Source organism: Mesorhizobium sp. M0185 (genome assembly GCF_040322175.1).
In the GTDB taxonomy this organism is placed as follows: domain Bacteria; phylum Pseudomonadota; class Alphaproteobacteria; order Rhizobiales; family Rhizobiaceae; genus Mesorhizobium.
Genome location: NZ_JAMYSY010000050.1, coordinates 1 through 44,335 on the forward strand (window position 1 = coordinate 1; position 44,335 = coordinate 44,335).

Sequence of the window (44,335 nt, forward strand, 5' to 3'; positions counted from 1 at the left end):
GGGTGGGGGGGGGGGTTCCCTCGGGCCCCGCTCTGTCTAGCTGATTCCCTCCGCTCCCGCCCCCCCGCGCTTCTGTGGGGGGGGGGGGCCCACGGCTGCCCGAACTTTCACGTCAATCGATGATCTTGACGATCTTGCGCGTGCCTGGGTCGACCACGACGGTGCGATTGTCGACGATGACATAGCGGTATTTGACGCTGGGGACTTCATGAAGCTCGACGGTATCGGGGAGCGTCGAGCCGATGTTGAGCTCCACCCCAGGGATTTTCACCGAGGCCAGCGGCTGCTTTTTCACATACTCCTTGATGACCGTTTCCTGCTGCGGTTCGATGACAACGTCTTGCGCCGCAGCGGCGCCGATGCCTGCCAGCAGCAAAAAACCCGCCACCGCGGTGGAAAGATGCATTCTCATGGTCGTCTCCTTTGCGAACTCGGTCCGCTCTTCGCGCCAAGGCTCATTCGAACGGAAGGCAGCTGAAAACGTTCCGTCGACGGGGCTTCGGTCCCGCCCGGCCGGGACCAACCGACGTGTTGCCGCAGGACCTAAGTCTGATCCTTGCGCGCAAAGGGTGGGTTTGCCGCGTGACCCGGAACCGCCGCGGCACCTAGCCGTTGCTGGCTGCACATTCCGGGAGGATTCCGTGGAAAAGGTCGACGGTTGCTCGCACCGGTCCTGGCTGTTTCCATTCCGATCGAACCCGGCATCTGCGCAGCCCTGTCCCTTCCTGCGCCGATAAGGGTTCGCGCGTCACTTAGTGGCGGGCGAACCCTCAAATTGCTGTGTGCACCAAAGTTGACCCCCCTGAAGCGAAGAGAAGGGGCGAGGAGAGCGGAAATGGCCGATGACAAGAGCAAGCGAGACTTCAGCGACCGCAATCGCGTTTCGGCGGATGAATATTATGAGGTCGAACATTTCGCGCGGGAGAATGGTGTTTCGCCCAGCCAGGTGAGCAAGCTGATCAAAAGGACCGGTGGCGACCGGATGATCCTCTCGCAGGCGGTGAAGGCATTGCGCGAGCGCAAGTGAGCTGGCGGCGAAGCCAACGGTGGAGAGGCGCTGATCGCGATCGGCCGAGATCCGGCCAGCTATCGACAACGTGCCCGGATGCCGCCCGCTTCGGCCAAGCGCAATGCCCCGCTACTTCTTCGATTCCGATGAAGACGGAATCGTCTATTCCGACGATCAGGGAACGTTATATGACGATCTCCCGCTGGTCAGGAAAGAAGCCCTTCGCACATTGGCCGAGATGGCCAGGGATGGCCTTCCTCATCGCAGGATTGCAGTCAAGGTCCGGGACGACCGTGGCGGTCTGGTCCTTGAAGTGGCTTTGACCTTTGCCGTTGAAACGCGGCACTTCGACGAGCGGATTTTCCAGATCGACTTGCGCACGAACTGACGGCTCGATCATCATCGCGCCGACCATCATCAGATTTCTGGTGCAGCGGCATCTTCCCCTAGCGCGGAACATTAGAAGTCTCTAATTGTTATCTTAAGCAGCGGGAACCTCCCAGGATTCTGCTGCAGATCGGGTGCAACCCGATCGGCCCGCGCCCTCCGCCAGAGGCGCGGGCTTCGTTTGTTTAGCCGATGCGCAACGCCATGCGGCGGAAGCATATTGGAGACCTGCGGGAGCACTAGTAACATCAGTCGCTACCGTGGCGCCCTGGCGCCCAGGCAACGGAGCCCGTCGTCCGACAGGGCGGCGGGCTTTTTTGACGCGGGTCGGTCATCACGCAATCGATGGAATTCTGGCCGGCGCTGCTTCGTGTGGCATGGGGTAAGGTGCCCTGACGCAGCGCCGGCCAAGCGGAAATCAGGTCCGCCGCAGCCAGATTGTAGCCGCGCTGGCGCAGCAGGTAATTGCGTGATCGCGGAAGCTACACCATGCAGAGCCCTCCCCAGCAGTTCGGCCTGCCAGCGGCTGACCCGAGGCATTCATTCATTCTGACGATGCACCGGACGCCCCGACGGCGGAAATTGGACACCGCGCTCGCTCTCGATTCAGCGGCCGGTGTTCCCTGCAGATTTCGGACGAAAGGCCATTCTATCCTTGTTGCGCCTGGATTCTTATCAGATCGTGGCAAGGATTGCCTTTCCGGCCGCGTTTGCCGGCGTTCTGCTGTTCGCCCTTCTGCCGGAGCAACTCCTGCAGGGCCTTGGCCTGGCTTTCACGTTTGATCACGACAAGCTCAATCACGCCGCCGCCTTCGTCATCCTGGCGGCTCTCGGAAGTCTCGGCTGGCCGGAACGCAAGGCGAAGCTGATCGTACTCCTCGTTCTCACGGGTGCGGCGATCGAGGGGCTTCAGGCCGTGCAACTGATAGGGCGCGACCCGGATTTATTCGACTGGGCGGCCGACTGCGCGGGAATCGCGTGCGGACTGATGGTTGCAGGCTGGACAAAGCGGCTCGCCGGCGGATTGCCATAGCTCGAAAGCGCATAACGGAATCGGCGCGCCCGTGCCCCAATAAGGGGAAAATGGCCGGCGCCACTTGGGGGGCGCGTTGGGGTAAGTTGCCTGATGGGGCGCCGGCCAGGCGGAAAATTACGTCCGCCGCAAAATAACATAGCAGGAATGGCAAAGCGCGGCAGTAGCGTGATCGCGGAAGGTCCGCGTTGGCGCCCCGGTGCGGTGACCCGTTTTGGATCAACAAATCTGGCACCTGAATTGCATTGCAGGCAATGCCGGGAAATCCCGGCAATCGTCCCCGAATATGGGGCCTCGCCGCTTCGCAAATGGAGCGGCGGGCCTTTTTGCCGGATGTTGAAAAGTAGGCCGATCAGCGGCTTAGCTGATCACAGTGTGCTTAACCCGATTTCCCCTACCAAGTGCTTATTCTCACAAGAGAAATTCTAAAGCGCCCAAGCATCGGTGCTTGACACAGGTTTCGACAACTGGATAAGTGGATACACAGATACGCTCTGATCGGACCAGGGACATGGCAGCTGACGCAATCGAGCCGTTGGGCATCGCGACCGCCGAGGAGGAAGCTTATCGCCACATTCAGCGAGCCCTGAGGATGGGGCGTTATCGGGCCGGGGACCGGCTGATCCCGGAAGAGATCGCGACGGAAATCGGCATGAGCCGCATGCCGGTTCGCGAAGCATTCCGCCAACTGGCCGCGGAAGGTCTTGTGGTCATTCGCCCGAACCGTGGCTGCATCGTCGCCGGGCTTACCCTCGACGAGATCTACGAAACGTTTGAAATGCGCTCGGTGCTCGAAGGGCTGGCGGTGAGGCTTGCCATGCCGCACATCGATGTCGAAGTGCTTGAAGAACTGGAACGCCAGCTTGACCGCATGGAGCGCGCCAGCCAGACCGGCAGCAGCGACTGGGTCGTGCGCCATCAGGCCTTCCATTTGCAGATTTGCCAATTGAGCAACAGACCCAAGCTGGTCCGGCAGATCGCCAGCCTGCACGTCGTGATCGAGCCCTACCTGCGCATCTGGTTCGACTATGTCGACAAACCCGCCAGCGCGCGTGCCGAGCACGAGATCCTGATCGACGTGCTGCGGTCAGGTGATGCCGGCAAGGCTGAGATCGTCATGCGGGATCATATCGTCGAGACAGCGCCGCTTCTGGCCAACTTCGCAAGTCCCGGCCGCCGCTAGGGAATACCGTCTAACTCGTTGAAGCCGGAAGATAATCCGGCACGACGAAAGGGAACTGTCATACCGGCAAAAAGAGGAGAATGATATGAAAATTAGCCGCATCACAGCCATTGCGTCGGTCCTGTTCGGCCTGGTCCAGGCCGCCGTTGCACAAGAAACACCAAAGGCAATTACCATTGCCACCGAAGGAGCCTACGCGCCCTGGAATTTCACAACAGCCGACGGCAAGCTGGACGGCTTCGAAGTCGATCTCGCCAATGATCTGTGCGGGCGAATGAAGATCGAGTGCAAGATCGTCGCACAGGACTGGGACGGCATGATCCCCGCGCTGACCGTCGGCAAGTTCGACGTGATCATGGCGAGCATGTTCATCACTGAAAAACGTCTGAAGATCATTGACTTTACCCAGCCATATGCGGTGGATCCCTCAGGTTTCGCGGTCGCCAAGGATAGCGAACTGGGCAAGCTCGGCATCTCCAACGAGCGGTTGAAGCTGGACAGTGAAGCCTCTGCGCAGGCGGCAATCGACAAGCTCAAGCCATTGCTGAAGGGAAAGATCATTGGAGTTCAGGCTGCAACGGCGAACCTGGAATTTGTGAAAAAATACTTCTCGGACGTCGCCGAGATTCGCGAATACAAGACCACCGAGCAACACGATCTCGATCTTGCCGCGGGTCGCATCGACGCGCTCTTCGCGCAACAGACAGCGCTGGCCGCCACGCTGAGCAAGCCGGAGTTCAGCGACTATGCGCTTGCAGGACCAGGATTTGTCGGGGGTCTCTTCGGTCTTGGCTCCGGGGCCGGTATCCGCAAAGAAGACACCAAGCTGAAAGACATGCTCAACGGCGCCATCGACGCCGCGACCGCCGACGGCACGATCAAAACCCTGTCGCTTAAATGGCTCAAGAGCGACGTCACTCCAGTCAAGTAAGCGCTTGCCGGCGAACGGCCATTCCTGACCACGTTCCGGAGCTGAGCCGTTCGTCCTGCCGGGGGTATCAATGCCGGGGTATCAATGGTTGACGCATTCCGGCTGCTTGGTTTCCAGCACGGAGGTTGGGGGGCTGCTCTTCTCATGGCGGCCTCGGTCACAGTGCTCCTGTCTGTGCTGGGCTTTGCGCTTGGCGCTGTCTTTGGCGGGCTGGCAGCGGCCGGGCGTCTCCGCAACTCCAAAATATTGAGGTTCTTGGCCCTTGGCTATTGCACGGTTTTCAGGGGCGTGCCCGACCTTCTGACCATTTATCTGCTTTACTATGGAGGTAGTGTCGCCCTGACCTCGCTTGGTCATAGCCTGGGCGGGTCCGGATTCGTCGGCGTTCCGGCCTTTGCCACTGGAACCTTGGCTATCGCGATCATCTCGGGCGCCTATCAAGCCGAGGTCTATCGAGGGGCTTACCTCGCCATCGACCAGGGACAGCACGATGCCGCTTGCGCGCTTGGTCTCAACCGGCTGCAGCGGCTGCGACAGGTTATTTTTCCCCAGCTCCTGAGATACGCGCTGCCAGGTCTCGGCAATGTGTGGCAGTTGGTTCTGAAGGACTCGTCGCTGATATCGGTAATCGGCCTCGTTGAACTGATGCGCCAGGCGCAGATCGCTGCAGGTTCGACCCGTGAACCGTTCATCTTCTACATTGCTGCAGCCTTGCTCTATCTGGCTATCGCTTCCGTCACGGGCCACGCCTTTTACCGTCTGGAACGCAAGGCGCCGTGGCGCGTCCGGTCGGCATGATAGATTTCAGTTTTTTCCTCGAAATCCTGCCGAAGCTACTCGCCGGCCTGCCGCTCACGATGGAACTGGCCCTGACTTCCATCGTTGCCGGCTTCGTTCTTGCCGTCACATTGGCGCTTGCCCAGCAATCGGAATCGCCCTTCGTCGTCTTGCCGATCCGTGGCTTCGTTGCCGTGTTCAGGGGCACGCCTCTGCTGGTGCAGATTTTTCTGACCTATTATGGCCTTGGTCAATTCCGGCACCAACTGTCGGCAATTGGATTATGGGCCGTTTTCCGCGAACCCTACTGGTGCGCAATCATCGCGCTGACACTCAACACCACCGCCTATGGCAGCGAAATCCTCCGCGGCGCGATTCAATCGGTGCCACGCGGCCTTGTCGAGGCGGCCCGGTCTGTCGGCCTGTCCACCTATTTGACCTATCGGCACGTTATCCTGCCGCTGGCCTTTCGCCAGGCGCTGCCGAGTTACGGCAATGAAATCATCCTGATGATCAAGGGCACGTCTCTGGCTTCCATCGTGACCTTGATGGAGGTGACTGGAATTGCCCAGGGATTGATCTCCCAGACCTACCGCGCCTTTGAAGTCTTCATCTGCGCGGGCGCCATTTATCTCACTTTGAACTTCGCGATCATCCGTGCCTTGGCGGCACTCGAATACTGGATGTCGCGGCATCTGCGGCACCGCCCCTTGACGATGAGCGACGCCGCCTCTTGAGCACGATCAGAAGGGCATAGCATGCGAAATTTTGAGAAACCAACGCGCTCGGTCGTCGTTTCACGCGAGGCCATGGCCGCCACCTCTCATCCGTCGGCGACCCTGACGGCGGTGGAGATCATGGCGGCCGGCGGCAACGCCATGGATGCCGCCATCGCAGCCTGCGCGGTGCAATGTGTCGTCGAGCCAGCCTCGACCGGCATTGGAGGCGACTGCTTCGCCCTTCTGTCGCGAAACGGATCCGGCGAGGTCATCGCCTACAACGGATCGGGCAGGACACCCGCCGCCCTCACAATTGACTGGTTCCTCGAACGTGGCATGGCGGAGGTGGCCCGCAATTCTCCTGGCTCCGTCACCATCCCGGGAGCCATCGATGCCTGGACCAGATTGCACACTCATCATGGACATATGCCCTTCGATCAAATCCTGGCCCCCGCTATACGTTTCGCCGAGGAAGGGTACGCCATTTCACCGCGGGTCCATCGTGACTGGGCGTTGGAAGAAGAACTTCTGGCCTCCGATGTAGCCGCGAAACGGATTTTCCTGCCAAACGGCCGCGCGCCAGGCGTTGGCGAAGTGCATCGCCAGCCTGAGTTGGCTGCAACGCTGCGGCTGATCGCCAAGAAGGGACGAGAGGCCTTCTACACTGGCCCTGTGGCCGACGACATGGTCGTCTATCTTCGTGGGCTCGGCGGATTGCACACACTCGAAGATTTCGCCTCGGCAACAGGCGAATACGTGACCCCGATCAGCACGGCGTTTCGAGGCTGCGATGTGTTCGAATGTCCGCCGAATGGCCAGGGTGTGATCGCGCTGCTCATTCTAAACATCCTCTCGCGCTTCGAAGCGCACGGCGACCCGCAATCCGCGGACCGGCTTCACCTGGAAATCGAAGCAACACGCCTCGCTTACGCCGCGCGTGACCTGCTCGTCGCCGATCCCGACACGTCCGAGGTCCCGGTGGCCGACATGTTGTCGAATGCCTGGGCCGATCGTCTGGCCGGCATGATTGACCTAAAGCGCGCCCGCGCGGACCTGCCGGCCTTCGATATGCCGCTGCACAGCGACACGGTCTATATTTCGGTTGTCGACAAGGATCGCAATGCGGTCAGTTTCATCAACTCGGTCTTCGACAGCTTTGGCTCGGGCCTGGTCTCGCCACGCTCCGGTGTCGTCTTGCACAATCGCGGGCAAAGCTTTTCGCTTGACCCCAAGCACCCCAATGCAGTGGCGCCGAACAAGCGACCTTTGCATACCATCATACCCGGGATGCTTGCGAGAGACGGCCGGGCAGAAATGCCTTTCGGCGTTATGGGTGGCTACTACCAGGCAATGGGCCACGCGCACCTGCTGACGAAGGTGCTCGACTTCGGGATGGATCTGCAGGAGGCGATTGATCTGCCGCGGGTCGCCCCCGTCAGCGGCACCATGAACATCCAGGCCGAACACGGGCTCGCTGGCGAAACCGTAGCTGAACTTAGCCGACGCGGTTTCGAAATCATTCCCGCCACGGACCCGATCGGCGGTGCGCAGGCCATTCGCATCGATTGGGCAAACGGGACCCTGCTGGGCGGTTCTGAACCGCGCAAGGACGGCTGCGCCCTCGGTCTGTAGACCGGTTATGGCCAGAGCGGGACCCAAGATGCCGAAGATGCTCTTCATCGACATTTGGCCGGCGAGCAGGAGCCGCTGGCGCCATGGTCCAGATAATTCCTTGCACGCCATCGACAATCCGATCGGCGCGAGGTTGTCACCCATGTCTTAGGTACAAACTGTTACCCATGTCTCCGGGCCGTACAGGGAAAAATGGTGCCCAGAGGCGGATTCGAACCACCGACATGCGAATTTTCAGTCCGCTGTCGGTGATTGATATTGTTCAGATTTTAGGCCGAATGTCGCGTTTGTGTCGCGTCAGGCCCGCTCGGCCTGAACTCGTTGCCCTGTTCAGCGCCCAAACACGCGTGCCGTGGTGCCGACAGTCATTCAGATGGATGATGGTATGGTTCGGCACTCCTAGTAAGCTCCGATCCACAGGCAATTTAGAGACTTTCTGAGGTCCATATTCCTATGGGCGCAAGCGGCGCGACGACGGAGGTGTTGACGCAGGCGGCGGGGTCGGGTCGTCGAGGCTCGCACGCGTGGAAGCCACGACGACCGACGTCGACCAACGGGCAACCGTGGGGCGCTCGATCGATCAGGAGATGGCACGGGCGACGAGCCAGTTCGACAGCGACAGGCGTGTCAACCAGCCGCAAGCGCAGGCGATCGAGAAGCAATTGCAAGTTCTCAAGTCAACCGGCAACGCTGTCGCGGCTCAACAGGCGGGACTGCACGCCATGGAAAGGCAGTCTCCCGCCGCATCGCATCTCCTCCAAAGCTTTTTGCGGCGTCAGCAGGATGCCAGCGAGCGGGGTCAACTCGGCCAGGCTGATGCCAGAGTGTTTACGCTCGCCACACCGCCGGAGCGGGCGAACTCGCTTCATCCGATCTTTCTGCGTCCTGTTCGGGAGGTCCCTACATGATCATCGAGTTGTTCGGTCCGCCTGGTGCAGGCAAGACGACCCTTCTCCGCGCCCTTTGCCGTGAGCTGGCGAAACGCGACATCCGTGTGAAGACAGTCAATGGCTATCGCCGGATTGATTTTGTGTCTTTCGGCAGCGAAGTCGATTCGGTCGAGGATGAAGGCCCGGAGACACGCCATGGCATCCAGCGTCTGGTGCACAAGCTCGCCACCGCGAGTCCGGTCTTGTTCTCGACTCCGCCGAGCGAGGGGGCCGCTGCGCGGCTTTTGGCATCGATCCCTCCAAAAAGTCGAATATGGGCGTTGCGTCTGAAGATCGACGTCGTTTTGCTCTTCGAAGCCTGGAATACGGCGCAGGCCTCAGAAGGGTACTTCATTTTCGAAGAGGGCATCGTTCAGGCGTTGTGTGCGCTCGTCCTGTTGGCACGAAATCCAAGTATCGACATGGTTCGTAATTGCCTGACGTTCCTGCCGCGACCGGATCTCCTCATTCAAGTCGACGCGCCCGGGGAAACGCTGCGCCACCGCCTCATTGAGCGGTATGCGCGGCAGCCGTACCTCGAGCGCCTTCTCGAAGTCGGAGTGGTCAGGGGCCTGAAGCAAGCGGATATCGCGAGGGAGATCGGCCAATGCCTGCAAGACAAATGGCCGCTGATGCGTGTCGACGGCCTCGACCCACGCAATTTCGAACAGGTCGTCGCGCGCATCGTGGGGCACGGATTGCCCGCGACGGCATGCGTCGGGCCAGACTAGAGGCGCGAGTTGCATGGTGCTCACGGTGAGATCGTTCGTTGGCATTCGCAGATTTCTACGGGCGCAGCGGCGACCGTTAGGCAGCGTCCATGAGAACCGTGCACCCGCTCGTCGGGATTACCGAGCAAGCCACCAGACGGATGGGTACGGTGCCCATTACTCCGACACGTTCCGGTCCGGCTACTATGCGGCTCTGTGGTCGGGTATCGAAAAGCCTTTGGTCGAACGTATTCTCCTGCCTGTCGGCGGGCCGAACCGGAAATGCCTGGACTTCGCATGCGGCACAGGCCGCATAGCAAATATCGCAGCTCAATTTTTTGGTGAAGTCGTCGGCGTTGACATCTCCCAATCTATGCTGGCTAGCGCACGGGTTCCGAAGAACGTGAAATTGGTCCGCGCTGATATTACGTGCTCTCCGCTTGCCGAAAGGTTCGACGTGGTCACGGCATTCAGATTCTTCCTCAATGCTGAAGATGAGCTCAGGAAGGATGCACTGTCGGCCATCAGCGCGCATTTGAACGAAGGTGGATTGCTAATCTCGAATATCCACATGAATGCGACTTCGCCAATAGGGCTGGTCTGCCGCATTCTGAACCGTTATGCAGGAGGGACAGTCCGCCACACTTTGAGCATTAAAGGATACGAGCAGACGCTCATTGCAAATGGCTTTATTGTCGAGCGGATAGTTGGGTACGGTTTTTTGCCGCGACCCGGGAAATTGCTGCCAAGACTCTGCGAAATATTGATCGTGCCGTTTGAAAGGATCTGCGCAAGTGCCAGGATTCCGGCGGAGCTTGCGCAGAATTTCCTGGTGGTTGCCAGAAAGCGGTAAAGCCGGCGGGCACATGAAATTTGAAACCGAGCATTTGCCATGAGGCTGGTCTTTGTTGAAGCTATTGGCAGGAAAGTATCGAGTGTCGTTTTTGGCTGCGCTTCGCTTGGCTCAATCAGACAAAGCGCTGCTCGCCTCTGCTCATCAGTGCGTTTGGCGACGGCGCTCGCCGGTGACCAACGATGCACTTGCCTATCGTTCGCCCTGAGGCGGCCTGACCGAATCCTCTGGTATGGCCTTTGCCCCGCTTACAAAAGTCATACCAGACCTCATTCGCTTCGCTTCCTACAGTCCGTGCTCGCTCATCGAGCACCCGATTGATCGGACAGCAACATCGGCGCGACATGAAATGCCGTAAGTCGCCAAGTTGGCGACACCGGAAGCCATTGATTTTATATGAGGAAGTAGTGGTGCCCAGAGGCGGATTCGAACCACCGACACGCGGATTTTCAGTCCGCTGCTCTACCAACTGAGCTATCTGGGCCTGCTCCGGCGGGCGGCAATCTGCACACCGGGTTCATGAAAGCGCCGTCGGCACCCCTTGAAAGCGCGTGGGTTATAGCACGGGAATTCGGCCTGTCCAGCGCTTAGAGCATGATCCCGAAAAGTGGAATCCGGTTTTCGGAAAAAGATCATGCTCAGACAAAAAGCATGATCCCGAAAAGTGGAATCCGGTTTTCGGAAAAAGATTATGCTCAGACAAAAAGCATGATCCCGAAAAGTGGAATCCGGTTTTCGGAGCCAGAACCTGTTCCGTCCGACAGTGCCCGGATGGAACAAGTTCTGGACATTGATTTCAGGCGGGAAACGACAGGCAGTCCGCAAGGCCGATCATCGGTCACGATCGCGGCTGCGAAACCGTCCCAAACCTGTGGAAAACCGCAGGTGGACGGCGCTATTTCTGGTCGTCGTTCTCGTCCTCGTCGTCGAGGCCCGGGATGACGTAGACCCCCTTCAGCCAGCGATTGAGGTCGATGTCCTTGCAGCGCGTCGAGCAGAACGGGTAGGTTTCGCGCGCCGATGGCTTGCCGCATTCGGGGCAGGGCCGCTTGGGCCGCAACGGCGTGACCTTGTCGTCCGGGCTCATATCCGCGCACCCGACAGCCAGTTGGCGTGCACCTTAAACCCTTCGCCGCTCAAAAGCGCTACGGTCTCGTAGAGTGGCAGGCCGACGACGTTGGTGTAGGAGCCGACAAGCTTGACGACGAAGGCGCCGGCAAGCCCCTGGACGCCATAGCCGCCGGCCTTGCCGCGCCATTCTCCGGATGCGATGTAGGCCTCGATCTCCTCGCGCGGCAGCCGCTTGAAACGCACCCTGGTCTCGACCAGCCGCAAGCGCTGCTTGCCGCCCGGCGTGATCAGGCAGATGCCGGAATAGACCCGGTGCGAACGGCCGGACAAAAGCCCGAGGCAGTTGGCGGCGTCGTCGAGCGTCTCGGCCTTGGGCAGGATGCGCCGCCCGACGGCAACCACCGTGTCGGCGGCCAGCACGAAGCTCGGCAGGTAGTCGGCTTCGGTCTTCAGCGAAGCCAGCGCCTTCTCGGCCTTCTGCGTCGCCAGGCGCTTGGCCAGCGAGCGCGGGTGTTCGGCGCGCAACGGCGTCTCGTCGACATCAGCCGGCAGCACACGGTCCGGCTCGATGCCGGCCTGCTGCAGCAGCTCGATCCGGCGCGGCGAACCCGAGGCAAGCACGAGCTTCTGCAAAATGCCCATCGCGATCCCGGCCGGGTCCTTGAACTTACTTGAAGCGGTAGGTGATGCGGCCCTTGGTCAGGTCGTAGGGCGTCATCTCGACCAGGACCTTGTCGCCGGTCAAAACGCGGATGCGGTTCTTGCGCATGCGGCCGGCCGTATGGGCGATGATTTCATGTTCGTTTTCGAGCTTGACCCTGAACATCGCGTTGGGCAGCAGTTCCGTCACGACACCCGGAAACTCGAGGACTTCTTCCTTCGGCATTCGATACCTTTGCTTGGATGGGTACTTCCAGCGCCCCGGCCGGAAAGTTGCGCGGAACCTATATGATAAACGTCCGCTTGTGAACATGCTTAATCCGCGGCGTTTTTAGCTCCGTTGCCGAGAAAACGGCGGCCGATCCGCGCCTTCAGCCGCTCGCGCACGTCGCGGTAGGCGGCCATGATCTGCTCGCGCGTGCCGCTGACGCCGGTCGGGTCGGGCATAGGCCAATACTCGACCTCGACGGCCAGCGAGCGGGTGAGCTCGAGCGCGGTGTGGTGAGCTTCAGGCGCCAGCGTCACGATCAGGTCGAAATAATCGTCCTCGAGGTCGTCCATCGTTCTCGGGTGCCGTTCGCCGAGCGACAGCCCTTCTTCGGCCAGCACGGCATCGACGAACGGATCGCGTTCGCCGCCGCGCACTCCCGCCGAGGCGACGAAGGTGGTAGGCGGGAGCACCTTGCGCGCCAGCAATTCGGCCATCGGCGAGCGCACGGCGTTCATACCGCAGACAAACAGGATCGAGCGGGGCAGGATCGGGCGGGGCAGCGGGGCGGCCAGTTCAGCCTCGCCAGTGCAGCACGCAAACCAGCGTGAACAGCCGGCGCGCCGTGTCGAAGTCAATCTCGATCTTGCCGGCAAGCCGGTCCATCAGCGTCTGCGAGCCTTCATTGTGCAGGCCGCGCCGGCCCATGTCGATCGCCTCGATGTGGCTGGGCGTCGCGGTGCGGATGGCATCGTAATAGCTTTCGCAGATCATGTAGTAGTCCTTGACGATGCGCCGAAGCGGCGTCAGCGACAGGATGTGGGTGACCACGGCTGCGCCGTCCTCGCGCGTCACCGCGAACACCAGCCGGGACTCGGCCAGCGACAGTTTCAGCCGGTACGGCCCGGCGCCGTCGTCATTGACCGGCTGGAAGCGGTTCTCCTCGATCAGGTCGAAGATCGCCACCGCCCGCTCATGCTCGACATCGGGCGTCGAGCGGCCGATCGTCTCGTCGAGCTCGACATCGATCAGCCTGGCGCGGGTTTGGTCGTAGTCGGACATTTCTACATGTTCAGCCGGATGGCGACGGAGCGTCCATGCGCATCGAGGCCTTCCGCCTTGGCGAGCGTGATCGCCGCCGGCGCCAGTGCCCGCAACTGCTCCGGCCCGAGCTTCAGGATCGAAGTGCGCTTGACGAAATCGAGCACCGAAAGCCCGGACGAAAAGCGCGCCGAGCGCGCCGTCGGCAGCACGTGATTGGAGCCGGCGACATAGTCGCCGATGGCTTCCGGCGTGTGGCGGCCGAGAAACACCGCGCCGGCATTGCGCATCCGCGCCAGGAAGCCCTCTGGGTCGTCGATGGCAAGCTCGACATGTTCGGCCGCGATGCGGTCGACCAGCGGCAGTGCTGCCTCGATCGTCGGCACCAGGATGACGGCGCCGAAATCGCGCCAGCTCGCCGCCGCCGTTTCTCCGCGCGGCAGGTTCTGCAACTGCCGCTCCACCGCCTGTTCGACCGCTGCGCCAAAGGCACGGTCGTCGGTGATCAGGATCGACTGCGCCGACACGTCGTGTTCGGCCTGGGCGAGGAGGTCGGCGGCGATCCAGTCCGGATCGTTGCTGCCGTCGGCGACAACCAGCACTTCCGACGGCCCGGCGATCATGTCGATGCCGACCGTGCCGAACACCTGGCGCTTGGCCGCCGCGACATAGGCATTGCCGGGGCCGACGATCTTGGCGACGGGCTTTATCGTCTCGGTACCATAGGCAAGGGCCGCGATCGCCTGGGCGCCACCAACGCGGTAGATTTCGGAGACACCGGCAAGGTCGGCTGCCACCAGCACCAGCGGCGGCACCTCGCCGCCGGAGGCCGGCACCACCATGGCGATGCGCTCGACGCCGGCGACCTTGGCCGGCACCGCGTTCATCAGCACCGAACTAGGATAGCTCGCCGTGCCGCCCGGCACGTAGAGCCCGACGGCCTCGATTGCCGTCCAGCGCGAGCCGAGCTCGACGCCGGCGGCATCGGTGTAGCGGTCGTCCTGCGGCATCTGCCGCTGGTGGTGGGAGCGGATGCGCTCGCGCGCGAATTTCAGCGCCTCGACCGTCTGCGGATCGGCGGCCTCGTAAGCCTTGGCAATGTCGTCCCTGGAGACGGCGATGCCGAGCCTGGCCAGGTCACCGCCGCCGAATTTCTGCGTGTACCCGACCAGCGCCGCGTCGCCCTCGGCACGCACCTTGGCGATGATCTCGCGCACCACGGCGTCGACATCGGCCGAGACTTCCCGCTTGGTCAGCAGGAACGCGGCAAAGCGCTGCTCGAAATCGGCGTCGGACTGGCGAAGCGTGATGGCCATCGGCTCAAACCCTGTGGACCGGGCGCGACGTCGCTTCCCAGGCGCCGCCGACATCGGCAAGCCGTGCCTCGATGCATTCGACATCGAGCATGATCGCGCCGCCGCCCGAAAAGATCAGCTCGACGATGCCGGCCGGTTTGTCGAGCGCGAGAAAGCTGATCGCCAGCAGCGACAGCACTTCGTCGGGCTTGTCGCGGGCAATGCCGCTGGTCTTGGCGCCGAGCACCCGGTCGAAATGCAGCACGGCCTGCCGCCGCTCATTGTGCTGGCGCAAGAAGCCGGATTTCGCCTCCCAGACGAAGCGGTTCATGGTCAGCACGAAGCGCTTTACAGAAGGCAGGTATTCGAGATCGCTGACCTTCATGACGGCATCCTGGACATGCGCCGAGATGATGCTCAGATCCTGATCGTCGAGCGCGACAAGCTTGAGGCCATTCATGCGGAATTCGCACCTGCGAGTTGATTATTCGACCTTCTGTTAGGCGGTCTTTCCGGCTCGTGCAACCGCGCCGGAGGTCTTGGCCAGGCAATCGCCCCGGTCGGCGCTGCCCCTCATCCTCCTGCCGGGACCTTCTCCCCGTATAGGGACGGGTGTAGGGGCTGGCCGCAACCTCGGCACCCTCTCCGCAACGCCGGAGATTGGCGAAATCCTTCGCGAGGCGGTCCTACTCCCCGTCCCTATACGGCGAGAAGATGCCGGCAGGCAGGTGAGGGGCAGCGCCGACCTGAACCTGCTATCATTACCCCGAAATGCGCTCGATTTCCGCGCCGCAGCCAGACAGCTTTTCCTCCAGCCGCTCGAAGCCGCGGTCGAGATGGTAGACGCGGTTGACCGTGGTTTCGCCTTCGGCCGCAAGGCCGGCAATGACCAGCGACACCGAGGCCCGAAGATCGGTCGCCATGACCGGCGCGCCCTTCAGCTTCGCTACGCCGTCGACGATCGCCGTCTGGCCGGACAGCGTGATGTGGGCGCCTAGCCGGGCGAGTTCCTGGACGTGCATGAAGCGGTTTTCGAAGATCGTCTCGGTGATGCGCGACTTGCCCTTGGCCATCGTCATCAGGCCCATGAACTGCGCCTGCAGATCGGTCGGGAAAGCCGGGAAGGGCGCCGTCGTCACGTCGACCGGCGAAATGCCGGCGCCGTTGCGCCTGACGCGGATGCCGGAATTGGTCTGCGTGATCTCGGCGCCGGTCTGCGAAATGATGTCGAGCGCCGTCTGCAACAGGTCGGGCCGCGCGCCTTCCAGCACGACGTCGCCGCCGGTCATCGCCACGGCCATCGCATAGGTGCCGGTCTCGATGCGGTCGGGGATCACCCTGACGCGGGCACCCGACAGCGCCTCGACGCCGTCGATGGTGATGGTCGCCGTGCCGGCGCCGGAGATCTTCGCGCCCATGGCGTTGAGGCATTCGGCGAGGTTGACGATCTCCGGCTCGCGGGCGGCGTTTTCGAGCACCGTCTCGCCCTTGGCCAGCGAGGCCGCCATCATCAGCACATGGGTGGCGCCGACCGAAACTTTCGGGAACATGTAGCGGTTGCCGACAAGCCGGCCGTTCCTGGTTTTGGCGATGACGTAGCCGGTGTCGACGTCGATATCGGCACCCAGCGCCTGCAGGCCTTCGAGGAAGAGGTCAACCGGCCGTGTGCCGATGGCGCAGCCGCCGGGCAGCGACACCTTGGCTTCGCCCATGCGGGCCAGCAGCGGGCCGATCACCCAGAACGAGGCGCGCATCTTCGACACCAGCTCGTAAGGCGCCGTCGTGTCGACGATGTTGCGGGCCGAGAAAGTGATGGTGCGCGAATAGCCTTCCTGCTGCTTTTCGCGGCGGCCATTGACCGAATAGTCGACGCCGTGATTGCCGAGGATGCGGATCAGCTGCTCGACATCGGCCAGATGCGGCACGTTTTCCAGCGTCAGCGTGTCATCGGTCAAAAGCGCGGCGATCATCAGCGGCAGCGCAGCGTTTTTCGCGCCCGAGATCGGAATGCTTCCGGCAAGCTTGTTGCCGCCGACAATTCTGATGCGATCCATGAAGAGCGTCCCCTCGGCGCCACGGCCGGTTTAAATCGGTTGAGTCTGTTGCGGCCATCTAGACCATTGGCCGGCTTGGTTCAAGAAACAGGCTACTCCCCACTTTGGCCCACGCCGACTTGGCCAAAGTACCGGCGACCAACATAGCCGATTCGCGTTAATCTTTTTTCATCGCCGCCTGCAGCCCCTCCGGCCGCTCGTCGGCCTCGCCAGCGCGCCGCTTGTCGGCGTCGCCGGTCCTTCGTGAGCGCGATTGCGCCTTGCGCTTCTGCAGGTTGGCGCGCAACTGCTCGGCCAGCCGGTCCTTGCGGCCCGTTCCGGCCTTGTTCGCTGAACCATCCTTCTTCGGTGATCCATCCTTGTTCGGAGAAACTGTCTTGCCGTTCATCGTTCTGTCCCCGGCCGGCGACCCGCCGGTGCGTATCAAGGGATAGCCAACATTGTGGCACGGCCATGTCCGCAACGATCGCCCGGTGCGGCCTTTCAACCCGTCTTTGTCTTGGCCTTGCGCTTGCCGGTTCGATATGGCAGAAGCCCCGCCATCGGCGGCTGCGGTAGCTCAGTGGTAGAGCACTCCCTTGGTAAGGGAGAGGTCGAGAGTTCAATCCTCTCTCGCAGCACCAGAATATCCCATTGATTCGGAACAACTATCTGAGTTTCTTGGTCTTTTTGCCGCCTGTCTGGTACACAGAGGTGGTACACATGAGCTTGAGAATGCCCGGACCTTGGCAGCATAAGAAGACTGGCGTCTATTACCTTCGGCAACGCGCGCCTTCCGATTTGAAGGATATTCCACTCGATGGAAGGGTGGCAATTCCCGTTGGCGGCACCATCAGAACGGTGAAAGCGGGCGCAACCGTCAAGGTCAGCCTCGATACCAAAGACCCCGCAGAGGCCAAGAGGCGGTATCGCGAGGCCGACGCTGCACTCCATGAGTTCTGGCAGCGGTTCAGGCAAGGCCCTCAGCCGCTCACCAGCAAGCAAATCCAGGCCCTTGCGGGCCTCCTCTACGCTCGCCTGGTCGACATGATGGACAGTGAGCCGGGGGAGGAAGGCATCTGGAAAGCGGTACTGCGGCTGAACAAGGGCAAGGAGGAGGGCGGTGAGCTTGACCAATGGTTCGGCCCCACGGTCGACGAGTTGTTCGCCGAGCAGGGCGTCAACACCGACCTCTTCAGTCGGACCCGCGTCGTCCGTGCGGCCTCCAAGGCAATCCAGCTTGCGGCTGAAACCAACCTCAGGAAGGCCGGAGGCGACTATTCGCCCGACGAAGCGCGAAAGCGTTTCCCCGATTGGGAGGCCGAGCGCGGCGAGGCCAAGCCAGCGCCACGGGCGGCAGGGGACTTGGACCTGTTCGCCCTGCTTGACCATAAGTTCGCGACACAGAGCCTCAAGGAGAAGACCAAGGGTGACTACGCGCGGGACCTCGCCAAATTCGTCAAGAGCAGCGGGCACCGGAATGCTCAGGACGTCACGAATGAGGATGTTCGGAAGTGGCGTGACGAATTGATAGCCGAGGGGCTGTCGCCGTCGAAGGTCAACGGCAAGGCCCTTGCGGCGTTGAGCGCGGTCCTCACCCATGCAGTCAGGGAGTTCGGCCTACCGACAAACGTTGCCAGTGACATTCGGGACCGAAGAGACGGCCCCGCACCGGGCAAGAAGGGCTACGACATGGAGGAGGCCAAGGCCATCCTCAGCGCCACATTCAACGGCAGCTCCAAGGACATCTCAGCGCCGCACAAGCGCGCACTCTTTTGGGTGCCATGGATTTGCGCGTACACCGGATTGCGGGTGACGGAGATCACTCAGCTTCGCGGTGTGGACGTCGAGGCGGATGGCGACACACCCTATTTGCTCATTACGCCTGAGGCCGGTTCCACAAAGAGTGGAAGGGCGTGGATGACTGCCGTTCACCCGCACCTTGTAGAGTTGGGCTTATTGGAAATGTTCAAGGAGGTGGGCGACGGCCCGGCCTTCTACGTCCCTTATCCCGATGGGATTGAACTCACCAAGCTGACAAGTAAGCCCCGGTCGCAAGAGGCCGGCGTTAGGGTTGGGAATTGGATCACCGAGGAATTGGGCATCCCTGCACCGGGCGGCAAACCTAACCACGCTTGGCGGCACCTGTTCACGTCGCTGTCGCGCAAACATGACATGGACAAGCAGCATCGTGACTTCATGCTTGGGAGTGGCCCTGAGGATGCCCGCGAGGGATACGGCGATTTCCCACCCAGCGCCCTCGCAAGGGAGATCACGAAGCTGCCGCGCTTTGACGTAGAAGAATTGGCATGGAGGCCGTCGAACCAAACCGTTGCGGCTCAAGCCCAACGCGAGCGTCTGAATGGCGAAGAGAAGCGTCTGAAAGGCGAAGATAGACGTCTGCGGAAGGCGGAGTGAAGGGGGAGCGCAACTACCAGCCCACAGCGCGGGCTACCTCGGCAGGAAGTAGCGACGCTGTCCGTCAAGCTCTCCTGTGCGGGCGATGCCGGTGGCGACAAGGGTCTCCAGCACTTGTCCCACCCGGTCCTTCCGCTTGGTCGTGGACTTGCCATCGAAGGCCGCTGCGATGGCGGCGGGTGGCGCTGGGGTCGGTGCCTTGGCGAGGAGGTCCCGCACGACCCTGATTTGCTCGAGCCCGTCAGTGGGCCAGCGCGGCCGACCTGCGCTATCCGGAAGAACGACATCCAGCGTTCCGACATGTTCGTCTGACATCGGTTGCGTCCTGCCCGCTAATTTCGGGACTTGGAAGTCGGGTCTGAGCCATCGTATGATGCCGCGCTTCTCTTCCGCCGCCCGCGCCACGTTCAGGGCGACGAGACGGCTCAACAACTCCTCCTCCGCGTGCTCTTGTTCGGGAGACTTGTGGATCGACGGAAGCGTCGCACCCGGTTTGCCGACGAGCGCCGGGATCAGGTCCTCCCAGCCGTAGGCGACAAGAACTGTCCTGTCGATGTCATCATGGATTTCCTTAAGGACCGAGATCAGTCCAGCCTGATGCACATCGCGCTCGGCATCCGTGGGGGGTGATACCTCGGAGCCATTCTCCAGTTCGCGCAGCCGCTCCAGCGCATTGTAGAGACCCGTCATGGTAAGGTGGGGATAACGCTTAAGCCGGTCAGCTCGGAATACATCTAACCGTTCGCCGAGAGCTCGAAGACGCTCTTGTTGCGCGAACAACTGAACGTTCGGCTTGATGTCATGATCAACCGCAATTGGAAACGGGAATGGATCGAAGGTGAGGCTCTTGGCGTAGACGGGATCGTTGCCAATGCCCATCCAGCCGCCAGTGGCGATTGCCCAAGCAACGTGAAGGCGCGACGAGAGGACAGCGAGATGCTCTCCCGTCGTAAGCCCTATAGCGACAATTTTATTGTCAGGACGGATGCTCGCATCAAGGAACTGGAAAAAACGGTGTTTTGTAGTCTCCACGGTTGCGATGTATCGAGGAATTGAGCTTAGGAACTCTCGAAGGTCTGTATGCCTCCTCCCGAACCACCACCAATGTTCGCGACGAAAGTCCTCTCGATTGCTATCTCGCTCGGGTTTCACTCGTTCAAGGACATGTTGGTAAACATCAGGAAATCTTACCTGAACTTCCTCTATTCCCAAGGGAAACAGGTCAATTACCATCACGCCACGAGGACGCTGTGCAACATCGCGCCCGTTGCGGTAATGAACCAAGTATCTATCCAACTCAGCCTGTTTCCCAAGTCCAAGAGTGTTAGCTTGTTGCGGGGTCACGATGAAGCCTGCCCCATGCAGCGCAACGCCTCGGCTTGCCAGTAGCTCGTTGGAATGAAGCAAGGTTGCTCGGGACAAATCAACACCGACTGTGAGGTCAGCTCGTACTCTACCCTCGCGGCGTTCCAAGACAACTTGCGGCGTGTCCGTATTCAAGTCCGCCTCTGCGACTACCTCGGCCAGCACACCGTCTTTCTCGCCTCGTTCAGCCACAGTCATCGCGATGCGTACAGCAGCCTTGTCGGATGCTTTCATCCATGGATGATTAGGAACCGCATAGATCAACGAGAGCGGTTCCTTGGCAGCCATGTGGCGTTCTATTACGCGCCGCGAGAAGATTTGCGTAATGGAATTAGTGGTAATGAACCCGAACCTGCGCAACGGGTTCATCCGGTCCTTCAACGGCTTTCGTAGGAGCCGAGTAGCGGCCTCATGCCAGAAATGCATCACGAAATCGGCACCCCCTGATACCTCGGGTCGAGCCGCCCAACAGGCTTCCGCATAGCCATCGCCAAGCTCGCCACGCATGTCCTTACCGCCGATGAAAGGAGGGTTGCCGACGATAAACTCGACTTCCGGCCACGGAGCCCGCCTGGGGTTCACGTAGCTGTGGATTTCGACGACCGCTTCAGGGTCTGGGATTTCTTCGCCGGTGATCGGATGCAGTTTTGTTGTGATGCCATCCCAGCGCGACAGAGGGCGACCGCTGGCGTCGCGTAATAGCTCCTGTCGGTCATAGGCAATGACGGCATCCTGCTGCTTAATCGTGCCGTACGCGTGTAAGATCGGCTCCGTGATCCACGCGACACCGGCGGTCTTAAGCTGCCATTTCAGATAGCCGATCCACAGTACAAGGTCGGCAATGGACACGGCGCGAGGGTTCAGCTCAAGCCCGTAGAACTGGCGCGGATTGACGGTCTCTCCTTCCATAGTGAAGCGGGCCTGATCCTCGCCAAGGTCGTCCAACGCCTCCAGGACCTCGCCTTCAAGGCGTTTCATTAGCTCCAGACTGACATAAAGAAAGTTGCCAGTTCCGCAGGCCGGGTCGAGGACGCGCGTCGTGCAGAGCATATGATGATAAGTCTTCACCGCAGCCAAAGCTGCCGGATGGTTTCCTGCGTCCCGCAGTTCCTTCACCTGTCCTTGCACAGCCTCCCAATCGGCGCGCAAGGGCTCGATGATGGTTGGAATGACCAGCCGCTCGACGTAGGCGCGGGGCGTGTAGTGCGCCCCAAGCTTCGACCGCTCGCGTGGATTTAGAGCCCGTTCCAGCAAGGTCCCGAAGATCGCGGGTTCGACGTCGGACCAGTCCTTGCCCGCCGCGATCCAGAGTTCGGTGATGTCATCCTTGTCGAGCGGAAGCGCCATCCGCTTCTTGAAGAGGGAACCATTGAACTTCTTCAGCGTAGCATTCAGGTGTGGCGCATAGCCGCCGCTGTCCATGACGCCCCAGAGACCTTCAAGGGCCGAGACGAAGTGTTGGGGAGTGTCTCGCATCTGGCCAAGCAGCGTGTGAAACCCCTTCTCAGGGATCAGCTTTACGTCTTCCGCAAACATCGTGAACAGGCAGCGCATGAGGAACTCGGCAACGTCCTTCGCGTCGTGGTTGCCTTCGAGCCGCTTGGCGATCTTGGCGAGGCGCTCGGCGATGTCGCGGGTGACCTCGGCCGAAATCTTCGTCGGGTCGAGAGACTGTGGATCGGTCCAAATCGCGCGCAACCGGGCCTGCACCTTGGCCTCCCTCAGGTCTTCCATGCCGATCCGGTAAGTCTGCCGGTCGGGGAAGTGGGCGTAGTTCTTTCCCTGTCCTGAGAAGTCCGCGTAAACCTCGATCACGTTCCCCACGTCGACCACGAGAAGGAAGGGCGGATAGCCATGTTCGACGGGGAGTGCGCGAGCGTAATCTTCCGCCTGCCTGCGGGCCGCGAGCAGCACTTGATCCCAGCCTCGTGTACCCCGTTTGGCCTGCCCGGGTTTCCGCTGGAAGGCATCTTCTGGCAGCAGCGAGAACTGACTTTCGTCGTGCTTCGCGGCCAAACGTTTGCCCGACTGCTTGGCTTCGAGGATGAAAGAGCCACGCCGGTAACAGTCGATCCGTCCGGCGGTCCGCGTGCCATCCGCGTGCTTGAAGTCAACACGACGCTCGAAGACGTAGTCGTTCAGATGGTTCTGCTCGGAAGCCATGTTCGGACGATCAAGACCCAGTGCCTCGCACAGCCCGATGACAAAGAGCTGATAGTTCGCAAGCTCCGACCCCCCAGAGGCGGCACCGGTCGCGATCAGTCGTTCCAACCATTCGGCGTTGACGGTAGTTTCCCCCATGGCGGGAACCTATTCAATCGTGCCGGAAATACAAACCCCAAACTGGGTCCAGAATGTTTTGTTGCTGTCGGGCTTCAGGCCGGTTTGAACATGCCGGTATCATTGCGTGGTCGCGTGAGGCCAACCCGGCGCTGGCGAATACGGCGAGCCGACGACGCTCTTTGTTGGCGGCGACGTGCCGGACATGGAATGACGGGCCGCGCGGTACCCCTTAGGCTCCCCTGAAGTTCTCCTCAGGGTGTAGCCGAGGGGGCACAGGGACACAGGAGACCTAATCAGAGGGACGTAAGACCCCCTCCTCCTCGGCAGCAGCCAGGAACGCCTTACGGGCATCCTCAGGTTCCATCTCGTCGGCAATGCAGGCGATGCAGACGCGCACCGCTTGGTTCCATTTGGGGCCACGCTTGGTCCACTTCATCAGCTCCTGTCCGGCTGCCTCGACGTTGTTCACGTTCCGGGTCAGACCGGCGCGCTCAGTCCTCACAGGGACCGGAGGGGAGAACCAATGGGTTGCCATGGGAGGTCCTAATCAGGAAAGAGCATACCCTCCTCGTTGGCAGCATCCTCGAAGGCGTTGCGGGCCTGCTTTGGGGACACCTTACCGCTGAACGCATCCACACAGACGCGCACTGCCTCTTGCCACCTAGGGCCACGCTTGGTCCACAACACGAGTTCCTCAGCCGCAGCCTCAACGTGATGGACCCCGTAGCGGAAGCCTTTATGCTCCGTCTTGACGTACACAGGGGGTGAGAACCAAAGGATCGCCATAAATCTTATTTAGAGAAGAACTTTATCTTCGGCCAGCCATGGGGTCGGAATATTTGGGACTAAAGTCCGTGCGACCGATCAGATATAGGGCCGCGCGCGAAGACCCCCTCTCGACCCTATAGAGGGCGCCTCGATCCGCCTTTCGTCCCACAACCTGGGCCAGTCGTCCTGACGGGTATCGGAGGGTAGAACCAATGGGTTGCCATGAGGACTATTCGTCAAGGTCGAAGGCGACTGACATTCCAAAGGCCGGGGCCGCACTGACTATAAGGTAGACCAGCTCAGCGTCAGTAACCAGCAGATGCGGAGCGTCTCGGCGTATCTCTGCGATGGTCTCCTTTACGGATATGGTTTCACCGCGAGAGGCTTGCAGGATCACTTTCTGAACAAGGTCCTTCGCGGTAGCTGCGGCGGGTGGAGAGTTCGATTGATCACCCATCTGGGAGCCCCCTCAAGCTAGAACCCAAGCGATCATTGATGATGCTCCTTGGGAAAAAATCAACATACGATTTCGTGAGAAGGAAGTCGGAATATTTGGTAGAAATTTCTGAGCGGGGGATCGGATAACTGGCTCGCGCGCAGACCCCCCGTGCCCCTCTCGATTCGATGCGATCAGGCTGCAGAAAGGTGAACTAAGGTGGGGACAAGCCTAGCTGGAGCCCGCACCACGCACCGATCACCGCGTTCATGACGGCGCGAAGCGAGAAATGCCGCTCTGGCTGGTGGCCCCGAGCTTCGGCTCTGATAACAACTTGTGGCTGAGAAGCCGGCTTACCTTCGCCGTGTTGGGCCTGTACCGACATGATAGCCAATACCATGCCTGACCTGTCGACGTATGTGGTTTGATGGTCCAGTACTCCGTGCTTCACGGCGTCCGCTGCTTCACGCAACAGCTTGTGGTAATCATCCTGATGCATCTGTGATACGCGCAGAACGTCACTTATTCGCTGCCGCGTGGCCTGCAAAACTTGCTTAGGCGTGCCGGGGTTTCCAACGACCAAGTTCGGGATCAGGTTCCTAACCGCCGCGATGTCTGAGAAGTGGTAGAGGAAGATTGACCCAGACATGGCATGGCGCAGTGCCTCGAAACACGCCGACTCGTAGTTGTCTCCGTCAGCTAACGCCTGTGGCAGTCGGTCCTCCGCCTGCAAGAAGGACCTATATGACCGCAGCACCAAGGCATCCCAATGCTGGCGGTAAGGTAATTGCCCCATCTGAGCCTCCACGAAATGAGCTTCCTTACCACGGGCTGACGGCATCGGCACCGGTTCGCTCTGGTGTACGCCGAAGGTACCAGACCGATGACGGTCAGAAAGAAATAGTTGACCAGTCAAAACATACCAGTTAATGGAAACCATCCTAACTAAACCACAGGGGTTCGGGCATGGCATTCATTAGGGCGTATCTCAGGGCGTCAACCAAGGAGCAGGACGCGGGTCGGGCGAGAGCTGACCTTGAACGCTTCGTCAAAGAACGCGGACTGGTCGTGGCAGCTTGGTACGAGGAGAACGAGAGCGGGGCGACACTGAAGCGACCAGAGCTTGAACGGCTCATGCGCGATTGTCACCCCGGTGACGTGCTTCTGGTCGAGCAGGTCGATCGGCTGTCGCGATTGAACGAGGCGGACTGGGAGAAGCTGAGGACCGATCTGAAGTCGAAGCAAGTGCGGGTCGTGGCGCTGGACCTCCCAACATCATGGCAGGCGGTGAGCGAAGGCGACGAGTTCTCCCGGCGCATGGTCGATGCGATCAACGGCATGATGCTGGACATGCTCGCAGCGATTGCCCGCAAGGATTACACCGACCGCCGTAGAAGGCAGTCTCAGGGCATTGAGAAGGCAAAAGCCGAAGGAAGGATGAGAGGCAGGAAGGAGGACGAGAAGCGTAACGGGAAGATTGCTGTTCTGCTTCGGGCAGGGCTTAGTTGGTCGCAGATTGTCGAACAAGAAGAATGTTCGCGGGCGACTGTGGCCAAGATCGCCAAGCGGCTGCAGACGACCTAGATGGGATAGTTCAGAACGAACACCGAATGGTGAGCGGAGAGCCGCCCTTTGGCCGCCAATGCGTTCAGGTACCGATACCTATTGTGCCCCTCGACAAGAAGGTATCGCACATCGGGCAGCTCTCTTGCGTATGTCTGCACTCCGGAGGGCGTCTCAAGAACCAAGATTGGGTAGTCCCATGTGCCCGTGGCATTCATAACTGGTGCGGGTGGAATGCCGCCAAATTCGTTGAAGACTTTGAAGTCATGCTCAGCGTCTACGTTTATGTCTGCAATGAACACATCACGCAAAATCTGCTGGGTGGACCATTCCTCCAGCCGCCAACGCAACTGCTCCAACGGCAAATGGCAGTAAGGAGAAAGGGTCCAATGGCGGTAAACCCATTGTTCTGCGATCATTGGGTGAAGCTGAACTAAGCGACTGCTGTTCCGCTCCCACCAGTCGTCGAAGGTCTCCCGGCTGAAGTAGCTACCTTCCTGCATGGGCTTCAACTCCTCAGGCCAGGAACACTCGGCTCCTCTAATGTCCAGCGTCATAGTTCGTGCATCACCGCCCTTAATCTTCCCATACGCTCTGACGCTTTGGATGCCTTGAGAAATCAAGTCAACAGCAATGGTGGCCGGTGATTGGGGTGTGACAATCATTCCAATTTCATTGGCGCTGTCACCTGCTACAGCGGTCGTCACTCCCCGCCAGTGCGGGGTGGCCAGTTTGCTATCTCCGGAAGTGCATGGATCAGCTTAGATCAGTCGGCGAATTGGAAGATGAGGAGGTCGAACGCGACCGCCCATTCAACCCTTACCGCTTCGCAGCCTCCGAGAGCACCAAGGGCATCATTAGGGAAGCCATTGGGCTCATCGGGAGCTATGAGGATCGTTTCGATTTAAGGCGCAACAAGAGGCGACCCAGAGACCAGGAAACTTTCGAGCAAACCGTCGAGGCCATACTGTCGGACCTCATTCACGGCCATCTTCTGGGTGGAACGGGCATCTACGTCACGCGATCCAACCGGGTTCTTGGCGCAAAGAGCCGTTACCGACCACCTGTGTACAGCAAGGTCTTCCCGGCCATACTCGACCTTCTGGCGAAGCCGGAAATGGGCTACGTCGAACAAGAGGTCGCACCGGACGTGCAGGGCGCATCCCGCTCGACTGTGATCCGTCCAGGGCAGCGCTTGCTTGATCGTATAGCGGAGCGTGAGGTTGGGTTCGACGATCTCGACACACACCAATCCGGCGAGACGATCATCCTGAAGCGGTCGAAGGACCCCAACGACTATTGGGACGAGGGCGAACGTCTCGACTATCAGGAGGACGACAAGACCGAGCGCTACCGTGCGGAGCTGGCCGAGATCAACCAGAGGCTCCTAGAGGCCGACCTCCAGTTCGACTGGACAGGCATCGCATGGCCGCACACCGCCATTGCTCTGCGAGACCGGAGATTGCGGCGGGTGTTCACCCAAGGCCGCTTCAATAGCGGAGGTAGACTGTTCGGCGGGTTTTGGCAGCAGCTTCGTAAGGATGAGAGACGTACTGGCTTGCACATCAGCGGGGAGAAGGCGGTCGAGCTTGACTACGGGCAGGCTGGCGCCCGCATCCTTTACGGAATGGCAGCTCAACAGCCAGCGTCAGACGACCTCTATCACCTCTGGGGATACGTGCAGCAACGAGAGGGGATCAAGCGGGTGATGAGCGCGATGATCTTCGCTGAGAAGCCCCTTGAGCGGTTCCCCCAATTCACACGGAAGCTGTTCCGCAAGGGCGACAAGATCGCCGAGGTCGTAGAAGCTATCGAGTTGAAGCACGCGCCGATCAAAGATCGCTTCCACTGTGGTCTAGGGCACGATGCCCAGTTCATCGAGAGCCAAATCATGGTAGAGGTGTTGCTGATCATGAGCGCCAAACGGATCACTGCATTGCCGATCCACGACGCTCTGATGGTGCCTGCGTCCGCCGCTGCGACAGCCAAGGACGCTATGCTCTCAGTCTTCCAACGGATGACGGGTGTTGAAGGGATTGTCACCCAGTCAGGGGTCGAAACCCTATGACCACTCGTCTCTTTACCCTCAAACCTGTCTCTATCCTCAGTTCCCTTCCTACCTTGTCTATTTAGGTATCTATCCTGTCCATGATCTCTGTCAGTTCTCCATCATGTAGACCCTCACTACCGAGCAGGTGTTCACCCGGGGCTCCCCTAAGGGGGACCCGAGATTGATCGCGAAGTTGATCCGCAAGCGTGAACGCAAGGTTGAGGTGAAGGCTCGGGCCTCGGAGCCAAGCAGCATGTTCAAGGTCTGTCGCGTCGTGGGCTGCGGCAAGCCGGCTCGTTCGGGTACAGGGGACGGTCTGGACACGCGTTTTTGCCGGTCTCACGCTGACCACTATGCGCGCCACGGAAGCGCTTACAAGCCCTCCTACACGGCCGCAGAACTGTCTCCGCACAGGGGGGCTGCAGAGGCTTGGTTGGATGCGAACGCGAACGATACATGGGTCCGCAATGCGATTGATCGTGTGGAGACGCTCTACAGGTCCGCAGGGCAGCATGTAGAGGCGTTTAGGTTGCGCGGCCTGTCGCCCCAGGAACGGGCGCGGGCGGCATGGGCGAGGCTCAGGAAGGCGAAGGTTGATCCGCGTCGCGTCGTCGTCGCATGGCTCACAATCGAGCTTGCCATCCGTGCCGATCCCCAGCCCGAGACCAAGGTCGAGTTCAAGCGAGTGCAAGCTGCCAAACTTGTCCATCGCATGGCATCGGGAACGCACAAGCGGTGGGGCGAGGGTGTCGGCGCGAAGGAATTACACGTTTATCCCCGACCACGTGGTCGAGTGTTGCGGCATCTAGGTGCCGACATTGAGGGCGCGGTTGAACTCCTTGTCGACCGGCTCGGGTCCTTGGCCTGTGCTTAGGATGAGGCTGTGGTTTTGCGCGCTACCCCCGCCCTTCACTGGGGTTGTGGTCAATCACAAGCGGCTTTTCCACCTTTCCATTTATGATCTTGAAGTCAGCCGAAGTGATCCATCCGAGGCCGCGCTCCACGATTTCGGCCCGCAGCTTCCGACGCGCGTTCCAATCGAGAATGTCCGTGAGACCCCACTGAGGCCAATGAAGCAACCCCGCTATTGTCTGATAGATGCCGACAACCCCTAAGCCCCGTAGAGCCCAGCTCCAACCAACGTTAGTCGCAGGAAAGATGCCCACGCACGCGTCGGCTATGAAAGCGAGGCCCAAGGCAATGAGGGAAAGGTTAGCGACCGTTCGGACAACCCCACTGTTTCGATTGACGGCAGCCAACATCGTACTGACCGCTTGACCCCGTTGATCGTCGAACTGTCCCCTTTCTCGTTCGGCGCGTGATAGGCTCTCGCGAAGCGTCCTCATCTCTTCTTCACGTTCGGACAAATCGCCGACGTGTTTGACACTCGCGGCTCGTTGCGCTTGCGAATGCTTCTTCTTCTCGTCAGCCAGTTTCGCTTCGTACTCTGATTTCACGGCCTCGGCTGTCGCGCTTCGCATCAATTCCAAAAGCTCGGCAGCATTGTCACCTGTCACCACCTTCTCATCGTTGAGCGTTGCATCCGCCAGCTTTCGTATGCTTCGCTGATCGAGCAGCAACGCTTGATACTGTTCGAGTTTCTCCGGCGAGAACGCCCGAAGCTTGTCCTTCATGGTCTGCATCAGTTCTGGGCGTACCTGAAGTACCCTGTTGCAGTGGGCAACGAGCAGATTTCGCGGGATCGCTTCGGTGGCACCTAGCCCCGTGCGGAGCCAGGCAATCGTCGCCAGATCGCGTTGATGGACGACCGGACCTTCTTGAGTGGCGTAGAGCTGTCTCGCAGTCAGGCAATACTCGCGCGACTGCCGCGCAAAGGACACGTTGCGGGTAACGAACACATACCTGCAATTGAAAAGGTCCCGAGAGTGCTTTCCGTCGCGCAACCGCATCAGAAGCGTCAAACAGTCCGCGTCATGCTCCCGTGATCGTATGTCCGCACCCCAAGCGATCTTCGACATAAAGTCGTCGTGCATCTCTTGGGTGAAGTATTTGTGCGAATTGGGGTAGTGAGTAAGGTTAGCATCCTTCACACCAATCCCGCTCGTTTCCAAAGCCCCTTCGGGGTTGTTGGCGACAGAGAGAACATAGTCAGACAGCACCTCGCCGGCGACCATGGCGCTATGCGTGTAGCCGTAACGATCAGAGGGCGAGTTTCCCAGCATCGCCTTCAAGTTCTGAGACATCTCCCCACAGGTAACCGGAAAGACAACGATCTTGCAGCCCACGGCGCGCAGCCCGTCTAGCACGGTCCGAATGTCGGTCTGGATGTCCTTTCCGGACAGCCCCAAGTAATCCAGAGCCAAAGGCCCATCAACAACTATGGTCAGGTCTGTCTGCGCAGCATGGTCAGTCGGTCGAACGAAGTCGTCAACCACCTCTGTTAGTAGACCGATGGACGCGAACGTTGAAAGATACGGAACAAGGTCGCCACGCTCCTTCAGAAGATGCTGGACGAACCGAGCCGCCATGTACTTGTCGTAATCAGGCAAGGGGCGGCCACCCTCGGGAAGCTTGTCCAGTTCGCCGAGGCTGCCCGTGACGACGTTGGGCAGCGCGCCATTTGCTTGGAACAGGACGTTGGAGCTGACGAGAAAGCGAATGAGAATGTCAGCGAGTTCGTCACGTGTGCGCGAGTAGGTCAACAGATCGGTGACAATCGGAGGAAACTTCGCGAACTCATCGATGATTGCTTCAAAGGTTTGCGTAATCTCGGCGCTATCGTCGGGAACTGCCGCAGCTCGATAGGTTACCACGTACATCGTTTTGGAGCCGGTGCCGTGCTTCTCAAGCAGTTTCAGAGCCAATAGTCGCGGAATGAATTGCTCCACGATCTCCCGCGTCATCCGCCAGTGATACATCTTGTGAACACCGGACACGATCAGCTTGGGATCGAAGATCTTGCCATCCATGATCCGAAGGATTGGATCAAAAAACGGGATCACAGCGTCGAGAACGTCGCCGTTTTTTCCCCTCAGCGCAGAGATGGATGAATAGACCCGAAGGGCGTGCTTGGTTACTTCAGTCATTGGGTGATGAACTCAATTGATGCTCATCCTAAGTACTCGATTTTTAGTACAGTCAGCAGTCTTTTTTTGACCTTGCCACTCTATCAACGTGAATTTGGTTGGAGACCGTAGCCCTGGGTGTGCTGGGATCGAGGTCAGCCGTATCATCGGCTTGATCTGAACGACGCAATGCCATTCTCGCAACCTACCTTGCGGGCAGGACACGACGGTGGTACACAGCGCGGAGTGACAGCGCGAAAGTCATTAAAGATTTCAGATAGTTAGGCTGATGCTGAACGAGTTCAATCCTCTCTCGCAGCACCAGATTGTTTCGCTGGCGCATCTTCCAAGGCCTCTTTGACCTGCTCGATGATGATTGTGCGCGGTTGGCGAGGTTGCCGAAAAATATGGCGCCCCCGCGACCTGCCGAATGCCACGCGCACAGGCTCGTCAAAAGCTGTGGTCTTGCACGCTCACCTCCCGGCGCTCGCATGCGCCATGATGCGCGTGGGGAATGCATTCTGGTCTGCCCCTGCTGCAGGCGGCTTAACAAGGCTTGCAGCCGGGAACAATCGCTCAACAACTCGCGTTTCTTGCCAAGGCCCGCTTCTTTTGCAACGGGGCGGCGGGCGTCGAAGGCTCGCAAATGTCGCGCCGGCGTTTCAATCGCACTCGCCTCAGCCCTCACGATTTGGCTATTTGTGAACGCGTGTTTGATCAGGTTTGCGCAGATGAGCACATTGACCCTCTAAGCCTGGATGCCGAAGCCTTGGCGGTGATGATTGTCGCAATCTTCCGAAACGTGACTACCAATGAGCGCGAACTGCTGGAGGAAGTTAGGTCTCTTCGTCGCTCAAAAGGCGCAGAGAAGGCGCACTAGCTAGGCGGCGTTCCGAGGCGAATTGTTCTAGTCCCGCATTGGCACAATCGGATTGGCATCTGAATTGCTCATTGAGAATCGCCAGAGTGTAGCCACCGAGCTTGCGAAGGGGACGGAAATGGGCTTAGCCGAAGACTTATCGGATGTCGCGCTCACATTCGAATGTCCGGATTGCTTGCATCCGGCGGTAAGAAAGGGCTCTGCACTAAGAACAATCGCGCACTTCAGATGCGACGGGTGCAACGCCAAGGTGCGGATGACCTATCCGCAGAAGCTCGCGATCTTCGAAAAGCACAGGCTATTGGCCGCAAGCAGCCGGCAAAGCCGCGGGAAGCGATTGTACGCCCCCTACCGGGGCTGATTGCCGCCGACAACACGACACAGAAGGAAAATGCCCAAGGTCAGGGGCACAGATGCGGCCGAAGTGGCTTCGCGACCTCTGCCGCGTGCAGCGACGCGTGCTTAACACTTCCTCATCCGCGCGGCCTTCGCCCCTTTTGACGCATGTTGACCACGGCAATGCCGCCCAATCGGAATAATTCGGGCGAAGGGCTCGTTAGTTCTTTAGGCGATGCTAAAATACGGCAAAGTGTCCGAATGTCATTTCATGAAGCCCGCCAGACAGGCTGCGGCTCGCTCTGGCCTAACCTCGAAGGGAACCAGGGATGAAAATTTCGACTTCTCTCACAAGACGAAGTGTTGTCGCCGCGCTGGCGCTGGCCGCCGCATCGACGTCGGTATTGCCTGTCGACAAGGCGCTCGCGCAGACGAAGAAAACCACATCCGAGAAAAGTCTGTATGAGCGGCTGGGCGGCGTGTTTGCCATCGCAGCGGTGATCGATCATTTCAGCGACGCCGTCGTGAGGAACCCGATCGTCGGCCAAAAGTCCAAGAATCCGCAGCTGCGCAAATGGCACACCAAGAACCTGGAAAGGTTGCCCGGCCTTAAGTTCATGCGCACGCTGTGGGTCTGCGACGTTTCTGGCGGGCCCTTCAAGTTCGTCGCCACCAAGCCCGGCACGACGCCGCTCGGTCTCGAGGAGGCGCATCGCGACCTGCGGATTTCCCCCGCGGAATTCGATGAGGTCGCAGCCGAACTCGGGCGGACGTTGGATCATTTCAAAATTCCGAAGCCTGAGAAAACCGAAGTCCTGGAAGCTTTCGCCGCCCACAAAGACGAGGTCACCGCCGGCTACGTCAAGCCGGGCTGAAGCGCTTATATCGCGCGGGCATTCGTTCTGAGCATGGCGCGCATCGCCGTGACGATGCGGCGCGGCCGTAGCTCAGCGCGCGCAGTCTTCCGATGGATCCTACTCGGAACCTGCGCGAACTGTTTCCGCGCTGAGCGACCCTTCCGGCAGTGGCAGCATGAGTTCAGCCTCGGACTTCGTCAGATGGATCCATGCCGCCCAGTCCGATGGCCGCAGCACAACCACTTGCCGATTGTGATATGGCGCGACATCCGGCCCCGGATCGGTCGTCAGCATCGTGAACGTCGGCGGCTTGTTGCCGACACCCTCGCGCCACAGCCCGGCAATCGCCATGAACGAATGGCCATTCAGCGTGAACCTGTGCTTGGTTTTTGGATATTTCGCTCCCGTGAATTCGAAGAATGCCGACGCCGGAACGAGACAGCGCTTGCTGTTGCTGAACTGCCGGCCCTCCGAGCGAAAGTTGAATACAGGTCCGCCTTTTGGCCCGGCCGGGGGAAAGCCGAACATCATCGACGCCAGTTCGATTGCGTCGCCGGCGGCGCGCATTACCGGCGCGGGGTCGTTGATGTGGATGTCATCCGCCTGCGGCAGATCCAATTCGGTTTGATGGCTGGGGATTTTGAGCGCCAGCGATTCCATCATCCGGCAGTATTCGGCCCAGGCGATGTGCTGCTCGTAGTCATTGCACATGGAAAGGCTCCGTACGCTCGACCGAGATCAGTTCAACATAGCGTTTATCGGTTGGCGCCGATTGCTGGCGGATTTGATATAAGCCTATTTGGGCCGGCGTGCGGCAGCGATGGCCTGCAACAGATTGATGCTGTTCACGTCGGGTTCGCTGGATGCGGCAACGGCAAGTGCGGCGGCTTCGGCGATTTTCGCGACGTCGTCGCTGCTGATCGTTCCGCGCTTTTCCAGCAGATTTACAAGTTCGACAACGAGAAGAAAGGCGTTCACGCCATATCGTTCGGCTTTGAGCTCGAACTCGCCTCGAGCCAATTTCTCCGCGTCTCCTTCAGCCCGTTTGTCCACGTGATCGCCCTCTACTTTTGCCGATAACCTATTAACGCTTAGCACGAATGGTTTAATCCTTCGAACTGGCCACAACCTTCGCCAATTGCCGGGCATTAGTGTCGCCGGTGGCAAGGGCATGGGTTCAGCCAAGGATGAGACCAACCAACAGAACGGTAAGAATAAAGGACAACACGACGGCAAGTAGCCCGCATGCTTCCAAAGTGTTGGTTTGCCAAGCTTTCGTCGGGCGCCTCCGGTTTGAATTCCCGTTTCGCGAAACAAACTTCATCGGGCACCAGATCGGACGCGGAGCCGGCTTGAATTTGGCAAAGCGCTCCTCTTCATCGGCCCGGAAGGCATCTCCGCGAAACTCCGGAGCACCGTATGCGCGGCGCCGGCCTGCCTTTCATCGACGCGAGCAATCACCAATACGACACCCTCAGCGATCTTCGGCTTGCGCGGCTTCTGGGCAAAATTGGCAAAAGTTCCGAGAAGCACGCCGGCAAAGCCGCCCCAAGCCGCACCGACCAGGGCCATGCCGGTCATCCCCGCAGGATCAACGTCTTGAGCTCCAAAAGCGCTGAAGCCGGCCAACAGACCAGCCGTGGCGCCAAGTGCGGCACCAGCAATCGCACCCCACCAGAGAGCGCTCATCTCATCGTCGTAATATCCAGCAACGCTGATCGGTTCATCATTGTCGTTGTAAGATCCGACCACGCTGATTTGCCGGCGGCGAATCCCGGCAGCCTGAAGCCTGGCCACGGCACGTGCTGCCTGGGCATGGGAATTGAACAGTCTGCTGATTGTTTGCATTTACGCCCAGGCCCGACGCCCGTTCGGAGCGTCGGGCCTCTCCTCCCTGGCTTGAACTCTTCCGCCCGGACGCATCTTCGTCGCGCCAAAGCTCACCACAACGTGAGCCAGCCGGCTACGTTCCTCAGCCGGGGCTTCGGTCCAATCCTGGAGTATCTTGCTTGGGACCTAAGTCTGACCTGCTTGAGTGCAACGGGCAGTGAGGCCACGCCGAGAGGGAGCCGTTGCCGAATCGAAGAGGTCGAGGAGAGGCTAAGGCCTATCGCAGACCCAAAAAGCTCAAAATGGCGATTACGATCACGATCGCGCCGACCAGCCAGATAATGTTGTTCATGATTACGCTCCTTCGCCTACGGGCTGGGCACGCCGAGGCGAAGCCCGCCACGCAAGTAGAACATCAGATATGGCTAAAGCATCCTCGCGGGCCTCGCTGTCGAAAGAGCCCACCGCACCAGTCTGCACGGGCGACGCAGAGTTTCACCCCGGTGGTGGGCAGCAAACGGCATTGCATCCAAAGGCTCAGCTGATGCTTCTGGACCAGTTATCAACCTGGCGCTCTGCCTCTTCCTTGGCGATGCCATATCGCTCCTGGATACGCCCCAAGAGCTGGTCCCGGTTGCCCTCGATCCGATCAAGATCATCGTCGGTGAGGTCACCCCACTGCTCTTTCGCCTTGCCTTTGAACTGCGTCCATTTTCCCTTGATTTGATCCCAGTTCATATGTTCCTCCTTGCTTCCTGGGCCCGCACTGAAGCGGAGCGCGGACCGATCGGCATTGCAATGTCGGTGACGAATGAAGATTAGCAGCCGCTAAAAGTTCCGGTGCCGGCGCAAAAAGCCCGCCGTGCCCGTGCCTGACTGTGAGCTGATGTTGATGATGCCCGGAGCTTGATGCTCTTTCGCGGCACTATCTTATGCCGTTGAAGGCGCTGAGCTTCTTGCTGGTTGGCCTTGGCTGGCAAGCCTCGACAGGCTGCCCAGCAGCATTGTTCTGTCCTTGCCGATCATCAGCACGCCGCTGTCGGGCGCCAACAGTGCCGAGAACGGCAGCATCGCCGCGCCGATCGGCGAAGCCTCGGGGCCGAATTGTCCCGAGACGATTTCCGGCGCCACGATGCCGATGGCGCTGATCCTGTTGAACTGGGTCTGCACCTTTGCCAGCAGCTCGAGATGAATCGGCCGCGGCAGGATGCTGTCGAGGACGATCGCCTCGATGTCGATGACGGAGGTGATGGCGATGATCGCCTCGACCAGCGCATTGGCACAATCGTCGATCCATTCGGACAGCGGCTCGCGCGCCCCCGGCGGCAAGGGATCGAGTTCGCGCACACGGTTGATCTCGATGCCGCGCGATTTGAGATGATTGACCAGCACATAGATCGAAGCGCGATGCAGCAGGCTCTGGTAGCGCGCCGGCTTGGCCGCCACCGAATCGAGGCTTGAAGGCGAGACCGGCAAAGGACCGAGCGCGGCGCTGTTGCCGTGCGGCCCGGTGTGGACCTTGCCGCCTTGCACCAGTCCGCCGCCGACAAAGGTGTCGATCGAGATATGCATGAAGTCGCGGAACCGCGCGCCGGTTCCCTGGATGAGCTCGGCGAGTGCGGCCGATGACGCGTCGTTTTCCACGAAGACCGGGGTCTTCGGCTTTGTGGCGAAAAATGTCGTCAGATCGATTGCTTCCCAGCGGCTGCCGAGATCGTCGGGAAAGCCGAGTTCCTCGCTCCAGCCGCCGAGGAAATATGGCGAGGCGATGCCGACGCCGACGATGCTGGCATCGCCAAGCCCCTCGACCAGCTTGTCGAAATTGGCCAGCGACATGTTGCCGGCCTTGAGCACCATGTCGGGATCCGGAAAGCGATATTCGTGCGACTCGCGCGAGCGGACCTCGCCGGCAAAGTCGACGAGCACGGCTTCCAGCGCGCGCCGGCCGATCTTGATGCCGACGCTGTAGATACGCTCAGGTGCAAGTCGGTAGAGAGTGGACGGCGATCCGCGTTGCCCGAACCTTTTTCCCACTTGCTTTACGAATCCGGAAGATTCCAGCCCGTCGACAATGGTGGCGACCGCGGCCGGCGTCAGATTTGCGGCGCGCGCCAGATCGGACTTGGATGCCTCCTTCAGGCGGCGAATGGCATCAAGCACGAAGCGCTCGTTATAATGCCGAACCTTGACCGAATTGCTGCCTTTTCCGGACAAAACCGACGCCTCCCCATTCATTCCCGCAGAGCCACTCCAGCCGCTTGCAGCTTTGAGGCTGCCGCGGGGTCGAGCACTCCAATCGCACCCGTGCGCGACGCGACAGTGCCCTTCGCGGCCATGGAAGTCAATTTTCCAGTTGCGGCATTCGCCCATTTAATATAGCAAATTGAAAAAACAGGACCAGGGAGGAAAGGTGCTGCACTTGGGCGCATTAGGCGAAGCCGACGCCATGGTGAAGAGCGACGCGGCTGTCCCCGTTGCCCTGGTTCAGGCGACAAAAGCCTTCGGCGGCACGATTGCCCTCAAGGACGCGTCCTTCGAATTGCGCTCAGGCGAGGTGCTGGCTCTGCTTGGCGAAAACGGCGCCGGCAAGAGCACCTGCGTGAAGCTGCTGGCCGGCGTGTATCTCCCGACCGGCGGCCATGTCGAAGTCGATGGCAAGCCTGTGGTCTTCCATTCGCCGCACGACGCCCAGGCTGCCGGCATCTCGGTCATGCACCAGCACCCCGGTCTTTTCCCTGATCTTTCGGTGGCGGAGAACATCTATCTCGGCCATATGCCGCGCGACCGCTTCGGCGGCATCGACAACGCCGTCATGCTTGCCGGCGCGCGCAGGGTGCTGGCGACAGTCGGCCTCGACGTGCCGGCCGAAACCCGGCTCGGAATGTTGCGCACCTCCGAACAGCAACTGGTCGAGATCGCCCGCGCCCTGTCGCTCGACGCGCGGGTGCTGATCATGGACGAGCCGACGGCCGCCCTGTCGCAGCGCGAGGTCGAGCGGCTGTTCACTGTCGTCGCCGACCTGCGGCTGCACGGCGTGGCGATGATGTTCGTCGGCCACCGCATGGACGAGATCTTCCGCATCGCCGACCGCATCGCGGTGCTGCGCGACGGGCGTCTCATTGGCGTCAAGCCGAAGGCCGAGCTTGGCCGCGCCGCTGCCATCGGCATGATGGTCGGCCGTGAGGTCACCGACCTCTATCCGCAACGAAGCCACGCCACCGGCGCACTGGTGCTGGAGGCGAGGGGGCTTTCGCACGCCGGTGGCTTTTCCAATATCGACCTCAAGCTCCATGCCGGCGAGGTGCTCGGGCTCGGCGGCCTGGTCGGCAGCGGGCGGACAGAGATCGCGCGCGTGCTGTTCGGAATCGACCAGCCCGATGCCGGCGAAATCCTGATCGACGGCGAAGCAGTGCGCTTCGCGTCGGCACGCGACGCCATGGATGCGCGTATCGCCTATGTCTCTGAAGACCGCATGGGCCAGAGCCTGGTGATGGATTTTTCCATCCTCGACAACGCGGTGCTGCCAGTCCTCGACAAGGCAGCCCGCTCCGGTTTCTACGGCACGAACCGCGCGATCAATCTGGTTTCGGACTGGCTGAAGCGCATGAAGCTTCGCTTTTCCGGCTACGCGCAGCCGGTAAAGGAACTGTCCGGCGGCAACCAGCAGAAGGTGGTGTTGGCCAAATGGCTGCGCACCGAACCGCGCGTCCTCATCCTCGACGAGCCGACGCAAGGCATCGACGTCGGCACCAAGGCGGAAGTGCATGCGATGGTCGCCGACCTTGCCGCCCAGGGCATGGCAATCATCCTGATCTCCTCCGAAATGCCCGAGCTCATCGGCATGTGCGACCGCATCATCGTCCTGCGCGAAGGCCATCGGACGGCCGAATTTGCCAGGGGCGAAGCCACTCAGGAAAAGGTGCTGGAAGCAGCGACCAAGGCCGGCGAAAGCGCCGATGCGGCACAGGCCACCGGCGAGGAGAAGAGAAAAGGACCGCTCGACATACTGAAGCGGCGGGAGTTCGGTCTGCTCGCCGCGATGCTGGCGGTCGCCATCCCGGTCACCATCATCAACCCGCGCATGGTGAGCGCTGCAAACCTGACCGCCGTGTCGATGGATGCCGCCCTGCTCGTCGTTGCGGCACTCGCGCAGATGCTGGTGCTGATCACCCGCAACATCGACCTTTCGATCGCTGCGGTGATCGGCCTGTCGGCTTACATGGCGGCCAGCATGGTCCAGGCCTATCCAGGGCTCGACATCGGCATTGGCCTGATAACCGCATGCGCCGTCGGTGGCGTCGCCGGCCTGATCAACGGCCTCGTCGTCACCAGGGGAAAGATCCCGGCGATCGTCGTCACGCTGGCCTCGATGTCGATCTTCCGCGGCTTCAACTCGATCTGGGCAGCCGGTGACCAGATCAGCGCCGACGAAGTAACGCAAGCCTGGCTCGACATGACCGGCCTGAAGATCGCCGGCGTGCCGCTGATCGTCGTCATCGCGATCGTTATCCTGTGCCTGGGCTACGTGCTGCTCTATCGTACAGCCATCGGGCGCGAACTGTTCGCCGCCGGCTCCAATCCCGACGGCGCGCGTCTTATCGGCATCCCCGTCGACCGCCGCATCCTGCTGGCCTTTGGCATGGCCGGCCTGCTCGGCGGCCTGTGCGGCGCGCTGTGGGCATCCCGCTATGCGACCATCGATGCCCGCGTCGCGCTCGGTTTCGAACTCACCGTGATCGCGTCGGCGGTGGTCGGCGGCGTCGCCATCCGCGGTGGTTCGGGCACGCTGCTCGGCATCATCCTCGGCGCGCTCACGCTGCTCGTCATCAAAAACGGGCTGACGCTGGTGCGCGTCGACCCGCTGTGGCTGCAGGGCGTCTACGGCCTCGTGATCCTGGTCGCCATCGGCATCGACACCTTCATCGTGCGGCGGGCCGAGCAGGCAAGACAGGCGAGGGCGCGGTGAAAAAGTTCCTCCGTTCGATCGACTTCTGGGATCTGCTGCTGGCGACCTCTTGCGTGGCCATCTTCCTCCACGCGGCGATCTTCGTGCCGAATTTCGTTTCCGGCTTCAATCTCTCGCAACTGGCCGCCAGCGCCTCGGAAAAGGCATTGCTGATCCTGCCGATGGCGCTGCTCATCATCACCCGCGAGATCGACCTGTCGATCGCCTCGGTGCTGGCGCTGACGTCCGTCGTCTTTGGCTTGCTGGTCCAGGCCGGTGTGCCGACACTTGCCGCAATCCCGCTGACGCTCGTCATCGGCGGCCTGCTCGGCGCCTTCAACGGCTATCTGGTCTCGGGCCTTGGACTGCAGTCGTTGGTTGTGACGCTCGGCACCATGGCGCTCTATCGAGGCATTGGCTACATCCTGCTCGGCACCGGCTCGGTCAACATCCTGCCGCCCGCGGTCGTCGATTTCGGCATCAACAACCTGCCTGGCACCGAGATACCGTGGACCATCGTGCCCTTCCTGGTGCTGGCGCCGGTGTTTGCGGTCGTGCTGCAGAAGACGCCGACCGGCAAGCGCATCTACGCGCTCGGCGGCAGCCCCGAAGTGGCGCGCTATTCCGGCATAAACACGCGCCGGATGGTGCTGAACCTGTTCGTCGTCTCGGGCGTCGTCGCGGCGATAGCCGGCATCGTCTACACCGCGCGCCTTTCCAACGCCCGCGCCAACAATGCGCTCGGCATGGAGCTCGACGTCATCACCATCGTGCTGCTCGGCGGCGTCAGCGTCTTTGGCGGCAAGGGCCGCCTGACCGGCGTCATGCTGGCACTGGTCCTGATCGCCATCATCCGCAACGTGCTGGCGCTGAACCAGATCGGTGGCGACGCGCAGGGCATGATCATCGGCCTGCTTTTGATCGGCTCGCTGCTGGTCGGCAATTACTGGCGCTCCACACAGGAGATGCTCAGCAGATCCCGCGCAATGCGCGAGACAAAGGGGTGATCTCGGGCCCCTTCCTTCAAGCCCGAATTTTGACGGAGGAGTCACAATGAAAGCGTTTAGATTAGCCCTGCTCGCATCCGCGGTTCTGCTTGCGCCAAGCTCGCTGGCCTTCAGCCAGGAGTGCGCCAAGGAACCCGTAACGGTCGGTTTCCTGCCCAAGCTCGACACGGATCCCTACTTCAAAGTGGCCTTCGGAGGCGCACAAGAGGCAGCCAAGGAAATTGGCGGCACCGCTACCCAGGTCGCCCCATCGCAGGCGACCGCCGAGGCGCAGATCGAATTCATCAACAGCCTCGTGTCGCAGAAGGTCGGAGTCATCGCAATTGCCGGCAACGACGCCAATGCCGTCGCGCCTGCGCTGAAGCGCGCCGTTCAGCAGGGCGTCAGAGTGATTTCGTATGACTCCGATGTGGCCGCCGATGCGCGTGCGGTGTTCGTCAATCAGGTGAAGGGCGACAGCCTCGCCGAGATGATGCTCGAAAGTGCATTCGCCCTCAGCGGCGGTGAAGGCGAATTCGCGATCCTGTCGTCGACGCCGACGGCGACCAACCAGAATGCCTGGATCGACTTCATGAAGGCGAAGATGGCGGCCGAGCCGAAGTTCTCCAAAATGAAGCTGGTGCAGGTGGCCTATGGCGAAGAAAGCGAACAGATCAACCAGCAGCAGGCATTGGCGCTGGTCCAGGCGTTTCCCGATCTCAAGGTGATCATCGTCCCGGCAGGCATCGGCCTTCCGGCGGCCGCGCGTGCACTCGAGGAAGCGGGCATGATCGGCAAGGTCAAGCTGACCGGCCTCGCGCCGGCCACTCTGATCTCGAAATACATCAAGGACGAAGCGGCTCAGGATATCTGGTGGAACGTCACCGATCTTGGCTATCTTACTTATCAGACGGCCCAGGCGTTTGCGCAATGCAAGATCACCGGCAAGGAGGGTGAGAAGTTCACGGCAGGCAGGCTCGGCGAATACACGATTGGCGCCGGCGGCGAACTGATCCTTGGTCCGGCCAAGATCGTGACTCCCGAAAATCTGGCCGAGTTCAAATTCTGATCCTATAGAGCTTGAGTTCTAGGGGGCGCCGGTCCATCCGGCGCCCTTCCTAAAAACCTCTCGAATGAAAACAGTGCGGGGCGGCAATGAAGATATTGCTTGCAGGCGAAACGTTTGCAGCGACGACCTCGGTTGCCATCGGCAGCGACGTGCTTACAAGTGCGGCCTCGGCAAATGGTGCGACGGCCTTCAATGCCGCGCTGGCCACTGAAGGCATCGCGGTCACGCAGATCGGCGGCGAGCGTTGCGGCGCGGAGTTTCCCTATGACCTCGATGGGCTCGCCCAATATCAGGCGGTGGTGATCTCCGACGTCGGCGCCCTGACATTGCTGGTGACGCCGGATGCCCGCGCCGGGCGTGTCGGCGTCAACCGCCTCGATGTGCTCAAGGCCTATGTCGAAGGTGGCGGCGGGCTGATGCTGGCCGGCGGTTACATGGGCTTTCAGGGCATGTTCGGGACGGCGCGTTTCCACGACACCCCGGTCGAGGACGTTCTGCCGGTCCGTTGCCTACCCTACTGCGACGGCATGGAGGTGCCGCAAGGCCTGCAGGCCTCGATCCTGCAGTCGTCACATCCGATTTTTTCCGGGGTGGAGGGGCCTTTGCCGCCGATTCTCGGCATGAACAAGCTGGAATTCAGGCGCGACGGTTCGTCCCGGCTTCTGGCGACCTGCCACCATCGCGGCACCGACTGGCCGCTCCTTGCCGTCGGTAGCCATGGCCGCGGCCGCACGATTGCCTGGGCAACCGATATCGGCCCGCATTGGCTCTCGCAGGATTTCCTCGGATGGCCGTTCTACGGAAGGTTTGACCAGTGCGGCTGCCCAATCCTCCAACGAAAGACCAGGCTATCAAGCATGCGTGGAATCAGGACGGCAGTGGCTCATAAACCGAAACCCCGATGTATCGATCGTATGAGCCACGATCTTTCTCAGGAAGCTTGTCTCGGGTTACACGCAATGTGAATCCCCCCTGCAAGTGCCCCGCGTCGAGAACCATCCAATCGAAAATATCATCGCCTTCAAACGAAAGTCGCTGTCCGACTTGATGCCATTTCTGAAGCTCGGGTGGCACCTCGAAAAACGTACCTGAAAATAGCCGCTCCTCAGCATGATAATGCACAGCGGCAAGCCAAAGGAAAACAAAGTGGTCCTCCCGAAGGCGTACGGACTCGTCGGGATCGCGAAACCGAAGCTTCGCGGAACAGAAGGCATCTGCATTTCCCTCGATATGTTCGACAAATGTCGGCACACTCGCAAGCGCGCGATCGTAAGCTGCTAGGAAGGCGGGGTCTGTCTGCGAGATAGCCGTGAAGAGTGGCTCATTCCGCGGTTCGTCGAATTCACCGTTCGATTGAGATTTTTCGCTCATAAAAGACCTCTTGGACTAACCTTGCGAAGTCCGCGCGCTTCTTCCTGGTGTGGGGAGACGGCGCTCGCGAAGCGGTGTCGCACTACCAGCCAAAGAGTCCTATCACGCTACCGACCAACCGCCATCCTCCAATATATTCGCGCCAGTCATCAGTGACGCCGCCGGCGAGGCGAGGAACACCACGGTGCCCGCGACGTCGATCGGGTCGCCGATGCGGCCGAGCGGAATGTGGCCAGCACATGCAGGCGAGTGCGCAGGCGCGGCCGATGCCGCGCGAGGCCCCGGTGACCAGCACCACCTTGCCGGCGAGGTCGAATTTCGGCGTGAACTCATTTGTCATGCGATTCCACCTTGTTCTTCAAATCGGACCGGCTGCCGTGTCGAACCGAAAAGGCTCGCGTGAATTCGGCGCCCAGCAGAAATATCTCGGCCGAATAATAGACCCATAACAGCACGACGAGCAGGGCGCCGGCCGCGCCGTATGACGATGAGATGGCGCTGGTTCCGATATACCAGCCAATCAGCGACTTGCCGATGGTGAACAGAAACCCGGTGACCACGGCGCCGATGCCCACATCGCGCCATTGCAGGCTGCGGTCCGGCAGCACCTTGTAGATTGCGGCAAACAGCAGCGTGATCAGGGCAAACGAGACGATCCCGTTGATCGCGCTCAGGATGATGGTGCCGAACGGCAGGTAAGCGTTGATGACTTCTCCGAGCGCCGAAATTGCAGCGCTTACGACCAGCGACACCAGGAGCAGAAAACCGAGGGCGGCGACCAGGCCCAGGCTTGCAATGCGTGCCCGAACCATTCGTGAAATCGTTGCCCCGCTCGGTTTGACTTTCCAGATTTCGTTCAACCCCAGCTGCATCTCGCCGAACACGCCGGATGCGGCGACGAACAGCGTGACCAGCCCCAGAATGCTGGCGAGGGTTCCGGCTTCCTTCTGCGAGGCGTTTTCGATCGTAGCTCGCAGCAGCTCGGCACTTTGCGGCCCCATCAGGCCAGCGATCTGTGCCGAAAGGGCGAGTTGCGCCGCCTCGTGCCCGAAGGCCATGCCGGCAATAGCCACAACGATGAGCAGGATCGGCGCAAGCGAGGTCGTGGCATAAAACGCTATCGCCGCCCCATGGCTCAGCGCATTGTCGTCGATGAAGCCGATGACGCTCTGCTTGAGGAGCCTCCAGCCCTCTGCTGCCAAATTCCACATGTAGGCCTCGCATGCCTGTCAACAAACAAGTAGCGGCGGCGCAGCGCTAGGCGAGGGGTGGGGGCTCGGCCGGAACAAAGCCGGCAACGGCACGCTGTACAAGGCGATCGCCTATAAAGGCGGCGTGCAGCGAACATCCTGCGAAAGGTGCCGCTCGACTGGCCGGGGACGTGCTCACGATGCAATCAGGGGAACTGTGACAGTTGTCTGATAATGTATCGGATATCGGTTGAAATACGGGAACTCGATCACGAACGCATATTGGGCGGTCAGATGTGCCATGCGAAAGCCGCCGCTGGCGACGTCGATTGCTATTGTTACGTCGACGTCTTTCAATCCCAAATCCAGTAATTTTTCCGTGGCAATGGCTTGGATCTGGGCCTGAGTCAGCGAGTTCTTCATTTGCAGCGCACGTGACGACGTTTCCAGCGTGTACCGAACACTCGACATAGCATTCAGAGCCCAGCCGA

The 44,335-nt window shown here is 60.4% G+C and carries 45 protein-coding genes, 2 tRNA genes and 1 pseudogene; 22 read left to right on the top strand and 26 right to left on the bottom strand.

Translation table 11 applies throughout. The annotated features are described in order from the left end of the window. Window positions 1-112: 112 nt before the first annotated feature. Complete coding sequence (locus NKJ20_RS27810; protein ID WP_352747052.1) at window positions 113-412, bottom strand: DUF1236 domain-containing protein; 300 nt, start codon at window positions 410-412, stop codon at window positions 113-115. Window positions 413-835: 423 nt separating this feature from the next. Between NKJ20_RS27810 and NKJ20_RS27815 the strand changes: the two genes are divergently transcribed. The 11 genes from NKJ20_RS27815 (at window position 836) to NKJ20_RS27865 (ending at window position 10,163) form a co-directional block, all read left to right on the top strand. Continuing rightward, on the top strand, window positions 836-1,027 hold the full coding sequence (locus NKJ20_RS27815; RefSeq protein ID WP_352448668.1) for a DUF3606 domain-containing protein: 192 nt from the start codon (window positions 836-838) through the stop codon (window positions 1,025-1,027). A gap of 103 nt (window positions 1,028-1,130) precedes the next feature. Then, window positions 1,131-1,397 (top strand): DUF6894 family protein, encoded by a 267-nt coding sequence (locus tag NKJ20_RS27820; protein WP_352448669.1) that lies wholly within the window; start codon window positions 1,131-1,133, stop codon window positions 1,395-1,397. A 654-nt stretch (window positions 1,398-2,051) separates the two neighbouring features. Continuing rightward, window positions 2,052-2,429 (top strand): VanZ family protein, encoded by a 378-nt coding sequence (locus tag NKJ20_RS27825; protein ID WP_352747059.1) that lies wholly within the window; start codon window positions 2,052-2,054, stop codon window positions 2,427-2,429. Between the two features lie 511 nt (window positions 2,430-2,940). Beyond that, a complete protein-coding gene (locus NKJ20_RS27830) occupies window positions 2,941-3,612 on the top strand; it encodes a GntR family transcriptional regulator (RefSeq protein WP_352747061.1) in 672 nt (223 codons plus the stop codon). An 85-nt stretch (window positions 3,613-3,697) separates the two neighbouring features. After that, window positions 3,698-4,543, top strand: coding sequence for a transporter substrate-binding domain-containing protein (locus tag NKJ20_RS27835; protein ID WP_352748481.1), 846 nt, complete (start codon window positions 3,698-3,700; stop codon window positions 4,541-4,543). 84 nt (window positions 4,544-4,627) lie between these two features. Beyond that, on the top strand, window positions 4,628-5,341 hold the full coding sequence (locus NKJ20_RS27840) for an ABC transporter permease (RefSeq protein ID WP_352698118.1): 714 nt from the start codon (window positions 4,628-4,630) through the stop codon (window positions 5,339-5,341). Next, entirely contained in the window at window positions 5,338-6,057 is a 720-nt protein-coding gene (locus tag NKJ20_RS27845; protein ID WP_352748544.1) for an ABC transporter permease, read from the top strand. Before NKJ20_RS27840 ends, NKJ20_RS27845 begins: the two co-directional genes overlap by 4 nt. A gap of 21 nt (window positions 6,058-6,078) precedes the next feature. Beyond that, window positions 6,079-7,671: a gamma-glutamyltransferase gene (gene ggt / locus NKJ20_RS27850; RefSeq protein ID WP_352748484.1), complete on the top strand. Its 1,593-nt coding sequence runs from the start codon at window positions 6,079-6,081 to the stop codon at window positions 7,669-7,671. Between the two features lie 524 nt (window positions 7,672-8,195). Then, on the top strand, window positions 8,196-8,579 hold the full coding sequence (locus NKJ20_RS27855) for a hypothetical protein (protein ID WP_352453410.1): 384 nt from the start codon (window positions 8,196-8,198) through the stop codon (window positions 8,577-8,579). After that, the gene (locus NKJ20_RS27860; RefSeq protein ID WP_352453411.1) at window positions 8,576-9,331 is read left to right on the top strand and encodes an AAA family ATPase; all 756 of its coding nucleotides are present in this window, start codon (window positions 8,576-8,578) and stop codon (window positions 9,329-9,331) included. Before NKJ20_RS27855 ends, NKJ20_RS27860 begins: the two co-directional genes overlap by 4 nt. Window positions 9,332-9,548: 217 nt before the next feature. Further along, on the top strand, window positions 9,549-10,163 hold the full coding sequence (locus tag NKJ20_RS27865; RefSeq protein WP_352748486.1) for a class I SAM-dependent DNA methyltransferase: 615 nt from the start codon (window positions 9,549-9,551) through the stop codon (window positions 10,161-10,163). A 408-nt stretch (window positions 10,164-10,571) separates the two neighbouring features. Here the strand turns inward: NKJ20_RS27865 and NKJ20_RS27870 are convergent. The 10 genes from NKJ20_RS27870 to NKJ20_RS27915 all read right to left on the bottom strand — a co-directional run bounded on the left by NKJ20_RS27870 (window position 10,572) and on the right by NKJ20_RS27915 (window position 16,880). Next, a tRNA-Phe gene (locus NKJ20_RS27870) sits at window positions 10,572-10,647 on the bottom strand. A 411-nt stretch (window positions 10,648-11,058) separates the two neighbouring features. Then, a complete protein-coding gene (gene yacG, locus NKJ20_RS27875) occupies window positions 11,059-11,250 on the bottom strand; it encodes a DNA gyrase inhibitor YacG (protein WP_352748488.1) in 192 nt (63 codons plus the stop codon). Then, a complete protein-coding gene (locus NKJ20_RS27880) occupies window positions 11,247-11,876 on the bottom strand; it encodes a Maf-like protein (RefSeq protein WP_352457706.1) in 630 nt (209 codons plus the stop codon). Before NKJ20_RS27880 ends, yacG begins: the two co-directional genes overlap by 4 nt. Before the next feature lie 25 nt (window positions 11,877-11,901). Beyond that, window positions 11,902-12,120, bottom strand: coding sequence for a translation initiation factor IF-1 (gene infA / locus NKJ20_RS27885; protein WP_006200926.1), 219 nt, complete (start codon window positions 12,118-12,120; stop codon window positions 11,902-11,904). Window positions 12,121-12,209: 89 nt separating this feature from the next. Then, window positions 12,210-12,677: an arsenate-mycothiol transferase ArsC gene (locus NKJ20_RS27890; RefSeq protein ID WP_280952102.1), complete on the bottom strand. Its 468-nt coding sequence runs from the start codon at window positions 12,675-12,677 to the stop codon at window positions 12,210-12,212. Window position 12,678: 1 nt separating this feature from the next. Then, window positions 12,679-13,164, bottom strand: coding sequence for a UPF0262 family protein (locus NKJ20_RS27895; protein WP_352747096.1), 486 nt, complete (start codon window positions 13,162-13,164; stop codon window positions 12,679-12,681). 2 nt (window positions 13,165-13,166) lie between these two features. Next, complete coding sequence (gene hisD, locus NKJ20_RS27900; protein WP_352747098.1) at window positions 13,167-14,459, bottom strand: histidinol dehydrogenase; 1,293 nt, start codon at window positions 14,457-14,459, stop codon at window positions 13,167-13,169. Window positions 14,460-14,463: 4 nt separating this feature from the next. Beyond that, complete coding sequence (locus NKJ20_RS27905) at window positions 14,464-14,898, bottom strand: DUF2948 family protein (RefSeq protein ID WP_352457708.1); 435 nt, start codon at window positions 14,896-14,898, stop codon at window positions 14,464-14,466. Window positions 14,899-15,199: 301 nt separating this feature from the next. Next, window positions 15,200-16,492, bottom strand: a complete 1,293-nt coding sequence (murA, locus tag NKJ20_RS27910; protein WP_352614714.1) for a UDP-N-acetylglucosamine 1-carboxyvinyltransferase — start codon at window positions 16,490-16,492, stop codon at window positions 15,200-15,202. 157 nt (window positions 16,493-16,649) lie between these two features. Continuing rightward, complete coding sequence (locus tag NKJ20_RS27915; RefSeq protein WP_352748491.1) at window positions 16,650-16,880, bottom strand: hypothetical protein; 231 nt, start codon at window positions 16,878-16,880, stop codon at window positions 16,650-16,652. Window positions 16,881-17,040: 160 nt separating this feature from the next. Here NKJ20_RS27915 and NKJ20_RS27920 point away from each other — a divergent pair. Next, window positions 17,041-17,115 (top strand) — tRNA-Thr (locus NKJ20_RS27920). A 79-nt stretch (window positions 17,116-17,194) separates the two neighbouring features. Beyond that, complete coding sequence (locus tag NKJ20_RS27925) at window positions 17,195-18,889, top strand: DUF6538 domain-containing protein (RefSeq protein ID WP_352748494.1); 1,695 nt, start codon at window positions 17,195-17,197, stop codon at window positions 18,887-18,889. Between the two features lie 33 nt (window positions 18,890-18,922). On the opposite strand, the gene NKJ20_RS27930 is transcribed toward NKJ20_RS27925, so the two are convergent. From NKJ20_RS27930 to NKJ20_RS27945, 4 genes are all read right to left on the bottom strand, one after another. Beyond that, on the bottom strand, window positions 18,923-22,555 hold the full coding sequence (locus NKJ20_RS27930; RefSeq protein WP_352748497.1) for a class I SAM-dependent DNA methyltransferase: 3,633 nt from the start codon (window positions 22,553-22,555) through the stop codon (window positions 18,923-18,925). 271 nt (window positions 22,556-22,826) lie between these two features. Beyond that, entirely contained in the window at window positions 22,827-23,072 is a 246-nt protein-coding gene (locus NKJ20_RS27935) for a DUF982 domain-containing protein (RefSeq protein ID WP_352748500.1), read from the bottom strand. 8 nt (window positions 23,073-23,080) lie between these two features. Then, window positions 23,081-23,323 carry a DUF982 domain-containing protein gene (locus tag NKJ20_RS27940; protein ID WP_352748503.1) on the bottom strand — a complete coding sequence of 81 codons (243 nt, stop codon included), beginning with the start codon at window positions 23,321-23,323 and terminating at the stop codon, window positions 23,081-23,083. Window positions 23,324-23,955: 632 nt separating this feature from the next. Further along, on the bottom strand, window positions 23,956-24,681 hold the full coding sequence (locus tag NKJ20_RS27945; RefSeq protein WP_352748506.1) for a hypothetical protein: 726 nt from the start codon (window positions 24,679-24,681) through the stop codon (window positions 23,956-23,958). 26 nt (window positions 24,682-24,707) lie between these two features. Between NKJ20_RS27945 and NKJ20_RS27950 the strand changes: the two genes are divergently transcribed. After that, complete coding sequence (locus NKJ20_RS27950) at window positions 24,708-25,325, top strand: recombinase family protein (RefSeq protein WP_352748509.1); 618 nt, start codon at window positions 24,708-24,710, stop codon at window positions 25,323-25,325. On the opposite strand, the gene NKJ20_RS27955 is transcribed toward NKJ20_RS27950, so the two are convergent. Further along, window positions 25,322-25,969, bottom strand: a complete 648-nt coding sequence (locus NKJ20_RS27955) for a hypothetical protein (protein ID WP_352748512.1) — start codon at window positions 25,967-25,969, stop codon at window positions 25,322-25,324. The genes NKJ20_RS27950 and NKJ20_RS27955 overlap by 4 nt on opposite strands. 86 nt (window positions 25,970-26,055) lie before the next feature. On the opposite strand from NKJ20_RS27955, the gene NKJ20_RS27960 reads away from it, so the two are divergent. Together NKJ20_RS27960 and NKJ20_RS27965 are read left to right on the top strand one after the other, a co-directional pair. After that, a complete protein-coding gene (locus NKJ20_RS27960) occupies window positions 26,056-27,372 on the top strand; it encodes a hypothetical protein (protein WP_352748514.1) in 1,317 nt (438 codons plus the stop codon). Window positions 27,373-27,535: 163 nt separating this feature from the next. Next, a complete protein-coding gene (locus NKJ20_RS27965; protein ID WP_352748517.1) occupies window positions 27,536-28,228 on the top strand; it encodes a hypothetical protein in 693 nt (230 codons plus the stop codon). Window positions 28,229-28,250: 22 nt separating this feature from the next. On the opposite strand, the gene NKJ20_RS27970 is transcribed toward NKJ20_RS27965, so the two are convergent. Next, window positions 28,251-30,401: a hypothetical protein gene (locus tag NKJ20_RS27970; protein ID WP_352748520.1), complete on the bottom strand. Its 2,151-nt coding sequence runs from the start codon at window positions 30,399-30,401 to the stop codon at window positions 28,251-28,253. A gap of 535 nt (window positions 30,402-30,936) precedes the next feature. On the opposite strand from NKJ20_RS27970, the gene NKJ20_RS27975 reads away from it, so the two are divergent. Both NKJ20_RS27975 and NKJ20_RS27980 read left to right on the top strand, forming a co-directional pair. Then, window positions 30,937-31,260 carry a hypothetical protein gene (locus NKJ20_RS27975; protein WP_352614727.1) on the top strand — a complete coding sequence of 108 codons (324 nt, stop codon included), beginning with the start codon at window positions 30,937-30,939 and terminating at the stop codon, window positions 31,258-31,260. Between the two features lie 665 nt (window positions 31,261-31,925). Continuing rightward, a complete protein-coding gene (locus tag NKJ20_RS27980) occupies window positions 31,926-32,471 on the top strand; it encodes a group I truncated hemoglobin (protein ID WP_352457047.1) in 546 nt (181 codons plus the stop codon). Window positions 32,472-32,570: 99 nt separating this feature from the next. Here NKJ20_RS27980 and NKJ20_RS27985 read toward each other — a convergent pair whose 3' ends face one another. The 5 genes from NKJ20_RS27985 to NKJ20_RS28005 form a co-directional block, all read right to left on the bottom strand. After that, window positions 32,571-33,164 carry an SOS response-associated peptidase gene (locus NKJ20_RS27985; protein ID WP_352748523.1) on the bottom strand — a complete coding sequence of 198 codons (594 nt, stop codon included), beginning with the start codon at window positions 33,162-33,164 and terminating at the stop codon, window positions 32,571-32,573. Between the two features lie 84 nt (window positions 33,165-33,248). Then, window positions 33,249-33,602 carry a hypothetical protein gene (locus NKJ20_RS27990; protein WP_352457050.1) on the bottom strand — a complete coding sequence of 118 codons (354 nt, stop codon included), beginning with the start codon at window positions 33,600-33,602 and terminating at the stop codon, window positions 33,249-33,251. 171 nt (window positions 33,603-33,773) lie between these two features. Beyond that, complete coding sequence (locus tag NKJ20_RS27995) at window positions 33,774-34,301, bottom strand: hypothetical protein (protein ID WP_352748526.1); 528 nt, start codon at window positions 34,299-34,301, stop codon at window positions 33,774-33,776. A 519-nt stretch (window positions 34,302-34,820) separates the two neighbouring features. Beyond that, window positions 34,821-35,021, bottom strand: coding sequence for a CsbD family protein (locus NKJ20_RS28000; RefSeq protein ID WP_023719429.1), 201 nt, complete (start codon window positions 35,019-35,021; stop codon window positions 34,821-34,823). Window positions 35,022-35,213: 192 nt separating this feature from the next. Then, a complete protein-coding gene (locus tag NKJ20_RS28005) occupies window positions 35,214-36,497 on the bottom strand; it encodes an ROK family transcriptional regulator (RefSeq protein ID WP_352503588.1) in 1,284 nt (427 codons plus the stop codon). A gap of 196 nt (window positions 36,498-36,693) precedes the next feature. On the opposite strand from NKJ20_RS28005, the gene NKJ20_RS28010 reads away from it, so the two are divergent. The 4 genes from NKJ20_RS28010 to NKJ20_RS28025 all read left to right on the top strand — a co-directional run bounded on the left by NKJ20_RS28010 (window position 36,694) and on the right by NKJ20_RS28025 (window position 42,248). Continuing rightward, window positions 36,694-39,249 (top strand): ATP-binding cassette domain-containing protein, encoded by a 2,556-nt coding sequence (locus NKJ20_RS28010; RefSeq protein ID WP_352748529.1) that lies wholly within the window; start codon window positions 36,694-36,696, stop codon window positions 39,247-39,249. Further along, window positions 39,246-40,235, top strand: coding sequence for an ABC transporter permease (locus tag NKJ20_RS28015; protein ID WP_352748532.1), 990 nt, complete (start codon window positions 39,246-39,248; stop codon window positions 40,233-40,235). The genes NKJ20_RS28010 and NKJ20_RS28015 overlap by 4 nt, the downstream gene beginning before the upstream one ends. Before the next feature lie 46 nt (window positions 40,236-40,281). Continuing rightward, window positions 40,282-41,283, top strand: coding sequence for a rhamnose ABC transporter substrate-binding protein (locus NKJ20_RS28020; protein WP_023677420.1), 1,002 nt, complete (start codon window positions 40,282-40,284; stop codon window positions 41,281-41,283). A gap of 86 nt (window positions 41,284-41,369) precedes the next feature. Beyond that, window positions 41,370-42,248 (top strand): glutamine amidotransferase, encoded by an 879-nt coding sequence (locus tag NKJ20_RS28025; protein WP_352748535.1) that lies wholly within the window; start codon window positions 41,370-41,372, stop codon window positions 42,246-42,248. Here NKJ20_RS28025 and NKJ20_RS28030 read toward each other — a convergent pair. The 4 genes and pseudogenes from NKJ20_RS28030 to NKJ20_RS28045 all read right to left on the bottom strand — a co-directional run. Next, entirely contained in the window at window positions 42,151-42,654 is a 504-nt protein-coding gene (locus NKJ20_RS28030; protein WP_352571645.1) for a DUF2314 domain-containing protein, read from the bottom strand. The genes NKJ20_RS28025 and NKJ20_RS28030 overlap by 98 nt on opposite strands. Window positions 42,655-42,756: 102 nt before the next feature. Next, window positions 42,757-42,897, bottom strand: a pseudogene (locus tag NKJ20_RS28035) (SDR family oxidoreductase); the annotation flags it as partial. Window positions 42,898-42,983: 86 nt separating this feature from the next. Then, on the bottom strand, window positions 42,984-43,865 hold the full coding sequence (locus NKJ20_RS28040) for a YihY/virulence factor BrkB family protein (RefSeq protein WP_352748538.1): 882 nt from the start codon (window positions 43,863-43,865) through the stop codon (window positions 42,984-42,986). A 174-nt stretch (window positions 43,866-44,039) separates the two neighbouring features. Further along, window positions 44,040-44,335 (bottom strand): pilus assembly protein (locus tag NKJ20_RS28045; protein WP_352748541.1); only part of this gene is annotated, 296 nt, incomplete at its 5' end.

Coding starts and splice junctions, on each gene's coding strand:
- NKJ20_RS27970 (WP_352748520.1), bottom strand. CDS start 30,401: ATGACTGAAGTAACCAAGCACGCCCTTCGGGTCTATTCATCCATCTCT.
- ggt (WP_352748484.1), top strand. CDS start 6,079: ATGCGAAATTTTGAGAAACCAACGCGCTCGGTCGTCGTTTCACGCGAG.
- NKJ20_RS28025 (WP_352748535.1), top strand. CDS start 41,370: ATGAAGATATTGCTTGCAGGCGAAACGTTTGCAGCGACGACCTCGGTT.
- NKJ20_RS28040 (WP_352748538.1), bottom strand. CDS start 43,865: ATGTGGAATTTGGCAGCAGAGGGCTGGAGGCTCCTCAAGCAGAGCGTC.
- NKJ20_RS27935 (WP_352748500.1), bottom strand. CDS start 23,072: ATGGCAACCCATTGGTTCTCCCCTCCGGTCCCTGTGAGGACTGAGCGC.
- yacG (WP_352748488.1), bottom strand. CDS start 11,250: ATGAGCCCGGACGACAAGGTCACGCCGTTGCGGCCCAAGCGGCCCTGC.
- hisD (WP_352747098.1), bottom strand. CDS start 14,459: ATGGCCATCACGCTTCGCCAGTCCGACGCCGATTTCGAGCAGCGCTTT.
- NKJ20_RS27955 (WP_352748512.1), bottom strand. CDS start 25,969: ATGATTGTCACACCCCAATCACCGGCCACCATTGCTGTTGACTTGATT.
- NKJ20_RS27985 (WP_352748523.1), bottom strand. CDS start 33,164: ATGTGCAATGACTACGAGCAGCACATCGCCTGGGCCGAATACTGCCGG.
- NKJ20_RS27820 (WP_352448669.1), top strand. CDS start 1,131: ATGCCCCGCTACTTCTTCGATTCCGATGAAGACGGAATCGTCTATTCC.
- NKJ20_RS27815 (WP_352448668.1), top strand. CDS start 836: ATGGCCGATGACAAGAGCAAGCGAGACTTCAGCGACCGCAATCGCGTT.
- NKJ20_RS28030 (WP_352571645.1), bottom strand. CDS start 42,654: ATGAGCGAAAAATCTCAATCGAACGGTGAATTCGACGAACCGCGGAAT.
- NKJ20_RS27810 (WP_352747052.1), bottom strand. CDS start 412: ATGAGAATGCATCTTTCCACCGCGGTGGCGGGTTTTTTGCTGCTGGCA.
- NKJ20_RS27945 (WP_352748506.1), bottom strand. CDS start 24,681: ATGGTTTCCATTAACTGGTATGTTTTGACTGGTCAACTATTTCTTTCT.
- NKJ20_RS27930 (WP_352748497.1), bottom strand. CDS start 22,555: ATGGGGGAAACTACCGTCAACGCCGAATGGTTGGAACGACTGATCGCG.
- NKJ20_RS27980 (WP_352457047.1), top strand. CDS start 31,926: ATGAAAATTTCGACTTCTCTCACAAGACGAAGTGTTGTCGCCGCGCTG.
- infA (WP_006200926.1), bottom strand. CDS start 12,120: ATGCCGAAGGAAGAAGTCCTCGAGTTTCCGGGTGTCGTGACGGAACTG.
- NKJ20_RS27960 (WP_352748514.1), top strand. CDS start 26,056: ATGGATCAGCTTAGATCAGTCGGCGAATTGGAAGATGAGGAGGTCGAA.
- murA (WP_352614714.1), bottom strand. CDS start 16,492: ATGGATCGCATCAGAATTGTCGGCGGCAACAAGCTTGCCGGAAGCATT.
- NKJ20_RS27915 (WP_352748491.1), bottom strand. CDS start 16,880: ATGAACGGCAAGACAGTTTCTCCGAACAAGGATGGATCACCGAAGAAG.
- NKJ20_RS27905 (WP_352457708.1), bottom strand. CDS start 14,898: ATGAATGGCCTCAAGCTTGTCGCGCTCGACGATCAGGATCTGAGCATC.
- NKJ20_RS27835 (WP_352748481.1), top strand. CDS start 3,698: ATGAAAATTAGCCGCATCACAGCCATTGCGTCGGTCCTGTTCGGCCTG.
- NKJ20_RS28000 (WP_023719429.1), bottom strand. CDS start 35,021: ATGAACTGGGATCAAATCAAGGGAAAATGGACGCAGTTCAAAGGCAAG.
- NKJ20_RS27860 (WP_352453411.1), top strand. CDS start 8,576: ATGATCATCGAGTTGTTCGGTCCGCCTGGTGCAGGCAAGACGACCCTT.
- NKJ20_RS28020 (WP_023677420.1), top strand. CDS start 40,282: ATGAAAGCGTTTAGATTAGCCCTGCTCGCATCCGCGGTTCTGCTTGCG.
- NKJ20_RS27925 (WP_352748494.1), top strand. CDS start 17,195: ATGAGCTTGAGAATGCCCGGACCTTGGCAGCATAAGAAGACTGGCGTC.
- NKJ20_RS27995 (WP_352748526.1), bottom strand. CDS start 34,301: ATGCAAACAATCAGCAGACTGTTCAATTCCCATGCCCAGGCAGCACGT.
- NKJ20_RS27940 (WP_352748503.1), bottom strand. CDS start 23,323: ATGGCGATCCTTTGGTTCTCACCCCCTGTGTACGTCAAGACGGAGCAT.
- NKJ20_RS27845 (WP_352748544.1), top strand. CDS start 5,338: ATGATAGATTTCAGTTTTTTCCTCGAAATCCTGCCGAAGCTACTCGCC.
- NKJ20_RS27840 (WP_352698118.1), top strand. CDS start 4,628: ATGGTTGACGCATTCCGGCTGCTTGGTTTCCAGCACGGAGGTTGGGGG.
- NKJ20_RS27830 (WP_352747061.1), top strand. CDS start 2,941: ATGGCAGCTGACGCAATCGAGCCGTTGGGCATCGCGACCGCCGAGGAG.
- NKJ20_RS27895 (WP_352747096.1), bottom strand. CDS start 13,164: ATGTCCGACTACGACCAAACCCGCGCCAGGCTGATCGATGTCGAGCTC.
- NKJ20_RS27950 (WP_352748509.1), top strand. CDS start 24,708: ATGGCATTCATTAGGGCGTATCTCAGGGCGTCAACCAAGGAGCAGGAC.
- NKJ20_RS27880 (WP_352457706.1), bottom strand. CDS start 11,876: ATGGGCATTTTGCAGAAGCTCGTGCTTGCCTCGGGTTCGCCGCGCCGG.
- NKJ20_RS27990 (WP_352457050.1), bottom strand. CDS start 33,602: ATGCCCGGCAATTGGCGAAGGTTGTGGCCAGTTCGAAGGATTAAACCA.